The organism is Burkholderia ubonensis, assembly GCF_001718695.1.
Taxonomy (GTDB): domain Bacteria; phylum Pseudomonadota; class Gammaproteobacteria; order Burkholderiales; family Burkholderiaceae; genus Burkholderia; species Burkholderia ubonensis_B.
Genome location: NZ_CP013420.1, coordinates 1,647,130 through 1,703,596, shown reverse-complemented (window position 1 = coordinate 1,703,596; position 56,467 = coordinate 1,647,130). Strand labels below are relative to the sequence as shown.

At 65.0% G+C, this 56,467-nt stretch carries 56 protein-coding genes (2 of these 56 running past the window's edge); 31 read left to right on the top strand and 25 right to left on the bottom strand.

Annotation, left to right across the window (positions count from 1 at the left end):
• Positions 1-931, top strand: the 3' portion of a protein-coding gene (gene groL / locus WJ35_RS07765) for a chaperonin GroEL (protein ID WP_069238998.1). It extends 710 nt beyond the left edge of the window; 931 of the gene's 1,641 nt are visible here — the last part of the coding sequence; its start codon lies off the left edge, out of view; its stop codon occupies positions 929-931.
• 146 nt (positions 932-1,077) lie between these two features.
• On the opposite strand, the gene WJ35_RS07760 is transcribed toward groL, so the two are convergent.
• Positions 1,078-1,944: a hydroxymethylpyrimidine/phosphomethylpyrimidine kinase gene (locus WJ35_RS07760; RefSeq protein WP_069238997.1), complete on the bottom strand. Its 867-nt coding sequence runs from the start codon at positions 1,942-1,944 to the stop codon at positions 1,078-1,080.
• Positions 1,945-2,163: 219 nt separating this feature from the next.
• Here WJ35_RS07760 and WJ35_RS07755 point away from each other — a divergent pair, with 219 nt between their 5' ends.
• The 8 genes from WJ35_RS07755 (at position 2,164) to WJ35_RS07720 (ending at position 8,754) form a co-directional block, all read left to right on the top strand.
• Positions 2,164-2,334: a rubredoxin gene (locus WJ35_RS07755; protein ID WP_004186709.1), complete on the top strand. Its 171-nt coding sequence runs from the start codon at positions 2,164-2,166 to the stop codon at positions 2,332-2,334.
• 105 nt (positions 2,335-2,439) lie between these two features.
• Positions 2,440-3,738 (top strand): hypothetical protein, encoded by a 1,299-nt coding sequence (locus WJ35_RS07750; RefSeq protein WP_069238996.1) that lies wholly within the window; start codon positions 2,440-2,442, stop codon positions 3,736-3,738.
• Positions 3,739-3,921: 183 nt separating this feature from the next.
• A complete protein-coding gene (locus WJ35_RS07745; protein WP_010091563.1) occupies positions 3,922-4,500 on the top strand; it encodes a YqgE/AlgH family protein in 579 nt (192 codons plus the stop codon).
• The gene (gene ruvX, locus WJ35_RS07740; protein WP_010091564.1) at positions 4,497-4,946 is read left to right on the top strand and encodes a Holliday junction resolvase RuvX; all 450 of its coding nucleotides are present in this window, start codon (positions 4,497-4,499) and stop codon (positions 4,944-4,946) included. Before WJ35_RS07745 ends, ruvX begins: the two co-directional genes overlap by 4 nt.
• Positions 4,933-5,448 carry a bifunctional pyr operon transcriptional regulator/uracil phosphoribosyltransferase PyrR gene (gene pyrR, locus WJ35_RS07735; protein ID WP_045566569.1) on the top strand — a complete coding sequence of 172 codons (516 nt, stop codon included), beginning with the start codon at positions 4,933-4,935 and terminating at the stop codon, positions 5,446-5,448. Before ruvX ends, pyrR begins: the two co-directional genes overlap by 14 nt.
• A 73-nt stretch (positions 5,449-5,521) precedes the next feature.
• A complete protein-coding gene (locus WJ35_RS07730; protein WP_010091567.1) occupies positions 5,522-6,553 on the top strand; it encodes an aspartate carbamoyltransferase catalytic subunit in 1,032 nt (343 codons plus the stop codon).
• A 51-nt stretch (positions 6,554-6,604) separates the two neighbouring features.
• Positions 6,605-7,879 (top strand): dihydroorotase, encoded by a 1,275-nt coding sequence (locus tag WJ35_RS07725; protein ID WP_059878788.1) that lies wholly within the window; start codon positions 6,605-6,607, stop codon positions 7,877-7,879.
• A 17-nt stretch (positions 7,880-7,896) separates the two neighbouring features.
• Positions 7,897-8,754: a lysophospholipid acyltransferase family protein gene (locus tag WJ35_RS07720; RefSeq protein ID WP_069238995.1), complete on the top strand. Its 858-nt coding sequence runs from the start codon at positions 7,897-7,899 to the stop codon at positions 8,752-8,754.
• Positions 8,755-8,787: 33 nt separating this feature from the next.
• Here WJ35_RS07720 and WJ35_RS07715 read toward each other — a convergent pair whose 3' ends face one another.
• Positions 8,788-9,627, bottom strand: a complete 840-nt coding sequence (locus WJ35_RS07715) for a symmetrical bis(5'-nucleosyl)-tetraphosphatase (protein WP_069238994.1) — start codon at positions 9,625-9,627, stop codon at positions 8,788-8,790.
• A 343-nt stretch (positions 9,628-9,970) separates the two neighbouring features.
• On the opposite strand from WJ35_RS07715, the gene rfbB reads away from it, so the two are divergent.
• The 11 genes from rfbB to glf all read left to right on the top strand — a co-directional run bounded on the left by rfbB (position 9,971) and on the right by glf (position 20,725).
• Positions 9,971-11,032 carry a dTDP-glucose 4,6-dehydratase gene (gene rfbB / locus WJ35_RS07710; RefSeq protein ID WP_060234296.1) on the top strand — a complete coding sequence of 354 codons (1,062 nt, stop codon included), beginning with the start codon at positions 9,971-9,973 and terminating at the stop codon, positions 11,030-11,032.
• A gap of 11 nt (positions 11,033-11,043) precedes the next feature.
• Entirely contained in the window at positions 11,044-11,937 is an 894-nt protein-coding gene (gene rfbA, locus WJ35_RS07705; RefSeq protein ID WP_069238993.1) for a glucose-1-phosphate thymidylyltransferase RfbA, read from the top strand.
• On the top strand, positions 11,922-12,473 hold the full coding sequence (rfbC, locus tag WJ35_RS07700) for a dTDP-4-dehydrorhamnose 3,5-epimerase (protein ID WP_059558988.1): 552 nt from the start codon (positions 11,922-11,924) through the stop codon (positions 12,471-12,473). Before rfbA ends, rfbC begins: the two co-directional genes overlap by 16 nt.
• Before the next feature lie 5 nt (positions 12,474-12,478).
• A complete protein-coding gene (gene rfbD, locus WJ35_RS29710) occupies positions 12,479-13,363 on the top strand; it encodes a dTDP-4-dehydrorhamnose reductase (protein WP_080484326.1) in 885 nt (294 codons plus the stop codon).
• 4 nt (positions 13,364-13,367) lie between these two features.
• The gene (locus WJ35_RS07695; RefSeq protein ID WP_051974451.1) at positions 13,368-14,276 is read left to right on the top strand and encodes a glycosyltransferase family 2 protein; all 909 of its coding nucleotides are present in this window, start codon (positions 13,368-13,370) and stop codon (positions 14,274-14,276) included.
• Between the two features lie 39 nt (positions 14,277-14,315).
• Complete coding sequence (locus WJ35_RS07690) at positions 14,316-15,098, top strand: ABC transporter permease (protein WP_034194515.1); 783 nt, start codon at positions 14,316-14,318, stop codon at positions 15,096-15,098.
• Positions 15,099-15,108: 10 nt separating this feature from the next.
• Positions 15,109-15,855: an ABC transporter ATP-binding protein gene (locus tag WJ35_RS07685; RefSeq protein ID WP_059459216.1), complete on the top strand. Its 747-nt coding sequence runs from the start codon at positions 15,109-15,111 to the stop codon at positions 15,853-15,855.
• Positions 15,856-15,958: 103 nt separating this feature from the next.
• Positions 15,959-16,663, top strand: a complete 705-nt coding sequence (locus WJ35_RS07680) for a sulfotransferase family 2 domain-containing protein (protein ID WP_166677050.1) — start codon at positions 15,959-15,961, stop codon at positions 16,661-16,663.
• A gap of 71 nt (positions 16,664-16,734) precedes the next feature.
• Positions 16,735-17,655 carry an NAD-dependent epimerase/dehydratase family protein gene (locus tag WJ35_RS07675; RefSeq protein ID WP_059558984.1) on the top strand — a complete coding sequence of 307 codons (921 nt, stop codon included), beginning with the start codon at positions 16,735-16,737 and terminating at the stop codon, positions 17,653-17,655.
• Between the two features lie 6 nt (positions 17,656-17,661).
• The gene (locus WJ35_RS07670; RefSeq protein ID WP_080484264.1) at positions 17,662-19,575 is read left to right on the top strand and encodes a DUF4422 domain-containing protein; all 1,914 of its coding nucleotides are present in this window, start codon (positions 17,662-17,664) and stop codon (positions 19,573-19,575) included.
• 1 nt (position 19,576) lies between these two features.
• Entirely contained in the window at positions 19,577-20,725 is a 1,149-nt protein-coding gene (gene glf / locus WJ35_RS07665; RefSeq protein ID WP_034194501.1) for a UDP-galactopyranose mutase, read from the top strand.
• A 51-nt stretch (positions 20,726-20,776) separates the two neighbouring features.
• On the opposite strand, the gene WJ35_RS29705 is transcribed toward glf, so the two are convergent.
• Both WJ35_RS29705 and WJ35_RS29700 read right to left on the bottom strand, forming a co-directional pair.
• The gene (locus WJ35_RS29705; protein ID WP_072465536.1) at positions 20,777-21,736 is read right to left on the bottom strand and encodes a CgeB family protein; all 960 of its coding nucleotides are present in this window, start codon (positions 21,734-21,736) and stop codon (positions 20,777-20,779) included.
• Positions 21,737-21,739: 3 nt separating this feature from the next.
• On the bottom strand, positions 21,740-24,175 hold the full coding sequence (locus tag WJ35_RS29700) for a glycosyltransferase family protein (protein WP_080484262.1): 2,436 nt from the start codon (positions 24,173-24,175) through the stop codon (positions 21,740-21,742).
• Between the two features lie 381 nt (positions 24,176-24,556).
• On the opposite strand from WJ35_RS29700, the gene WJ35_RS07655 reads away from it, so the two are divergent.
• The 4 genes from WJ35_RS07655 to WJ35_RS07640 are packed head-to-tail and all read left to right on the top strand — an operon-like array spanning position 24,557 to position 29,288.
• Positions 24,557-25,408, top strand: coding sequence for a glycosyltransferase (locus WJ35_RS07655; RefSeq protein ID WP_069238992.1), 852 nt, complete (start codon positions 24,557-24,559; stop codon positions 25,406-25,408).
• Entirely contained in the window at positions 25,405-26,370 is a 966-nt protein-coding gene (locus tag WJ35_RS07650) for a UDP-glucose 4-epimerase family protein (RefSeq protein ID WP_069238991.1), read from the top strand. Before WJ35_RS07655 ends, WJ35_RS07650 begins: the two co-directional genes overlap by 4 nt.
• 5 nt (positions 26,371-26,375) lie before the next feature.
• Positions 26,376-27,392 (top strand): MraY family glycosyltransferase, encoded by a 1,017-nt coding sequence (locus WJ35_RS07645; protein ID WP_069238990.1) that lies wholly within the window; start codon positions 26,376-26,378, stop codon positions 27,390-27,392.
• Between the two features lie 12 nt (positions 27,393-27,404).
• Positions 27,405-29,288 (top strand): polysaccharide biosynthesis protein, encoded by a 1,884-nt coding sequence (locus tag WJ35_RS07640; protein WP_069238989.1) that lies wholly within the window; start codon positions 27,405-27,407, stop codon positions 29,286-29,288.
• Positions 29,289-29,380: 92 nt separating this feature from the next.
• Here the strand turns inward: WJ35_RS07640 and WJ35_RS07635 are convergent, their stop codons facing one another.
• From WJ35_RS07635 to WJ35_RS07615, 5 genes are read right to left on the bottom strand one after another with little or no spacing between them, the layout of a single operon-like run.
• Positions 29,381-30,487, bottom strand: coding sequence for an MraY family glycosyltransferase (locus WJ35_RS07635; protein ID WP_069238988.1), 1,107 nt, complete (start codon positions 30,485-30,487; stop codon positions 29,381-29,383).
• A gap of 27 nt (positions 30,488-30,514) precedes the next feature.
• Positions 30,515-31,537, bottom strand: coding sequence for a UDP-glucose 4-epimerase GalE (galE, locus tag WJ35_RS07630; protein ID WP_060231505.1), 1,023 nt, complete (start codon positions 31,535-31,537; stop codon positions 30,515-30,517).
• A gap of 13 nt (positions 31,538-31,550) precedes the next feature.
• A complete protein-coding gene (locus WJ35_RS07625; protein ID WP_060231504.1) occupies positions 31,551-32,687 on the bottom strand; it encodes a glycosyltransferase family 4 protein in 1,137 nt (378 codons plus the stop codon).
• Between the two features lie 43 nt (positions 32,688-32,730).
• Positions 32,731-33,567 carry a glycosyltransferase gene (locus tag WJ35_RS07620; protein WP_060231503.1) on the bottom strand — a complete coding sequence of 279 codons (837 nt, stop codon included), beginning with the start codon at positions 33,565-33,567 and terminating at the stop codon, positions 32,731-32,733.
• Complete coding sequence (locus WJ35_RS07615) at positions 33,564-34,820, bottom strand: lipopolysaccharide biosynthesis protein (RefSeq protein ID WP_060231502.1); 1,257 nt, start codon at positions 34,818-34,820, stop codon at positions 33,564-33,566. The genes WJ35_RS07620 and WJ35_RS07615 overlap by 4 nt, the downstream gene beginning before the upstream one ends.
• Positions 34,821-35,061: 241 nt before the next feature.
• Here WJ35_RS07615 and WJ35_RS07610 point away from each other — a divergent pair, with 241 nt between their 5' ends.
• The 4 genes from WJ35_RS07610 (at position 35,062) to waaA (ending at position 39,906) form a co-directional block, all read left to right on the top strand.
• Positions 35,062-36,456 carry a phosphomannomutase/phosphoglucomutase gene (locus tag WJ35_RS07610; protein WP_069238987.1) on the top strand — a complete coding sequence of 465 codons (1,395 nt, stop codon included), beginning with the start codon at positions 35,062-35,064 and terminating at the stop codon, positions 36,454-36,456.
• A gap of 175 nt (positions 36,457-36,631) precedes the next feature.
• Positions 36,632-37,627 (top strand): lipopolysaccharide heptosyltransferase I, encoded by a 996-nt coding sequence (gene waaC, locus WJ35_RS07605; protein WP_060231500.1) that lies wholly within the window; start codon positions 36,632-36,634, stop codon positions 37,625-37,627.
• A gap of 19 nt (positions 37,628-37,646) precedes the next feature.
• Complete coding sequence (locus tag WJ35_RS07600) at positions 37,647-38,531, top strand: Kdo hydroxylase family protein (protein ID WP_010097011.1); 885 nt, start codon at positions 37,647-37,649, stop codon at positions 38,529-38,531.
• Between the two features lie 37 nt (positions 38,532-38,568).
• Positions 38,569-39,906 (top strand): lipid IV(A) 3-deoxy-D-manno-octulosonic acid transferase, encoded by a 1,338-nt coding sequence (gene waaA / locus WJ35_RS07595; protein WP_060231499.1) that lies wholly within the window; start codon positions 38,569-38,571, stop codon positions 39,904-39,906.
• Between the two features lie 87 nt (positions 39,907-39,993).
• Here the strand turns inward: waaA and ureG are convergent, their stop codons facing one another.
• From ureG to hemN, 16 genes are all read right to left on the bottom strand, one after another.
• Entirely contained in the window at positions 39,994-40,641 is a 648-nt protein-coding gene (gene ureG / locus WJ35_RS07590) for an urease accessory protein UreG (RefSeq protein WP_010091600.1), read from the bottom strand.
• Positions 40,642-40,657: 16 nt separating this feature from the next.
• Entirely contained in the window at positions 40,658-41,338 is a 681-nt protein-coding gene (locus WJ35_RS07585; protein WP_060231498.1) for an urease accessory protein UreF, read from the bottom strand.
• Positions 41,325-41,918 carry an urease accessory protein UreE gene (ureE, locus tag WJ35_RS07580; RefSeq protein WP_060231497.1) on the bottom strand — a complete coding sequence of 198 codons (594 nt, stop codon included), beginning with the start codon at positions 41,916-41,918 and terminating at the stop codon, positions 41,325-41,327. Before ureE ends, WJ35_RS07585 begins: the two co-directional genes overlap by 14 nt.
• 13 nt (positions 41,919-41,931) lie before the next feature.
• Positions 41,932-43,638, bottom strand: a complete 1,707-nt coding sequence (ureC, locus tag WJ35_RS07575) for an urease subunit alpha (RefSeq protein ID WP_060231496.1) — start codon at positions 43,636-43,638, stop codon at positions 41,932-41,934.
• A gap of 27 nt (positions 43,639-43,665) precedes the next feature.
• On the bottom strand, positions 43,666-43,971 hold the full coding sequence (locus WJ35_RS07570) for an urease subunit beta (RefSeq protein WP_010091604.1): 306 nt from the start codon (positions 43,969-43,971) through the stop codon (positions 43,666-43,668).
• 10 nt (positions 43,972-43,981) lie between these two features.
• On the bottom strand, positions 43,982-44,284 hold the full coding sequence (locus tag WJ35_RS07565; protein WP_006491064.1) for an urease subunit gamma: 303 nt from the start codon (positions 44,282-44,284) through the stop codon (positions 43,982-43,984).
• A 232-nt stretch (positions 44,285-44,516) separates the two neighbouring features.
• Complete coding sequence (locus WJ35_RS07560; RefSeq protein WP_069238986.1) at positions 44,517-45,392, bottom strand: urease accessory protein UreD; 876 nt, start codon at positions 45,390-45,392, stop codon at positions 44,517-44,519.
• Positions 45,393-45,501: 109 nt separating this feature from the next.
• A complete protein-coding gene (urtE, locus tag WJ35_RS07555; protein WP_059632170.1) occupies positions 45,502-46,194 on the bottom strand; it encodes an urea ABC transporter ATP-binding subunit UrtE in 693 nt (230 codons plus the stop codon).
• Positions 46,195-46,198: 4 nt separating this feature from the next.
• Positions 46,199-47,056, bottom strand: a complete 858-nt coding sequence (gene urtD, locus WJ35_RS07550; protein ID WP_059631031.1) for an urea ABC transporter ATP-binding protein UrtD — start codon at positions 47,054-47,056, stop codon at positions 46,199-46,201.
• Positions 47,053-48,237: an urea ABC transporter permease subunit UrtC gene (gene urtC / locus WJ35_RS07545; RefSeq protein WP_060231493.1), complete on the bottom strand. Its 1,185-nt coding sequence runs from the start codon at positions 48,235-48,237 to the stop codon at positions 47,053-47,055. Before urtC ends, urtD begins: the two co-directional genes overlap by 4 nt.
• Before the next feature lies 1 nt (position 48,238).
• Entirely contained in the window at positions 48,239-49,858 is a 1,620-nt protein-coding gene (gene urtB, locus WJ35_RS07540; RefSeq protein WP_060231492.1) for an urea ABC transporter permease subunit UrtB, read from the bottom strand.
• 166 nt (positions 49,859-50,024) lie between these two features.
• Positions 50,025-51,332 carry an urea ABC transporter substrate-binding protein gene (gene urtA / locus WJ35_RS07535; RefSeq protein WP_060231491.1) on the bottom strand — a complete coding sequence of 436 codons (1,308 nt, stop codon included), beginning with the start codon at positions 51,330-51,332 and terminating at the stop codon, positions 50,025-50,027.
• A gap of 391 nt (positions 51,333-51,723) precedes the next feature.
• Entirely contained in the window at positions 51,724-52,047 is a 324-nt protein-coding gene (locus WJ35_RS07530; protein ID WP_010091617.1) for a rhodanese-like domain-containing protein, read from the bottom strand.
• An 8-nt stretch (positions 52,048-52,055) separates the two neighbouring features.
• Complete coding sequence (locus tag WJ35_RS07525) at positions 52,056-52,709, bottom strand: protein-L-isoaspartate O-methyltransferase family protein (protein ID WP_060231489.1); 654 nt, start codon at positions 52,707-52,709, stop codon at positions 52,056-52,058.
• A gap of 101 nt (positions 52,710-52,810) precedes the next feature.
• Complete coding sequence (locus WJ35_RS07520; RefSeq protein ID WP_060231488.1) at positions 52,811-53,068, bottom strand: hypothetical protein; 258 nt, start codon at positions 53,066-53,068, stop codon at positions 52,811-52,813.
• Between the two features lie 75 nt (positions 53,069-53,143).
• Complete coding sequence (gene hemN / locus WJ35_RS07515) at positions 53,144-54,529, bottom strand: oxygen-independent coproporphyrinogen III oxidase (RefSeq protein WP_060231509.1); 1,386 nt, start codon at positions 54,527-54,529, stop codon at positions 53,144-53,146.
• Positions 54,530-54,701: 172 nt separating this feature from the next.
• Between hemN and WJ35_RS07510 the strand changes: the two genes are divergently transcribed.
• The 3 genes from WJ35_RS07510 to WJ35_RS07500 form a co-directional block, all read left to right on the top strand.
• Positions 54,702-55,007, top strand: a complete 306-nt coding sequence (locus WJ35_RS07510) for a zinc/iron-chelating domain-containing protein (RefSeq protein ID WP_060231510.1) — start codon at positions 54,702-54,704, stop codon at positions 55,005-55,007.
• Between the two features lie 102 nt (positions 55,008-55,109).
• The gene (locus WJ35_RS07505) at positions 55,110-55,691 is read left to right on the top strand and encodes a DUF1439 domain-containing protein (RefSeq protein ID WP_010091622.1); all 582 of its coding nucleotides are present in this window, start codon (positions 55,110-55,112) and stop codon (positions 55,689-55,691) included.
• Between the two features lie 80 nt (positions 55,692-55,771).
• Positions 55,772-56,467, top strand: partial view of an undecaprenyl-diphosphate phosphatase gene (locus WJ35_RS07500; RefSeq protein WP_060231487.1) — the 5' portion only. It continues 135 nt past the right edge of the window; the window shows 696 of its 831 coding nt (coding positions 1-696); its start codon is at positions 55,772-55,774; its stop codon lies beyond the right edge, outside the window.

The window sequence follows — 56,467 nt, the reverse complement described above, 5'->3', positions numbered from 1 at the left end:
CGAGCAAGTCGCGAAGGCAGGCCGTCCGCTGCTGATCATCGCCGAAGACGTCGAAGGCGAAGCGCTCGCAACGCTGGTCGTCAACAACATCCGCGGCATCCTGAAGACCGTTGCGGTCAAGGCGCCGGGCTTCGGCGACCGCCGCAAGGCGATGCTGGAAGACATCGCGATCCTGACCGGCGGTCAGGTCATCGCGGAAGAAACCGGCCTCACGCTCGAGAAGGCAACGCTGGCAGAACTGGGCCAGGCGAAGCGCATCGAAGTGGGCAAGGAAAACACGACGATCATCGACGGCGCAGGCGAAGCCGCGAACATCGAAGCGCGCGTGAAGCAGATCCGCACGCAGATCGAAGAAGCGACGTCGGACTACGACCGTGAGAAGCTGCAAGAGCGCGTGGCGAAGCTGGCCGGCGGTGTTGCGGTGATCAAGGTCGGCGCTGCGACCGAAGTCGAAATGAAGGAAAAGAAGGCACGCGTCGAAGACGCGCTGCACGCAACCCGCGCTGCCGTTGAAGAAGGCATCGTCCCGGGCGGCGGCGTCGCGCTGATCCGCGCACGCACCGCGATCGCAGGCCTGACCGGCGTGAACGCCGACCAGAACGCCGGCATCAAGATCGTGCTGCGCGCGATGGAAGAGCCGCTGCGCCAGATCGTCACGAACGGCGGCGAAGAAGCGAGCGTCGTGGTCGCAGCGGTTGCCGCAGGCAAGGGCAACTACGGCTACAACGCAGCGACGGGCGAGTACGTCGACATGGTCGAAGCCGGCGTCGTCGACCCGACCAAGGTCACGCGCACCGCACTGCAGAACGCAGCGTCGGTTGCTGGCCTGCTGCTGACGACGGACGCAGCCGTCGCAGAACTGCCGAAGGAAGAAGCGCCGATGCCGGGCGGCATGCCGGGCGGCATGGGCGGCATGGGCATGGACATGTAATCGACTTCGGTCGATGGTGTCCGGAACGCGCGGCGACGCGCGTTCCAGCCAAAAAAAGACCCGCAGCGATGCGGGTCTTTTTTTGTTTGCGTCAGGCCTTCGCGCCTTCGCATCTTCGCGGCAGCGGGCTGCCGCGAAAGCGTCCGTCAATGCCGATGCGACGTCCTCGGCACCGGCTCGACCTTCGTCGCGCGCGGCGTGTCGGTTTCCTCGTTGCTGCGCGCCCAGAAGAACCGGTCCGGCAGATACGCGCCCATGCCCGGCCGGAACGCGTCGCGCACGGCCTGGTACAGGTATTCCTGCGCCTCGCGCACCGCTTCGGGCGGTTCCTGCCCGTTCGCGAGCAGCGCCGCGATCGCCGCGCCGAGCGTATCGGTGAGGCCCATCAGCCGGTGCGGCGTGCGGTCCCACATGTCTTCGCGGATCTGGCCTTCCTCGCCGTACAGCGTATTGACGAGCCGGTGCGAGCCGGCTTCGGACGCGAGGATGTACTCGCAGCCCTGCGACAGCAGATGCGCCAGCGCGGCATCGAGATTCGGCGCTTCCGCGTCGCCGTCCGGCTGCGCGAGCGCGATCAGCGTCGCATGGTCGGCGACCAGCAGCGTCGTCTGCGGCGCAAGCAGGTCGGCAATCGATTCGCGCAGGTCGTCGGCGGCAAGCACGTGCTCGTCGTCGAGCGTGAAATCGGGCGCAAGCACGAGCGGCACGCCGTCATAGTCGGCGACGACCTCGGCGATCGCGCTCACGACTTCCGCGCGCGTGGTCGCGCCGATCTTGAACGCGGCGACCGGCATGTCCTCGAGCAGCATGCGCGCCTGCGCGGCGACGACGTCGGGATCGAGGCCCGTCACCTCGTCGCAGGCAGCCGAGTCGCGCACGGTGTAGCCCGTCAGGACGGACACGCCGTGACAGCCCATGCTCGCCAGGGTCATCAGATCGGCTTGGAGGCCGGAGCCGCCGGTGGGATCGGACAAGCCGAAGGTAAGGACGATCGGAGGGGCGTTGCTGGACATGGACAAATGGGGCAAAAAGAAACGGTCAAGCGGGGGCGGGCTGCACCAGCGTGGTGAGCCCTTCGCAGCCATTATGCGGCGGAAAACCGGCACGCAGAACGGATTTTTTAGCGCGACGCAACGAAGGCGTGCGCCTGGAGCGCGATCGCTAGGCAGTCCGGCCCCGACACGGTACCATCATGGCTCTCGAATTTACCGACCTTCCCTACGCGGCTTAAGATGGAATACAAGAGCTGGATGTGCCTGATTTGTGGCTGGATTTACGACGAAGAAGCCGGGCTGCCCGAAGAGGGCATCGCCCCGGGCACGCGCTGGGAAGACGTCCCGATCAACTGGACGTGTCCGGAATGCGGCGCGCGCAAGGAAGACTTCGAGATGGTCCAGATCTGACCGGACCGTCGCCCTCAGGACATTCCGCTCCGGCCTCGGTGCCGCCGGCGCTTTGGCGCCGCGGCAACGCGAGCAGCTTGCCCATGACCAGCGCGAGTGCCCTCGATGTCCGATCCGGCGGTAATCCCCGTTATTGATGCACTGCCCAACCCGCGCGGCGGGGCGGTGCGGGCGGCCGACGCGTGGCTTGCGGCCGCCGCCGACGCGGCCGTCGGCCACGACGATGCCGCCGGGCCGCTGTCGGCCGCTGCCGCCGTGCTCGCCGAAGCCGGCTGGCTGCCCGCCGCCCGCTTTGCCGGGCAACTGGCCGCCGCCGCGCCGCTGGTGGCGACGGAACCGACTTCCGCGGCGTGGCGCGCGGCGCTCGCCGATTTCCGGGCCGCGGTCGCGCGGCACAACCTGCGCGAGCTCGCCTGCTCGCCGATCCTGTTCGACCACTTCCGCACGCTGCGCGCGCAGAGCGCGGCGGACCTGCACGCGAGCGTGCCGCACGACGTGCTGGCGCTCGTCGGACGCGCGCTGCCGCGGGCGACGCTGCGCGCGCTGCCCGATGCGTTCGCAAGCCGCGCGCGGGCTCGTTACGAGCAGGCTTTGCTCGGCGTGCTGCGCGCGACGGCCGGCACGCCGGACACGGCGCTCGACGAACTCGACACGACGCTCACTGCGCTCGCCGACGGGTCGCCCTATGACTTCTGGCGGCTCGCGGCCGCGTGCATGCGCGCGCTGCGCGCAAGCGGCGCGGGCGAGCTGAAACGCTTCCTCGCGCGCACCAACCTGCTGCTCGGCGAGCACGCGCAGGGCCGCCGGGCCGCGCCGCCCGACCTCGTGCGCGAGACGGTGGCGCTGCTGTGGCGCGATTTCGCGCTGTTCGGCGCGGCGGCCGAGGACGTCGCGCTCGTCGACGTGCTGCACGACTACGGATTGACGGTCGACTGGCACGTGGCGGGCACGCCGGCTTCCGAAGCGCTGTGGGAGGCCGACGCCGCGCGCGCCGAGCAGGACGCGATCGCGGCGGCGCCGACCCGCGAGCTCGGCGTCGTGACCGTCAACGCGCATGCTTACGAGGATTTCCTGCAGACCGCCGACGCGTCGATGGCCGACCTCGCGGCTGATCCGGCGGCGGCCGACGCGGGCGCCGCATGGCGCGCTGCCGAAGCCGCGTACCGCGTGGGCGCGGCGGCCTGTGCGCTCGGCCTTGGTCACGCGGCGCTGCTGGCCGACGCGCTCGGCCTCGCATGGCGCCGCGCCGCGCATGGCGTGCCGGCGGCCGAAGGCGGCCTCGCGGCGCACCGGCACGCGTCGGACATGCTGCGCGCGGCGCTGCTCAAGATCGCGGCCGGCGTGGCGCCGCCGGACCTGACGGCGGCGTCCGAGGCGCTCGGCGCGGCGCTCGCGCGGGCATGAAGCGAGACCGGCCGGAGGACGGGCGGCAGCCGTCGTTTGGCGGGGCGGCAACACGCTGCCGACAGCACGCGCGCGCATGTTAGAGTGCCGTGTGATCCGTGCGCGCCGTTGCCAGCGCGGCGCGGCGTTGCTTGTTGATCGCGGCCGCCAACAGGCCGCGGTGTCTTTGCTAAAATCCAAACCATGTCAAAGCCTTCCGATCGCATCAACCTTACCAACCAGTTCCTGATCGCCATGCCGAACATGGCCGATCCGACGTTCTCGGGAACGGTGGTCTACCTTTGCGATCACAGCGAGCGCGGCGCGCTCGGCCTCGTCATCAATCGTCCGACCGACATCGACCTCGAATCCCTGTTCAACCGCATCGACCTGAAGCTCGAGATCGAGCCGCTCCTGCACATCCCCGTGTACTTCGGCGGCCCGGTGCAGACGGAGCGCGGCTTCGTGCTGCACGAGCCGGTGGAGGGCGCGAACTACAACTCGTCGATGTCCGTCGAGGGCGGGCTGGAGATGACGACGTCGAAGGACGTGCTCGAGGCGGTCGCGACGGGCACGGGCCCGAAGCGCTTCCTGCTGACGCTCGGCCATGCGGGCTGGGGCGCGGGGCAGCTCGAGGAGGAAATCTCCCGCAACGGCTGGCTGACCGTCGCCGCCGATCCGCGGATCGTGTTCGATACGCCGGCCGAGGAGCGCTTCGAGGCCGCGCTCGGCCTGCTCGGCGTCAGCTCGTCGATGCTGTCCGGCGAAGCAGGGCACGCATGAACGGCACGAGCGCGCGTGACGCGACGCTCATGGCGTTCGACTACGGCGAGAAACGCATCGGCGTCGCGATCGGCAATGCGCTGACGCGCTCGGCCCGCGCGCTCGTCGTGATTCCCAACCTGAACCGCGAACACCGCTTCAAGGCGGTCGGCGACCTGCTGGCCGAATGGCGGCCGGACGCGCTCGTCGTCGGCCTGCCGATGCATCCGGACGGCACGCCGCACGACATGACGCAGCAGGCGAAGCGTTTCGGCAACCAGCTGAACGGCCGCTTCGGCCTGCCGGTCACCTGGGTCGACGAGCGCTATTCGTCGGTCGAGGCCGAGGCCGCGCTGCGCGAGCGGGACGTCCGCGGCCGCGCACGCGCCGGGATGCTCGATGCCGAGGCCGCGCGCGTCATCCTTCAACAGTATCTCGACCAATTGTCCGACCATGAGCACCATTGACGCCGAGGCGCTATACCGCGTCCTGCTGGACCAGATTCGCGACGCGTACGGCGCGGCCTTCGCCGACGCGGGCGGCCCCCGGCTCGCCGGCATCCACAGCGGCGGCGCGTGGCTGGCCGAGCGGCTCGCGCGCGATCTCGGCGCGCCCGGCTTCGGCGTGGTGAACGTCGCGCTGCACCGCGACGACTACGCGAAGAAGGGGCTGCACAGCCAGGCGAGCCCGACCTCGCTGCCGTTCGACGTCGACGGCGCGCGCATCGTGCTCGTCGACGACGTGCTGTACACGGGGCGCACCGTCCGCGCGGCGCTCAACGAGCTGTTCGACTACGGCCGTCCGGCCGCGGTCGAGCTGGCGGTGCTGGCGGACCGCGGCGGCCGCGAGCTGCCGGTCGCCGCGCGGTTCGCCGGCGGCGCGATCGGCGTGCCGGCCGACGCGACCCTCGTGCTCGCGCGCGACGACGCGGCGCGGTTCACGCTGCGCGTCGAGGCGCACGGCGGCTGAGCGCCCCGAACCAGGATCCCGGGCCGCCGGTTTGCGCCGCGGCCCGTTTGCATACGTTGGACTCACGCACATCATGACCACCGACACGACTGGCCGCACCGGCAATCCCGCTGCGGCCGCGAGCCCCGAGCGATTCCGCTACGGCTTCCTGAAGGGCAACCCGCAGCTCACGAAAAACGGCGAGCTGAAGCACCTGCTGTCGATCGAAGGGCTGCCGCGCTCGATCGTCACGCACATTCTCGATACCGCCGAGCAGTTCGTCAGCGTGACGGATCGCGAAGTGAAGAAGGTGCCGCTGTTGCGCGGCAAGTCCGTGTTCAACCTGTTCTTCGAGAACTCGACGCGCACCCGCACGACCTTCGAGATCGCCGCGACGCGCCTGTCGGCCGACGTGCTGAACCTGAACATCAACGCGTCGTCGACGAGCAAGGGCGAGTCGCTGCTCGACACGATCAACAACCTGTCGGCGATGCATGCGGACCTGTTCGTCGTGCGTCATGCGTCGAGCGGCGCGCCGTACCTGATCGCCGAGCACTGCGCGCCGCACGTGCACGTGATCAACGCCGGCGACGGCCGTCACGCGCACCCGACGCAGGGCCTGCTCGACATGTACACGATCCGCCACTACAAGCGCGACTTCACGAAGCTGCGCGTGGCGATCGTCGGCGACATCCTGCACTCGCGCGTCGCGCGCTCGGACATCCACGCGCTGACCACGCTCGGCGTGCCGGAAGTGCGCGCGGTCGGCCCGCGCACGCTGCTGCCGGGCGGGCTCGAGCAGATGGGCGTGCGCGTGTTCCACAACCTCGACGAGGGGCTCAGGGACGTCGACGTGATCATCATGCTGCGCCTGCAGAACGAACGGATGAGCGGCGCGCTGCTGCCGTCCGCGCAGGAGTACTTCAAGACCTGGGGCCTGACGCCCGAGCGCCTCGCGCTCGCCGCGCCGGACGCGATCGTGATGCACCCCGGCCCGATGAACCGCGGCGTCGAGATCGACTCGCAGGTCGCGGACGGCCCGCAGTCGGTGATCCTCAACCAGGTCACGTTCGGCATCGCCGTGCGGATGGCGGTGATGGGCATCGTCGCCGGCAACAACGACTGAGCCCGCGCGCCGCGCACCCTTACACGCATTCAACGCATTCACAGACAGCGCATGAAGATTCATATCAAAGGCGGCACGCTGATCGACCCGGTCGCCGGCACCGAACGGCAGGCCGACGTGTTCGTCGCGGCCGGCAAGATCGCCGCGGTCGGCACGGCGCCGGCCGATTTCAACGCCGCGAAGACGATCGACGCAACCGGCATGATCGTCGCGCCCGGCCTCGTCGACCTGTGCGCGCGGCTGCGCGAGCCCGGCTACGAGCACAAGGCGACGCTCCAGTCCGAGATGGCCGCGGCCGTCGCGGGCGGCGTGACGAGCCTCGTGTGCCCGCCGGACACCGACCCCGTGCTCGACGAGCCGGGCCTCGTCGAGATGCTGAAGTTCCGCGCGAGCAACCTGCGCCAGGCGAACGTCTATCCGCTCGGCGCGCTGACGGTCGGCCTCAAGGGCGAAGTGATCACCGAGATGGTCGCGCTGACCGAATCGGGCTGCGTCGGCTTCACGCACGCGAACGTGCCGGTGCGCGACACGCAGGTGCTGCTGCGCGCGCTGCAGTACGCGAGCACGTACGGCTTCACCACGTGGCTGCGCCCGCTCGACGCGTTCATCGGCCGCGGCGGCGTCGCGGCGAGCGGCCCGCTCGCGTCGCGGCTCGGGCTGTCCGGCGTGCCGGTCGCGGCCGAGACGATCGCGCTGCACACGATCTTCGAGCTGATGCGCGTGACGGGCGCGCGCGTGCACCTCGCGCGGCTGTCGTCGGCAGCCGGCCTCGCGCTCGTGCGCGCGGCGAAGGCCGAAGGCTTGCCGGTGACGTGTGACGTCAGCGCGAACCACCTGCACCTGATCGACGTCGACATCGGCTATTTCGATTCGCAGTTCCGCCTCGATCCGCCGCTGCGCAGCGAACGCGACCGCGAGGCGATCCGCGCGGCGCTGGCCGACGGCACGATCGACGCGATCTGCTCCGACCATACGCCCGTCGACGACGACGAGAAGCTGCTGCCGTTCGGCGAGGCGACGCCCGGCGCGACCGGCCTCGAGCTGCTGCTGTCGCTGACGGTGAAGTGGGCCGACGAGACGGGCACGCCGCTCGCGCAGGCGCTCAGGCGCATCACGTCCGCGCCCGCCGACGTGCTGAAGCTGCCGGCCGGCCGCGTGACCGAAGGCGGCGCGGCCGACCTGTGCGTGTTCGATCCGCGCGCGCACTGGCGCGTCGAGCCGCGCGGGCTGAAGAGCCAGGGCCACAACTCGCCGTTCCTCGGCTACGAACTGCCGGCCCGCGTGCGCGCGACGCTCGTCGCCGGGCAGATTGCGTTCGAGAACTGAATCGCCGGACTCGCGCCATGACAGCCCTTCGCAAGTTGCGCCTCGTCTTTCACCTGCTGCGCGGCATGGCGATCGTCGCGCTGCGCTTTCCGCGCCTCGCGCCCGCGCAACGCGTCGAGATGACCCGGCGCTGGTCGGTCAAGCTGCTGCGGATCTGCGGGATGCGTCTCGTGGTCCACAACGACGGCGCGCGCCTCGATTCGAGCGCGCTCGTCGTCGGCAACCACATCTCGTGGCTCGACATCTACGCGATCAACGCGTGGCGGCCGACGCCGTTCGTGTCGAAGGCGGAGGTGCGCCAGTGGCCGGTCGTCGGCTGGCTCGCGGCGCAGCTCGACACCGTGTTCCTGCAGCGCGAGAAGCGCACCGAGGCGATGCGGATCATGCACGAGATGGCCGAGCGCCTGCGCAACGGCGGATTGATGTGCGTGTTTCCGGAAGGGACGACCTCCGACGGGCAGGGGCTGCTGCCGTTTCACGCGAACCTGTTCCAGGCCGCGGTGTCCGCCGGCTGCGCGGTGCAGCCGGTCTGCCTGATGTACGAGGATGCGCAGGGGCGCCAGTCGGTCGCGCCGGCGTACATCGGCGAGCTGTCGCTCGGCAAGTCGCTCGACATGGTGCTGAACGGCGGCCCGCTCGTCGCGCACCTGTACGTGTGCGATCCGATCGAGCCGGGCGGTGATCGGCGCGCGACGTCGGCGGCGGCGCGCGAGTCGATCGCGGCGGCGCTCGAAACGATGCAGGCGCAGGTCGGCAAGCCGTCGCCCGAAGCGCTGGCGGAGCTCGAGCGGCATGCATATCCGGTGAGCGAAGTCGGCGCCGCGGCGGCCGGTGATACGGCGGCCGAGGAGCCGGTGCCGGGGCGCGAAGGCTGATGCTTCATTCGGCCCGCGCGCTGTGCGTGCGGGTCATTCGCCGCCGGGCGTGCGGCACGCCTCGCATTGCGCCTGCGTGACCGTGCGTCCGGCCGGATCGGCCGTCAGGCGCACGGCCGACAGCTGATTTCCCCATACGCATCCCGAATCGAGCGCGATGACGTTGTCGCGCAGCATCAGGCCGAGTGCCGCCCAGTGCCCGAATACGACCGTCACGTCTTCGGTGCGGCGGCCGGGCACGTCGAACCACGGCAGGTAGCCGGGCGGCGCGCTGGCGGGGCCGCCGCTCGTGCGGAATTCCATCGCGCCGTCCGGCGTGCAGAAGCGGATGCGCGTGAACGCGTTGAACGCGACGCGCATCCGGTCGCGTTTTTTCAGGTTCGGATGCCATTGGTTCGGATCGTTGCCGTACAGGTGCGAGAGCGTGTCGCGCCAGTCGGGCGCGCGCAGCGCGCGTTGCAGTTCGTCGGCGAGCTCCAGCGCGAGCGTGACGTCCCATTGCGGCAGGACGCCCGCGTGGACGAGCAGCATCCCGTGCTCGAAATGCGCGAACGGGAGATGGCGGACCCATTCCAGCAAGGCGTCCGCGTCGGGCGCGTCGAGGATCTCGCCGATCGTGTCGCCAGGGCGCTCGGTGCGGATGCCGGCTGCGACGGCGAGCAGGTGGAGGTCGTGGTTGCCTAGGACGACGGTGGCGCGGGGGCCGAGGTCGACGAGTTCACGGAGTGCCGCCAGGGAGGCCGGGCCGCGGTTGACGACGTCGCCGGCGATCCAGAACGGGGTGTCGGGCGGGGCGGCAAGCTTTTCCGTCAACTGGCGGAAAGCGGAATGACAGCCTTGGATGTCGCCGATGGCGATGGGGGGAGGGGGCATGGGGGTGGGTGAGTGCAAGTCTGGGTGTTTTGGTAGAGAAAATTCGACAAAATGGTCCGTTCGCGCAATGGCCATCCCACTCGAAGGGATTGATCAGGCAAGCGTTTTCTATGCGATGCGGGTTCGCACCGCTGTTTCAAGTTGTTAGCGGCATGGCTTTTGCGTTAGGGCGCTTCTTATAATTGTCGCCTTCCCCGTGAAAATTAACATCAGATGACTTTGGCGGACATGGCGACCGGTTAAAATGCCGGGCTTGAGGCGGCTCGGACGACGTCGCCGCTTGCAATATCTGACGCGGCAAGGTCCGGAGCGGTGCTTGTCGTGAACTTCTAGAGGGAGCCTCATGATCCTGGTTACGGGCGGCGCGGGTTTTATCGGTGCCAATTTTGTACTCGACTGGCTGCATCAATCTGATGAAGCCGTGCTCAACGTCGACAAGCTGACCTACGCCGGCAACCTTCGCACGCTTCAGTCGCTGGAAGGGAATCCGAAACATGTGTTTGCGCGCGTCGACATTTGCGATCGCGCCGCGCTCGATGAGTTGTTCGCCGAGCACAAGCCGCGCGCTGTCCTGCACTTCGCCGCCGAAAGCCATGTCGACCGCTCGATCCACGGCCCCGCCGATTTCGTGCAGACCAATGTCGTCGGCACGTTTACGCTGCTCGAAGCGGCGCGCGCGCATTGGAACGGTCTGAGCGACACCGACAAGGCCGGGTTCCGCTTCCTGCAGGTGTCGACCGACGAGGTATTCGGGTCGCTGTCCGCGACCGATCCGCAATTCTCCGAAACGACGCCGTACGCGCCGAACAGCCCGTACTCCGCGACGAAGGCCGGCTCCGATCATCTCGTGCGCGCCTATCACCATACGTACGGCCTGCCGACGCTGACCACGAACTGCTCGAACAACTACGGCCCATATCAGTTTCCCGAGAAGCTGATTCCGCTGATGATTGCGAACGCACTCGCGGGCAAGCCGCTGCCGATCTATGGCGACGGCCAGAACGTGCGCGACTGGCTGTACGTGGGAGATCACTGCAGCGCGATCCGCGAGGTGCTCGCGCGCGGCGTGCCGGGCGAGACGTATAACGTCGGCGGCTGGAACGAGAAGAAGAACCTCGACGTCGTGCATACGCTGTGCGACCTGCTCGACGGCGCGCGGCCGAAGGCGACGGGCTCCTATCGCGACCAGATCACCTACGTGAAGGATCGTCCCGGTCACGACCGCCGCTACGCGATCGACGCGCGCAAGCTCGAGCGCGAACTGGGCTGGAAGCCGGCGGAGACGTTCGAGACGGGGCTGGCGAAGACCGTGCGCTGGTATCTCGACAATCAGGCGTGGGTGGACGACGTCGTGTCGGGCGAATATCGCAAGTGGGTCGAGACGAATTACGCGCAACGTACTTGAGGGCATGGTCGATGGCACGTAAAGGCATCATTCTCGCCGGGGGCTCCGGCACGCGACTCTATCCGATCACCTACGCGGTGTCGAAACAACTGCTACCGGTGTACGACAAGCCGATGATCTACTATCCGCTGTCGACGCTGATGGTCGCCGGCATTCGCGACGTACTGATCATCTCGACGCCGCAGGACACACCGCGCTTCGAGGCGATGCTCGGCGACGGCAGCCAGTGGGGGATGAACATCCAGTACGCGGTGCAGCCATCGCCGGACGGGCTCGCACAGGCGTTCATCATCGGCAAGGAATTTGTCGGAAACGATCCGTCGGCGCTCATTCTCGGCGACAACATTTTCCACGGACACGATCTCGCGGGACAGCTCGAGCGGGCGGATGCACGTGAGTCCGGGGCGACTGTATTCGCCTACCATGTCCACGACCCGGAGCGATATGGTGTCGTTGAGTTCGACAAGTCGTTCCGTGCGATTTCTATCGAAGAGAAGCCGCCGCAGCCCCGCTCAAACTACGCAGTGACGGGATTGTACTTCTACGACAATCGGGTCTGCGACATCGCGGCGGAGATCAAACCATCCGCGCGCGGCGAACTTGAGATCACCGATGTCAATTCACGCTATCTGCTGGATGGGGTGCTCAACGTCGAGATCATGGGGCGCGGTTATGCGTGGCTCGATACCGGCACCCACGATTCGTTGATGGAGGCCGCGAGCTTTATTGCGACGCTGCAGAAGCGACAAGGTTTGGTCGTGGCATGTCCGGAGGAAATTGCATTCCGGAAGCACTGGATCGACGGGGAGCAACTGTCCAGACTCGCGCAGCCGCTCGCCAAGAATGGCTACGGTCAGTACCTCAAGAACATTCTTACGGATCAGGTTGCATGGGCATCGAAGTAAAAGCGACAGCGATTCCAGACGTCAAATTGATCGTTCCCCGTGTGTTCGGGGACGCGCGCGGCTTTTTTCTCGAGAGCTTTAATGCGCGCGAATTTTCCGAGAAGCTCGGCGTCGATGCGCCGTTCGTTCAGGACAATCATTCGCGCTCGACGAAAGGTGTGCTTCGCGGTCTGCACTATCAAATTGAGCATTCGCAGGGCAAGCTCGTCCGCGTGGTGGATGGCGAGGTATTTGATGTCGCTGTAGACATTAGGAAAAGTTCGCCTACCTTCGGGAAATGGGTCGGCGCTGTCCTCAGCGCGTCGAATTTTCACCAGCTTTGGATTCCGCCGGGCTTCGCGCATGGATTCGTTGTGTTATCGGAAACGGCGGATTTCCAGTACAAGACCACCGATTACTGGTACCCGGAGCATGAGCGCAGCATAGCGTGGAATGACCCGGAAATTGGTATCGAGTGGCCAATCGACTTTCAGCCCAAGCTGGCAGCGAAAGATCTGGCGGGCCGGCCTTTGAGCGAAGCGGACGTTTTCGCGTGAGAGGTATTGTGAATAAGCCGACAATTGTTGTCACGGGCGTGAGCGGACAGGTTGGCTTCGAACTCCAGCGCACTCTTCAGTGCCTAGGGCATGTTGTGCCTTGCGATCGCGCTACTCTCGACCTGTCCGACCTCGCGCGCGTGCGTGAATTCATCCGGAGAACCGCGCCCTCAATCATCGTCAATCCAGCTGCCTATACCGCAGTGGATCGGGCCGAGACTGATGAAGTGATGGCAATGCGCATCAATGCGGAGCTACCTGCGACCCTTGCTCAAGAGGCGGCGTCGCTGGGTGCGGTGCTTGTCCATTATTCGACCGACTATGTTTTCGACGGGCAGAAAGCCGGACCCTATGTCGAAGACGATCAGCCGAACCCACAAAATGTCTACGGGAAGAGCAAACTCGCCGGCGAGCTCGGTATTGCCGCGGCAGCTTGTGCTCACCTGATCTTGCGTACGAGCTGGGTTTACGGGCGGCGGGGTAAGAACTTCCTGCTGACGATGCAGCGACTTGCCGCTGAACGTCCAGAGTTGAAGGTGGTGGATGATCAGATCGGTGCGCCGACCTGGTCTCGGACAATTGCAGAGGCAACTGGGCAGATTATTTCGCAAGGCATCGCTGCAAACAGCTCCCAATGGTGGCGGGAGCGCTCGGGTGTTTACCACCTTACTGCAGCAGGTGAGACGTCGTGGTGTGGCTTTGCGAAGGCAATTCTTCAGCGTGATGGCAATCATGCCGATACGGTGGTGGTGCCGATCTCCTCGCGCGAATACCCGACACCCGCTGCGCGACCATCTAATTCCAGAATGAGCGCGGCGAAGATATCCACGGTATTTGGTCTGCACATGCCTGCATGGGACGAGGCGCTGGGCCTTTGTCTCGGTGATTGATCGAATGACCGAGTGTTCCGTTTCCTCCCAAAAGACCGGCATTGTCGTCGTCTTTTATCGTCCCAATGCTGATTGCATACGTAATGCGAATCGCCTCGTTGGTTTTGGCGATTGCATCGTTGTGGACAATACGGAGGGCAACCACAATGCGGGCCTTCTCGGACTTGATCCGGAGATCGAGTACATCGCGAACGGACGAAATCTGGGGATTGCAACAGCATTGAATCAGGGTGTCGAGCGTTTGCTGGAGCGCGGTTGTCGCTGGGCTTTGCTATTTGATCAAGACAGCCAGCCGACATCTGAGCTCCTGACCGGTTTGCCAAAGCGGATCGATGTCGCAGTCAGACGCAATCCCCGTGTTGCGCTTGCCGGTCCAGCGTATGCAGATGCGAGGTTGGGGGGCGTTGCGCCGTTCATTCAATTCCGCCATTTTTCACTCAAACGCATTCGACCAACATCGACTGAGCCGGTGTCGGTAGATTTTCTGATCACATCGGGATCGTGCCTCAATTTGTCGTTATGGCATGAAATTGGTCCGATGGACGATTCGTTATTTATCGATTTCGTCGACCTCGAGTGGTGCGTTCGCGCTCGTGCGCGTGGTTGTCTTATTCTCGGTATACCGGACATCACGCTAGTACACGAATTGGGAGGTGAGCCGGTCAGAGTGTTTGGTCGGCTCTATCCGAGCCACAGCGCGCTACGGCATTACTACTTGTTTCGAAATGCTGTACTTCTAATCAAGCGGGACTATGTTCCGCTGAGTTGGAAGAGTACCGAGCTGATCAAGTTCCCGTTCAGGCTTGCCATCTATGGCGCGTTCATGACTCCGAGGATGCAGCACATTCGCCTGTCTCTGCTGGGGTTGTGGCACGGGCTGAGCGGGCGTAGTGGAAGGCTGGATCTGCAATGAAGTTTGACACAGAGATTCTGATATCGATTGATGGTTCTTATGTTCAATAGTGCACTAATTGACCTGCGGCAGAGTTTGGCATCTTGGCGGCTCTGGACGTTGCTGGGGTGGCTCGAAATCCGCCAACGATATGCTCGCTCGCGGGTAGGGCCGTTCTGGCTCACCATCAGCATGGGCGTGATGGTTGGCTCATTGGGCGTCGTTTATGGCACGCTCTTCGGTCAGAAAATGAGCGATTATCTGCCCTTCCTTGCGACGAGCATCGTCATGTGGGGCTTCTTTTCCCAGGTGGTCCAAGAGGGCAGCCTGTCATACATCAATAGTGGCTCCTACATCCGCCAGACACCAACCGCAAAAATTCTCTTCGTTTTGCAGGTCGTGTGGCGGAATCTGGTGGTGTTGAGCCACAATTTTGCCATCATCCTCATACTGCTCGTCGTCTTCGGCGTAAAGGACTGGATATCGTTGGTCTTCTTCGTGCCGGCATTCTGTCTCTACGTCCTGAACGCCGTGTGGATCGCGATGTTGGCCGGCCTCTTGTCGGCCCGGTTTCGGGACCTCCCTCAGATCATCGGGGCGTTTCTCCAAGTTGCGTTCTACGTGACGCCGATCATCTTCAAGCCGAATTCATTAAATCGATTCTCATTCATCGTTGAGTGGAATCCCCTGGCCTACATGATCGATATCGTTCGTGCTCCGTTGATCGGCGAGATCCCGGGCGCTACTACGTGGATCGTTGTTGGGGGAATGGCTCTGGTCGGCTGGCCCGTCGCATTGATGTTGACCGGGCGCTATCTCAAGCGTATCCCGTACTGGATTTGAGGGACCGAAAGTGGCTTACATAGAACTCAAAAACGCGACACTAGATTTGCCCATCTACGACCTTCAGGGGCGATCCCTGAAGAAAAAGGTGATGCGAATGGGGCGGCGAAATACCATCGCTGAGGACAACGATGGAGTAATTGTTGTTCGCGCCCTTGATAGTGTCTCGATGCGATTCCAGAGCGGCGATCGAGTGGGGCTGATCGGGCACAACGGTGCAGGGAAATCGACTTTGCTCCGAACGATGGCTGGGATCTATACGCCAACGTCCGGAGAAGTGCAGCGAAGCGGAAAGGTCGTGCCACTGCTGGATATCAGCCTCGGAATGGACGAGAATTCTACAGGCCTGCAGAACATTCGCCTGCGGGGCCTGTTGCTCGGTATGTCCGATACAGAAATCAGGGCAAAGCAAGAAGAAATTGCCGAATTTTGTGAGCTTGGCGACTACCTAGACTTACCGATTCGGACGTACTCAAGTGGCATGAGGGTCCGTCTTGCATTCGCAGTGTCGACAGCTGTGGACGCGGAGATCCTGTTGCTGGACGAAGTCATGGGGGTGGGCGATGCGTCCTTCATGCAAAAGGCTAAGACGCGACTGCAGGACTTGCACGGTCGCGCCGAGATTGTCGTCCTCGCCATGCACTCCAACGCCGAAATTCGTCGGGTGTGCAATAAGGTGTTATGGATGGAAAGAGGCCGCGTCCATCGATTTGGCGACGTCGAAGAAGTGCTCCAGGAATACGAGGCCCAGGTGTGAGTCACTTCGTATCGGTGTCGTCCATCGTGGAAGGGAGCCGTCGAACGCGACACGTCTCTCTCAAAGAACCAGCAGGAGTTCAGTCGGTACCGCAACTATGACGATGATGTACTTCAATGACCACAAGCTTCGGTTCATTCGTATCCCGAAGAATGCGTGCTCGACGGTTATCAATACCCTGGGTTTCTCAAGAACCCAAGGACGAAATCCGCATCACGTTGGGGAACCGTTCGCTGATGCTCCGGCGGACGCCGTCGACTGGCCGTGCCTCGTGGTACTGCGAGATCCCTTCGAGCGGGTTGTATCTGCATACCTGAACAAGTTCACGGAAATTCTGCCCGACGAACTATTCGTGCACGAGCTTGTCGAGTACATGTGGCGAGCTCAAAGAGGGAAACCCCGTCCGTCATCTACGTCGTCAATTACGTTCCGGGAGTTCGTAACACATCTGTGCGCCTTTCCTGATGAGCAGCTCGATCCTCATTGGCGCAGCCAGTCGGCGTTCCTGACCGAGAAACCGACAATCTTCCTCCGCATGGAAGCACTGCGGGATCAGTGGATCAGTCACCCGTTGTTGAGGGAAATTGAACTCAAGACATATGCGCCGCACGCGACTAAGTCAAACCTCAACGTTGGCATCAACGTACTTGACGTAAGCGGTGAAGCGTTCCTTGGATTCAAGGAAATCTGCGGACAGTTCCCGGCATCGTCACAGTTCCGAGATTTGGATCTCGTTGAGCGTGTCCGTGCAAGGTTTGCGCAAGATTACGCGCTGATCGACTCCGTGTTTGGTTCGTCCGAAAAGTAAGTAGTACACGGCTTCGCTCATGGCCATGCGGCGATGCAACGCAATATCAAAGATCTGGCGGATTTAGAGAGATGAGAGCATTAATCACTGGGGGATTCGGTTTCATCGGTTCCCATTTGACTCGCCACCTTCTTGACAAGGGTTGGGGCGTTACCGTTGTCGATCTGGAGGGGGCTGCGCCGTGCGTAGCGTTGCCGATGGAAAAATTGACCGTCATCAACGGGCCCTACTACGCGCCGGAGGTCATTGCGCAATGCAGCGGAGAGATCGACGTGTGCTTTCACCTTGCATCGAGCGTGGGCCCCGCACTGTCGAACGAGAAGATCGTATTCGATATCGAAACCAACTTGATCGGAACGGTATCGTTGCTTGATGCGCTCTCTCCAAAGCAAATTCGGCGATTTGTCTATATTTCGTCGGGCGGCACTGTTTATGGAACAGTGCCAAGTGTACCGATTTCGGAAGACCAACATGGTTTCCCTACGTGTTCGTACGGTATCGTAAAAAAGGCGGTCGAGTATTATTTGCACCTGTACAGCAAAATTTATGGGATGCGCTACAACGTGATTCGCCTCGCCAACCCGTACGGGGTCGGCCAGCGACTGAATTACAATCAAGGTGCGATTGCCAATTTTATCGGAAAAATTATTAACAACGTCCCACTCGAGATCTGGGGGGATGGGTCTGTAATTCGAGATTATATTTATATAGACGATGTGGTGCGGGCGATCGTCGCGGCAGCGGAGAGCGATGCTGAAAACGAAATCTTCAATGTTGGCTCCGGCGTGGGGCTTTCGTTGAATCAAATAGTAAAAATTCTCCGAGACGATTTCCAGTTGCCATTCGAGGTGAAATATCAGGCATCAAGAAATGTGGATGTCCCTGTCAACATTCTAGACATCACGAAGGCACTTGCCAAACTAAACTGGCGACCCGAGGTTGACGTCAAGAGTGGTATCGAGGCCACCTTGACATGGGCCCGCGGCCAATGAGGCCTAATGTCGCGCGCGGAAATCTCGAAAGCTACCGGCCACGCTGAGTCGAAAGTTATTCCAATGAAAATCTCTCTCTATATTAACTATTTTAACCCCGCGTACATGGTGAAAAGTGGGGTGATGAAGCCGATTCAGACGGGGTGTGCATTATCGAAGCACGATTTGCCGACTCTCAAAGACAACGTCGGGGACAATATTTCCGGAAAAAATGCCTCGTACTGTGAGCTGACGGGGCAATATTGGGTTTGGAAAAACGACAAAGATTCGGATTATGTCGGTTTTGTTCACTATCGCCGCTTCTTTGACTTTTTTCCCGAGAGAGGCGATCGCGTTGTTGATTCGAGTGGCCTCGTCATTGAAGATCGGCTGTCTGCAGAAGTGCTGGCTAAGTATGGCCTGACGGATCACGATATCGAACGCTGTGTCGTCGATGCGGACATGATTTTGCCTGAGCCGTGGAACGTCGCCGGCTGCGGGGCCACAACGATTTACAGTCAATACCGTGACGCTACATTTCATCACATAAAAGATTTGGATCTGGCCGGTGAAATAATCTATGAAACATGTCCGGAGTACTATGGACATTTCAAAAAAGTGATGGACTCGGAAGCGGGTTTGTTCACGAACATGTTTGTCTTTAAGCGTGAGATATTCGAAGAATACTCGGCTTGGCTTTTCCCGTTGCTCGCCGAACTGGAGAAGCGCATTGATGTTTCGGATTATGGCCCTGCGGAGCGCCGTGTCATCGGATATATCGCAGAGCGCATGGTTGGAGTATTTGTCTCAAAAAAATTGGCGGACGACAAAAACTTACGTGTCAAATACCTGCGCCGCGTATTCGTAAAGGATACTTCCCCCACTGCGCAATGCCCGCCGTTGCCAGTAACCGATCTCAGGCCCGTATCAGTTGTCGCCGCCACGGACTCGCATTACGTTGCTCACATGGCCGCGCTTATCGCGTCGGTTTTTTCGAACGCCGCTCAGGATCGATTCATTGATTTTCTGGTTCTTGATGGCGGAATGACCGAACTCGAACGGCGCGGTCTCCAGGCGCTGGAACGGTTGCATCCACATGCAAAGATTTCATTCATCGATATGTCGATGCAGTTTCTCGACATCGATGCGCACATGTACTTCACGCGCGCCACGTTCTATCGCCTCGCGTTACCGGAAATTGTTTACAACCGCAGTAAGATCTTATTTCTCGATACCGACGCGGTTGTGATCGACGACGTCGCCAAGATATTCGATACGGAGCTGGATGGAAAGTCGGCCGCGGCCGTGAAGGATGTGATCATGGCGTCCTTCGTTGCCATGGGAGTTCGCTCAATGGCCGAGACAGGTGGTTATCCGACCGCGAAATACTTATCCGATGTGGTCGGGATGAAGGATCAATATCGCGACTATTTTCAAGCGGGGCTGATTTTATTCAATCTTGAGCGGCTTCGGGAAAATCGCTTGTGTCAGAAAATGATTTCTGATTTGAAGCGCAATCGATATTGGTTCCTCGATCAAGATATTTTGAACAAGTATCTTGTCGGTGACGTCAAGTTTCTTGATTTGACTTGGAATAGTGTCAGTTTGCCGCCCGGGCACGGCAGCGCATTGCCGGTTGATATATACAATGCCTACCTCGAATCACGAAAGAATCCCTCGATGTTGCATTACGCAGGCGCGGTCAAGCCATGGAACGATCCGAGTTCTGAGTTTGCGCAATATTATTGGTTTTATCTGAGAATGACGCTTTGGTACGAAGATCGCCTTCTGAGACTGAATCCATCGTCCACTCCGTTGTCGTTGCGGCGCAATACCACGAAACGACGGATTGCATCGGCAGTGTGGCGACGACTGCCGGGATTCCTTAGGCGCGCGATTTTTCCTCTAGCCACGGCATTGGATCAACGGTGGAAGGATTGATATGGAAAAGATACTCGTTGTTGGCGCGGGCTTGTCTGGTGCGGTCATCGCGCGTGAACTGGCCGAGCAAGGAGTCAAGGTCACAGTGGTGGAGTCGCGAGATCACGTAGCCGGTAACTGCCACACGGAGCGGGACACAAGAACTGGCGTGATGGTTCACGTGCATGGTCCGCATATTTTCCATACGGACAACGAGCGTGTCTGGAAGTATGTAAACAGTTTCGCGCAGTTTGCTCCGTATATTTGTCGGGTGAAGGCGACAACCGGCGGTAACGTGTACGGGCTTCCGATAAATTTGCATACGATCAATCAGTTTTTTGGAAAAACTTTTAATCCAAAGCAAGCGAAAGAATTTATCGAGCAACTAGCAGAAAAATCGATTTCCGAGGTTCGAAGCTTTGAGGATCAGGCATTGCGTTTTCTCGGGAAAGATCTGTACCATGCTTTTTTTCGCGGTTATCCGATCAAGCAATGGGGCCTGCCACCAAGTGAGCTGCCGGCTTCCGTCTTGAAGAGGTTGCCAATTCGATTTAACTACGATGACAACTACTTCAGTCATCGTTTTCAAGGGATGCCAGTCGAAGGTTACACCGTCATGGTGCAGCGTATGCTCGATCACGAAAATATTGACGTTCACTTGAGAACAGAATTCGACTCGACATCGGTGTCGAAATACGATCACGTGTTTTTTAGTGGGCCGTTGGATAGCTGGTTTGAGCACAAATTGGGACGCCTCGCATATCGAACGCTAACGTTTGAGCCTTTCTACGACAAAGGAGATTTTCAAGGTTGTGCTGTGATGAGCTACCCGGATGAAGACGTTCCGTATACGCGAATTACCGAACATAAACACTTTACTCCTTGGGAAGAGCACGAGGAAACCATCGTGTTCAAGGAGTTTAGTAGCCAATGCCGGCCAGGTGATACGCCTTACTATCCGATTCGCTTGGTCGAAGATAAGGCAATGCTTCGGGACTACGTCGATTTGGCCGAAGCTCAGCGAAACGTCACGTTCGTGGGGAGACTGGGCACATATCGCTACCTCGACATGGACGTTACTATTGCCGAAGCGCTCGACGTTGCCGACTCTTTCTTGAAAGCGCGTGGGACGCAGGCACGGATGCCTGCATTCGTTGTGTCGCCTCTTTGATCTGAGGAGATTCTGCCCTTTTTGCCAAATAGGTATTTGGCAAAAAGGGGCTTATATAGAGCGAAGTCGCTGTACCGAATGAAGGATTTTTTCTGCGCGATTTTGGTATGTGTGATCTCGCAGAGTGCGGGCCTGAGCGGCGAGTGCGATTCTTTTTGCCATTGCGGGATCGTCTTTCAGCATTTCACAATGCTGTCGTAACTCCGCGGGTGAATCGAATAACAAGATTTCTCCGCTCGATTCATCGTAATAGTCACTGATCTCGAGGCCTTCGACGAACATGCACTGCACGGTGCCGGCTGCGGCCGCTTCAAATGTTCGTGGCCCCGGTGTCGATGCATCGAGATTGAATCGCTCGTTCGCCAGGTTGTGCCGTCTCCCAACGTTCAACGTAATTAGCGATGAAGCGTACATATCCGGAAGCGCGTCGTTACGGATCCGTCGATTCGCCGCAAAACCCAGATCTTCCGGCCAACCGTCACCAAGTACCTCAACATTGATGTCGCGCAGATGAGCGGCACAATCCCGTAGAAGTTGAACGCGATTATTGAATCCGACTCCACAGAAGAACAGGTCGCGTGCTTTTTCTGTTTTGAAATTCCGGAAATGTGCGTTTGGATCCGCTGCGAGCGGAAGATGAACGACATGTGGATGTGGGTAATGCGTGGAGGTCCACTTGTCATTTGAAAAAATTATGTCCGCAAGCGGTACGATCTTCGCTGCGTGATCAAATTCATATGGGTCGTCATGAAGCCAAAAGGCCATCGTGGCGCCAAGGTCCATGGCAACTTGCTTTAAAGGAAGATAGTGTGCCTCCAAGGGCATGCAGGATCCAAACACCAGAATCAGATCCGGCACTGCGGCTTTTGCGATCATCGTGGCGCTCTCGAGTGAACAAACGGTCACGTCCGCTACTTTATCGAGGCCACGAAAACCATTTGCCACATATCCCCGAAGTACTGCATTGTTGTTGATTGCGTCGGGCGACGCACCCGCGATTAAAACTTTCATGCTTTACCTCGAGACGCGAATTCGGTTTGCAATGATGCGCAGCGTCGGACGAAAACCGTGGATCTTGTAGAATGCTGCCAGCTTGTGCGCCTTCCGTACTGCGCCCGAAAACACTTGTCCGCCGAGTGGCAAGTGCTGCGTTCCATGGTGCCAACTCGATGGAAGGGGCGCGATTCCTGTGTCTGCGAGATTCAATTCACCCACAGATGGTGCACTGCTTCGAGACAGATGGGGCAGCAACCGCGAATACGCAGATCTCAGAGCGGTCACGTGATCGGAAGTGCGCGAGTAGAGCGCCGGAGAGATATTTGATCGATACTTCGCCAGTGCTGATGGCGAGTCGATAAGTGCATGGACGGCGTCAATCAGATCTCCCTCACTGCCGGGGGCGATTTTCAGCCCGTTGACACCATGCTGGATGCGTTCTCCAAGGGCACCGATATCTGTAACGATGGGCACGAGGCCCATCTGAAGCGCTTCAGACAGGGTTAAGCAGTAAGTCTCGGGCCAAATCGATAAATGGAGGGAGACGTCACAATCCTTCAACGCGGCCGGCATGTCATCGTACCGGTAACTTCCGTGGGTGACGACGTTAGGATAGCGGGCGCGATTCGAAAAATCGGCGTACTGCGGGTCGATTCGGCCAAATAGATGGAATTCGACCGGTGCGTGTGCGAGTAGGGGAAGGGCGCGCGCAAGAATATCACCCCCTTTCTGATGAGTGACATTGCCGAGCCACGCCACTTTGAGTGGTGTGGGTTTGGTGTGGCATGTCGTCGCGGCCGTACGGTCAGGGATAGGTACCGGAATCACCTGTACGTTGGCGTGACTCCTCACTGAGGGATAGATCCGCTCGTAGATGCGTTTGCTCTGTTTCGTATTGAAGACGAGCATATCGACGCGGCTCAGCACGTCGTTCCAAAAACTCCGTCTTATTGCCTGCGATCCCGGCGCAATATGGTGCTTCTGCCATAAACATACATCGCATTGGGACAGTGGAATATCTGGTGCGCCGCAGTATGTGTCCTTGAACGACAGCAAATTAAACTCGTGACAGACACCGTAAAAATCATGTGCGGTGAATGCGCTCGAAATTCCAAGCAGTGGTGGCGCGAAGATGAGCGACGGCGGGTGGCCGATGGTGTGATGGAAATGGACGAGATCGACCTTATACTTGCTCAGGATATTTCGGAATGTGTTTTCCCTTTCTTCGCATCGAAGCATATCTGTTTCGTATCGACGTGCGAACTGAAAGGTTTCGAGCGTTTCGTAAGTCTCTGACAAAAGGCGAGCGGACCGCCCGGTTCCATTGTCGGGAACATAGAACAGTACGTTGAAATCATTTCGCAATTCGGGACGTAGAAGGTCGAGATATACCTCAACTCCGCCGAAATTAGCGCCGCCTATGACATTGTGTGTCACGAATATGATTGTTCGCCGATCCGAGGTCACCGGTTGCGCTGCGGGGGATGGAATATTCGACGCGGCGGCCAGGATGGTATCGACGCGTCGATCGTACGTATGTAACTGAGTTGCCTTCGTACGAGCTGCCTCTGCAATCTCGTTACGATAGGCGCGATCGTCGATTATCCGTGTCGCTTTCTGGATGAAATCACGTTCGTCCGAGAAGAGGACAAGCTCCCTATCCGGTACAAAGAAGTCCTTAACCTCTGTCAGCGACTCGTGAACGATCTGAACGGACCCCGAGAGCGCGGCCTCGAACAATCGAGGGGGAGGCGTCTCCGCGAATTCGCGGCCTCCAGACGCGGTGAAAACGCGGGGCAGCATCAGGGTCATGGCACTTCGATTTGCAAAACGTGCGAAGTCAGACGGCGATGTGCGCCAGGAGAGGGCGCTAGTCGGCAGATCGATTCCGTGCGGAGGGAGGAACGGATTGGTCGGAAGCGCTAGCTTGTATTTCCAATTCTCGGGTAATTGCTTGAGAACCGAGCGCAAGAACTCGCTGCGGTTCGGCCAGGCGGTGCCGGCGAAAAACATGTGATAACGCAGTTCTTGCTCCGGTGGCAGGACCGGAAGTGAATGAAACTCCACTGCGCCTGCGAGCGGCAAATGTCTACCCCGATTTCCGTATGCTGAAACACTGGACGAATCGTTCGTGAACACGACGTCGAACAGTTCGGCATTTTTCTGATTAATTGGAAGCTCGTAGGGATCTTCGGTCACCCAAAGCACGGAGCGGCCACAAATCGCTGCAAGTGTCGCGCACAGATCCTTGCGGAGTTCCTCGCCATCGAAGGCGATGAACAGATTGCAATTCTGATGCATCGCCGTGGGAGCGGCATCGATGGGATCTACTTTCGCGACGAATGCGACGTCCGGGTGTCGCTGCAAGGCATGAAAAATCGCGAGGCAAATGTAGTGGTTCGGGTTGCGATATTTCGTGTCAAGCAGCAATACGCGGAATTTTGGGTGAGTCATAGATCTTCTTTGCCGACGGGGAAATGCTCAAGGTCATGAGGACGCCACGGGGAGCAGTCTTTGTCGCGGCCGCCCCGAGTACTCGCTTACGCTTCCGGTAGCAACTGTGGCCGCTCCATGGTGGCGCGGTGGCGTCCGGGACTGGCGCATGCTGAGATTGAAGAGACGTGCTCCATGGGTGTTCTTGTGCGAGCAGGCAATGTTAACGCACAACACCGGTTCCGACGCCTGCTCCAGTCATTGCGGAAGTCTAGCAAGTGGAGCGAATGCTCATGTAAGTATCGGTAACCGTGGTCACGGGCGTCGCTTGCCAAGGGGGCGTCTTATGCCCAAACTTACGGCTTTTAGGGAACGGTACGGGATGGTCAGGAACCAAATTCGATGGTGTGCGCGGTGACCGCAAGCACGCGGAGCGAGGGCACGCAACTTTCAGTTTCGGTGGTTGTGTTCCGGCCGGATGTCCCGGCCTTGGTGAGGACTCTCGACACGCTACGGGGCGCGATATCAATTCTTGGCGAGGGAAGGGTACCGAGCAGGACGTCGATCTACCTGATCGACAACGGCGGGCTACCGGACCTGGCGAGTCCTATCCAGTCGCTACATGCAGTCTGCGCAGACGTCGTGATTGCCGCAGGGCATGGCAATATCGGATACGGTCGCGGCCATAACAGTGTTTTGCAGAGCCTGGGTAGCCGATACCACCTCGTCCTGAATCCAGATGTCGACATCGACCCATCTGCACTAGTTGAGGCGATAGCCTTTCTCGACGAGAACGATCAGGTGGGACTGCTTGCGCCGCGTATCAGTAATGAGGATGGAACATTGCAGCACCTTTGCCGGCGCTTTCCCACCGTGATGGATCTTGCCGTGCGTGGATTCCTGCCGGCAGGGTGGCGCAAGCGGTTCCATCGCCGCCTCGCCCACTACGAAATGCGCGACGTCATCAACGACCACGACATCGTCTGGGATCCGCCAATCGTCAGCGGCTGCTTCATGCTGTTCCGCACCGACGTGCTCAAGTGCCTGCAAGGCTTCGATCCGCGCTATTTCCTCTATTTCGAAGACTACGACCTCAGCCTGCGGACTCGCGAGTGCGCGCGCATCGCCTATGTGCCTTCGGTCCGCGTGATCCACCACGGCGGCGGGGCTTCCCGCAAGGGCTCTGCGCACATCCGCATGTTCGCGTCATCGGCGTTCAAGTTCTACAACCGCTTCGGCTGGAGGTTCTGGTGACCCGCGTCATCGTGACGGGCGCGAACGGGTTCGTCGGGCGCGCAGTCTGCCGGCGCGCGCTGGAGGCCGGGCACACCGTCACCGCCTTGGTCAGGCGCCAGGGCGGGTCTGTCGCCGGCGTGCGCGAATGGGTGCACGACGCCGCCGATTTCGACGGTGTCGACCAAGCATGGCCCGCCGATCTGGCCGCCGACTGCGTGATACATCTGGCCGCGCGCGTGCACGTGATGCGCGACGAGTCACCCGATCCGGACGCCGCGTTCGAAGCGACCAACGTCGCCGGCACCATGCGGCTCGCCCAAGCCGCGCGCCGGCACGGCGTTCGCCGCTTCGTGTTCGCAAGCAGCATCAAGGCGGTCGGCGAGAGCGATGGCGGCGCGCCATTGTCGGAAGCGGTGCCCCCCGCTCCTCAGGACGCCTACGGTCGCTCGAAGCTGCGCGCGGAGCGCGAACTCGCGCAGTTCGGTGCGTCGAACGGGCTCGACGTCGTGATCGTTCGTCCGCCGCTCGTCTACGGTCCTGCCGTCCGAGCGAACTTCCTGAAGATGATGGACGCCGTCGCGCGCGGGATGCCGCTACCGCTCGGCTCAATCCCGGCACGCCGCAGCCTCATCTACGTCGACAACCTCGCAGATGTGCTGCTGCGGTGCGCAATCGACCCGCGCGCTGCTGGCGAGTGCTTTCACGTCGCCGACGACGACGCACCGTCGGTCACCGGCCTGCTGCGGCTGGTCGGTGAAGCGCTGGGCAAGCCGGCCCGCCTGATTCCGGTCCCGTCTGCCGTGCTGCGTGTCGTTGGCGCGCTGACCGGCCGCCGGGCGGCAATCGACCGCCTGACGGGCAGTCTCCAGCTCGACACGGGCCGAATCACCCGTGTGCTCGGTTGGCATCCGCCCTACACGACCCGACAAGGCCTCGAAGCGACCGCCACATGGTATCGTTTGCGCGATACACAACAATAGCCGACATGCATTTCACCCTCTCCACGTGGCCGCAGGCGGCCGCGGTGGCGCTGGCCGCTGCCATCGCGTCGACGACGATCCTGCGCACGCTGCTCACCACCGGGCTGGCCTGGCGGCTCGCCACCGACATCCCGAACGACCGTTCGCTGCATACGCGCCCGACGCCGCGCGTCGGCGGCTGGGGCATCGTGCCGGTCTGCGTCGTTGCGTTGCTCGCGCTGGCGCCGCACCTGTGGCTGATCGCGGCCGCCGCCGCTGGCCTGGCCGCGATGTCGCAGATCGACGACCGGCGCGGGCTGCCGGCACGCGTGCGGTTCTCGGCGCACCTCGCAGCGGTCGTCGCGCTGCTCGCGGTGTATCCGGCCGACGCACCGTGGTGGTTGCTGGCCGGCGTCGGTTTCGTGATGGTCTGGCTGACCAATCTCTACAACTTCATGGATGGCGCGGATGGCCTCGCGGGTGGCATGGCGCTGTTCGGCTTCGGCGCTTATGCGATCGCGGCCCTCGGCGGCCCAGGACCGTCGCCGGATCTGGTCGTCGCCGGCGCCGCCATCTCGGGCGCCGCGCTCGGCTTTCTGCTGCTGAATTTCCATCCGGCGAGACTGTTTCTTGGCGATGCAGGTTCCATTCCGCTCGGATTCCTCGCCGGTGCCGTCGGCTATTGGGGCTGGCGAGGGAACGTGTGGCCGATCTGGTTTCCCGCGCTCGTCTTCGCTCCCTTTATTGCCGACGCATCTGTAACACTCCTGAGACGCTTGTTACGTGGAGAAAAGTTCTGGAAAGCGCACCGGGAGCATTATTATCAAAGGATGGTGCGCTCCGGCATCGGTCATGGACGCACTGCTATTTATTGGTACCTCATCATGCTCGCAGGCATAATCGTTGCCTTGTGGGCGTTGGGCCGTCAGGAACTGCAGCAGTGGTTGCTGTTTGTTGCTTGGTATGGCGTCCTGGCATGCATCGGACTTGCGATCGACATGCGCTGGCGCCGGATTCAGAAGGCCGCCGAAAACAATTCATGAGGTCTCCCGCCGATGTTGCGATCCAAAGCATCATGGCTGTCATTCAGTGCTTTCCTGTTCGACCTGCTGGCGGTCGTCGCCGCGTGGTTGTTTGCCTATCTCGTCCGCTTCAACGGGAGCGTTCCGCCTGATTTCCTGAATGGCGCGCTAACAGCGCTCGCCTGGGTGTTGCCCGTTTACGCGCTGATGTTTCACCTGTTCGGCCTATATCGCGGCCTGTGGGTGTTCGCGAGCCTCCCGGACCTGATGCGCATTTCGAAGGCGCTCGCCGGCGGCGGCGTGATCGTGATGATTGGCGCCGTGATGTTCCAGCCGACCCCGATCATCCCGCGTTCGGTGCTGCTGGTGTCCCCGCTGATGCTGTTCCTGCTCATGGGCGGCGCACGCGCGCTGTACCGCGCGACGAAAGAGTTCTACCTTTACGGCGGGCTCGTTGGACAAGGCAAGCCGGTACTGGTGCTCGGCGCCGGCACGGCCGGGGCGAACCTCGCGCGCGAACTGTCACGCTCGGGCGAATGGCGGCTCGTCGGCCTGCTTGACGACGATATCACGAAGCATGGCCGAGAAATCTACGGCTACAAGGTGCTGGGGGCGATCAACGATCTCATGCACTGGACCGATGCGCTGAAGGTCGAATACGCGATCATCGCGATCCCGTCTGCGTCGGTCGAAGTGCAGCGCCGGGCTGCGACGATGTGCGTGCGCGCCGGCGTCAAGGCAATGGTGCTCCCGTCGCTGAATTCACTGATGCCGGGGCAGGGGTTCCTGTCACAGGTCCGCCAGATCGACCTCGAAGACCTCCTCGGCCGCGACGCCGTGACGATCGACACTCCGCACGTCGCGGCGCTGCTGCGCGGCCGCGTTGTGATGGTGACGGGCGCCGGCGGCTCGATCGGCTCGGAGCTGTGCCGGCAGATCCTGCGTTTCGCACCTGCACAACTGGTCGCGTTCGACCTGTCCGAATATGCGATGTACCGACTGACCGAGGAACTGCGCGAGCGCTTCCCGGAGCAGCCGGTCGTGCCGATCATCGGCGATGCGAAGGATTCGCTGCTGCTCGACCAAGTGATGTCGCGCCACGCGCCGCACATCGTGTTCCATGCAGCCGCGTACAAGCACGTGCCGCTGATGGAAGAGTTCAATGCATGGCAGGCGCTGCGCAACAACGTGCTTGGCACGTACCGCGTCGCGCGGGCGGCGATTCGTCATGACGTTCGCCATTTCGTGCTGATCTCGACGGACAAGGCGGTCAACCCGACCAATGTGATGGGTGCGAGCAAGCGCCTTGCGGAGATGGCTTGCCAGGCGCTGCAGCAGACGAGCGACCACACGCAGTTCGAGACCGTTCGTTTCGGCAACGTGCTCGGCAGCGCGGGCAGCGTGATCCCGAAGTTCCAGCAGCAGATCGCGAAGGGCGGGCCGGTGACGGTCACGCACCCGGAGATTACGCGCTTCTTCATGACGATTCCGGAAGCGTCGCAGCTCGTGCTGCAGGCGTCGAGCATGGGGCAGGGCGGCGAGATCTTCATTCTCGACATGGGTGAACCCGTCAAGATCGTCGACCTCGCGCGCGACCTGATACGCCTGTACGGCTTTTCCGAAGATCAGATCCGAATCGAGTTTTCTGGCCTGCGCCCCGGCGAAAAGCTCTACGAAGAACTGCTTGCCGACGACGAGACGACGACCCGCACGCCGCATCCGAAACTCCGGATCGCGCGGGCCCGCGAGGTGCCGGACCACCTGCTCGACGAGCTACTGCCGTGGCTGATGCAGCATCGCGTGCTGAGCGACGACGAGGTGCGGCGCGACCTGCGACGCTGGGTGCCCGAGTATCAGTCGGCCGTCGCGCCGGTGCTGCAGAGTGTGCCTTTGGTGCGAGCGGTATCGAACGAATGAGCGCGCACGCGCTTCGGCTGCCGCTTCGGCTGCGTTAGTGCCGACCAGGAAAAAGCGTCCCGCGGGACGCTTTTTCGTTTTGGCAGCGTGACTTAATGCCCCCGCCTCTCCTTCCTCACCACCATCCACTTCGGCGCCCTGAACCTGACGATGCTCACATAAAGCCAAACATAAGTCACCGCGAACAGCACGACGAACGTGAACAGATGCACCGTATGCCGCCAGAACAGCGTCGCCGGAATCACCGCGACCAGGCACAGCAGCCACAGATACGGCGACGTCAGCGAATTGCGCCGCGTCAGGTCATGCGCGGTCTTCGCCCCGACCGCCCAGCGCATCAGGCGCTTGTAGACGAGCATGTGCAGATGCACGCCGTCCGGAATCCCCGGCGACATCCCGCGCACGAACTTCTTCCGGTAGATCGAGAAGCAGGTCTCGAAGATCGGATACATGAACAGCAGCACCGGATACCACGCGGACACCTCGCGGTTGCGCATCACCAGCAGGATCGCGAGTTCGGCGAGCATGAAGCCGATGAAGTACGCGCCGCCGTCGCCGAGAAAGATCAGCCCGGCCGGGAAATTCCACACGAAGAAGCCGAGCACGGCGCCCATCATGATGAACGACGCCGACATCACGACCGCGTCGTCGACCTGGAACGCGACATACGCGAGCGACGCGAACATCATGAAGCTGACCATCGACGCGAGCCCGTTGAAGCCGTCGATGATGTTGACCGCATTCGCGAGCGCCGCGACGGCCAGCACGGTCACGAACGCGGAAATCGCGACGTAGCCGAGCAGGAAATCGAGCGGCGGCACGCTGATGCGCTTGACCGCGATGCCCAGCAGCCAGAACGCAAGCGCGGCCGCGCCCATCGTGCACAGCAGCCGCGCGCGCGGCGACACGCGCTTGGTCAGGTCCTCGACGAGCCCCGACAGGAAAGCAGGCATCCCGCACCCGGCGATGCCGAGAATGCTGCCGGCGATCGTCGGATAGCGCCGGGACAGGATCAGCGCGGCAATGACGACGCCCGCGAGGATCCCGATGCCGCCCACGCGCGGCACGGGCCGCACGTGGAATTTCTGCACGCCTGCCAGATCGCTGTCGACCGAGAACTTCTCGTGCAGATGGGCGTAGCGCACGATGAAGAGCGTGACGAGCAGGGAAACGATGAAACCGGACGCGAAGCTGAGCATGGGATTGCTCGGAAATGGGACAGCGGATTATACAAAACCGTTCGGGTTGTTCTCCTGCCAGCGCCAATGGTCGACGCACATTTCATCGAGGCCGAACTTCGCACGCCAGCCGATGACGTCGGCGGCGGCCTGCGGGTTCGCGTAGCACTCGGCGACGTCGCCCGGACGGCGCGCGACGAGCTCGTACGGCACCGGCCGGCCGGACGCCTTCTCGAACGCGCGCACGACTTCCAGCACGCTGTAGCCCTGGCCCGTGCCGAGGTTCACGACGAAGCTCGCGTCGCGCTTCACCAGCGCGTCGAGCGCGGCGATGTGCCCTTGCGCGAGATCGACGACGTGGATGTAGTCGCGCACGCCGGTGCCGTCCGGCGTCGGATAGTCGGAGCCGAACACGCGCAGCTTCGCCAGTTTGCCGACCGCGACCTGCGCGACATACGGCATCAGGTTGTTGGGGATGCCTGCCGGATCCTCGCCGATCAGGCCGCTCGCGTGCGCGCCGACGGGGTTGAAGTAGCGCAGCGTCGCGATCCGCCACGACGGGTCGGACAGCTCGAGATCGCGCAGCACCTGCTCGGCGATCAGCTTCGACTGGCCGTAAGGGTTGGTCGCCGACAGCGGGAACGATTCGTCGATCGGCGAGCGCTCCGGCACGCCGTAGACGGTTGCGGACGAGCTGAACACGAACTGCTTCACGTTGCGCTCGCGCATCACCTTGAGCACCGTCAGCAGGCCGCCGATGTTGTTCTGGTAGTACTCGAGCGGCTTCGCGACCGATTCGCCGACGGACTTCAGCGCCGCGAAATGAATCGCGCCGGTGATCGGGTGCGCGTCGAACACCTTGCCGAGCGCCGCCTCGTCGCAGACGTCGGCCTGATGGAACGCGGGCGTCTTGCCGGTGATCTGCGCGACGCGCCGCACGGACTCGGCCTTGCTGTTGACGAGGTTGTCGACGATTACGACGTCGTAGCCGTGATCGAGCAATTCGACCGCGGTGTGCGAGCCGATATAGCCCGCACCGCCCGTCACGAGAATCGTTCCCTTCGTAGTCATGGTTTCTGTTCCTTCAGAGAGAGACGCCCGTCAAGGCGCGTATGGTGATTGTGTAGCGTTCGACGACTTTCTGCTCGTCGAACTCGGCGACGACCTTCTGCCGGCCGCGCCGACCCATCGCCGCGCGGCCGTCGGGGCCGAGCGCGATCATCTGCATGACGCGCTCGGCGAGGCTCGCGCTGTCTCGCGCGCGGCACAGCAGGCCGGTGTCGCCGTCGGCGACGACGTCGCGGCAGCCCGGCACGTCGGTCGCGACGATCGGGCGGCCCATCGCGGACGCCTCCATCAGCGTGCGCGGCACGCCTTCGCGGTACGACGGCAGCACGACGCAGTCGGCGGCGGCGATGTGCGGGCGCACGTCGTGCGCCTCGCCGAGGTATTCGACGACGCCTTCGCGCACCCACGCGTCGACGTCGTCGCGGCCGATCGCGCTCGGGTTGTCGACGCCGAGCGGGCCGAGCAGTTGGAAGCGCGCGCGCGGATGCTGCGCGCGCACGACGCGCGCGGCCTCGACGTATTCGCGCACGCCCTTGTCCCACAGCAGCCGGCCGATCAGGATGAACACCGGTGCGTCACCGGCCGGCAGCGGCGCGGGCGCGAACTGCTCGAGATCGACGCCTTCGCCGTGCAGGAGGCGCGCACGCTCGGGATGCGCGAGCAGCCGCTCGCCGGAGAACGTCGCGAGGTCGTCGCGATTGAGGAACCACACTTCGCGCGGGAAGCGGAATGCGAACCGGTAGAGCCGCTTCGCGATGCTCGCCGCGCGGCTCTTCTGGATGAACACGTAGCCGAGCCCGGTCGTCACGGCGACCGACGGCACACGCGCGAGCCATGCGGCGACGGAGCCATAGATGTTCGGCTTGATCGTGTAGTGGAACACGAGGTGCGGCTGCAGCGCACGGTAATGGCGATACAGCGCGGCGAGCGTGCCGAGATCCTCGCGCGGGCTCGTGCCTTTCGACGCAACCGAAAGCGGCACGTAGCGGCAGCCCATCTGCTCGAGCAGCGGCACCGTGCGGTCGTCGGGCGCGGCCACGATCACCTCGGCGCCGCGCGCGACGAGCGTGCGGATCAGCCCGTGGCGATACGTATAGATCGCCCAGGCCGTGTTGCAGACCAGCACGATGCGCAGCGGGGAAGAGGCAGCCATGAAAAAAACCAAAAAATAATGCGTCGAAAAAGCCGAATATGCGTCAAGCGGACGGCCGCGCGGCGAACAGCGTCTGCTTGATCCGCTGCAGCGTGCGGTACGGCGTCACGAAATGCAGCAGGTTCTTCGCGAGGCCGGCCCAGTCGTACGGGTTCAGCGCGTTGAAATGGCGCAGCAGCAGCGCGAGCGTCGACATCAGCTGGCGGCGGCGCCTGGTCGCGCTGATCCCGCCTTCGTTGAGCTCGTAATAGAGCCCGAGCTCCGGCAGGTTCGCGCAATCGTAGCGTTGCATTAAGCGTAAAAAAAGGTCGAGATCCTCGGCGGCGCGGTACTTCGCGCGATAGTTGCCGACCTCGCGCACGGCGTCGACTCGCAGCATCACCGACGGATGCACGAGCGGCGAGCGCAGGAAGCGCGTGCGGCGCAGCGCGCGCGGATCGGCGGGCGGCGTCAGCATGAAGCGCGGCTCGCCGGCGCGCGACACGACCTGCGTCCACATGCCGACGCAGGCGACGCGCGGATGCGCATCGAGATACGCGCGCTGCTTCGCGAGCCGCCCGGGCGCGGCGAGATCGCCCGCGTCGATGCGGGCGGCATAGCGGAAGCCGCGCGCGGCGAGCGCGTCGATGCCGGCCTCGAGCGCGCGTTCGATGCCGCCGTTGCGCGGCATGCGCAGCACCTCGACCGCGAGGCCGGGCAGGTCCGGCACGGCCAGCGGCGGCGTGCTGCCGTCGTCGACGACCAGCACGTGCACCGGCGCGTCCTCGCGAAACGACGCGAGGGTCCGGACGACATCGTCATGCGCGTTGTAGGCCGGCATCAGCACGGCCACGTCGCCGAGCGGGCCGGCATCGCGCGGCGCGGAAATAGGGTGCGTCATGGGCGCAGCTTGAAACGAATGTAATAAAAATTTACCGCGGCGGCGGCAAGATAGCCGCCAGCCAGCCCGACGAGCGCGCCGTACAGGCCGAGCCGCGGAATCGCGAGCAGGTTGACCAGCGCGGCGATCGCGAGCGCGAGCGCCCATTTCGCCAGCAGGACGAATTTTGCTTGATATTTGAGAACGATAAGATTGCCTATCGCCTCGATGCCGGCCGGCACGGACAGCCAGACGGCCCAGCGGAAGATGTCGACCGACGCTTCGTAGCCGGGCCCGAACACCTTGCCGATGATGAGCGGCGCGGCGGCATCGAGCACGAGCGCGCCGGCGGTCATCAGCGCGGCGGTCATCGCGATCAGCCGGACGATGTTGCGGCGCAGCCGCGCGACGTCCTGCACGCGGTAGACGAAGGCGGGCGCGATCGTCTGCGCGAGCATCAGCGCGAGCGTGATCCAGTTCTCGTTGAGCTGCTGCGCGGCCGCATAGCGGCCGAGATCGGCGAACGACACGTGGCGCTCGAGCATCAGGCGGTCGAGCTTGAGGAACAGGTACATGCAGATGAGACCGAGCCAGAACACCGTGCCGGCGGTCGCGAAGTGCCTGAACGTCGGCCGGTCGACGTGCCAGCCGAGCGCGCCGCCGTTGCGTTGGCGGTAATACAGCAGCAGCACGATGCCGATCGCGGCGGCTTCGAGCGCCCACAGCCATGCGAAGCGGGCGGGGCCGGCGGCGGCGCGCACCAGCAGCCAGACGAGGAGCGCCTTGACGAGCGCCGCGGCCATGCTGGTGACGAGCTGCGGCTTGCTGTAGGTCATGCTCTGCAGCCACGCGTTGACGACGCCGACGAACGGCTCGCGAAAGATCATCGTCACCGCGAGGCCGGCGAGCATCGCGCCGACGAGCGGGTCGAACGCGCCGGCGGCGATCGCGGCCCAGGTCGCGGCGAGCGCGGCGGCCGACACGGCAATGCGCAGCGCGAACGCGCTGCCGAGCACCGCGCCGAGCTGTCCGGCGCTGCGCTGCACGATGGTCGGAACGAGGATTTCCGCGCCGCACACCCAGGTGAGCGGCGCCAGCACGAGGAGCAGCGTATTCGCATACTGCCATTTGCCGAACACGTCCGGCCCGAAATAGCGGGCCAGAAGGCCGCTGATCGCGATCGCGACGCCGATCTGCGTGAGCCGTTCGAGCCCCAGCCAGACGAGGTTCGCGACGGCTTTCGCGACGTCCGGGTTGGCGAGGCGCTTCAGCATGGCGCGCCGCGCCGGCGCGCGCGTCGGAAGGGCGCAACGGCGCCGGCGGGCGGGCGCGTTGCGGCGGCGGGACGGCTAGGCATTAAAATGGGCGGTATTCGCGTAATCAAAACGAGCGATTATAAGTTGGTTCGGGATCGCTCCCGCCATCCCGGCCCATCCGGACAAGCCCCGGGCGCGAGGCCCGGCGCCGGCGACGAGGCGGCCAACGTTTTCCATGCAGGCAACCGAGAGTGAATCGATGATTTCCCAATCCATCTTCAAGGCATATGACATTCGCGGCGTGATCGGCAAGACGCTCGACGCCGACACGGCGCGCGCGATCGGCCGTGCGTTCGGCAGCGAAGTGCGCGCGCAGGGCGGCGACGCGGTCGTCGTCGCGCGCGACGGCCGGCTGTCGGGGCCCGAGCTCGTCGGGGCGCTTGCCGACGGCCTGCGTGCGGCGGGCGTCGACGTCGTCGACGTCGGCATGGTGCCGACCCCGGTCGGCTATTTCGCGGCGAGCGTGCCGCTCGCGCTGAAGGGCGGCGAGCGCCGCGTCGATTCGTGCATCGTCGTCACCGGCAGCCACAATCCGCCGGACTACAACGGCTTCAAGATGGTGCTGCGCGGCGGGGCGATCTACGGCGAGCAGATCCAGGCGCTGTACCGCCGCATCGTCGACGCGCGCTTCGAGACGGGCAGCGGCACCTACGAGCAGTTCGACGTCGCGGAGCAGTACATCGCCCGCATCGCCGGCGACGTCAAGCTCGCGCGGCCGATGAAGCTCGTCGTCGATGCCGGCAACGGCGTCGCCGGGCCGCTCGCGACGCGCCTGTTCAAGGCGCTCGGCTGCGAGCTGGTCGAGCTGTACACCGACATCGACGGCACGTTCCCGAATCACCATCCGGACCCCGCTCACCCGGAAAACCTGCAGGACGTGATCCGCGCGCTGAAGGAAACCGACGCCGAGCTCGGCTTCGCGTTCGACGGCGACGGCGACCGCCTCGGCGTCGTCACGAAGGACGGCCAGATCATCTTCCCGGACCGCCAGCTGATGCTGTTCGCGGAGGAAGTGCTGTCGCGCAATCCGGGCGCGCAGATCATCTACGACGTGAAGTGCACGCGCCATCTCGCGCAGTGGGTGAAGGAGAAGGGCGGCGAGCCGCTGATGTGGAAGACGGGCCACTCGCTGGTGAAGGCGAAGCTGCGCGAGACGGGCGCACCGCTCGCGGGCGAGATGAGCGGCCACGTGTTCTTCAAGGATCGCTGGTACGGCTTCGACGACGGGCTGTACACGGGCGCGCGGCTGCTTGAGATCCTCGCGAAGACGGCTGATCCAAGCGCGGTGCTCAATGCGCTGCCGGACGCGATGTGCACGCCGGAGCTGCAGCTGTGGCTCGACGAGGGCGAGAACTTCCGCCTGATCGAGAAGCTGCAGAAGGAAGCGAAGTTCGACGGCGCGGACGAGGTCGTGACGATCGACGGCCTGCGCGTCGAGTATCCGGACGGCTTCGGTCTCGCTCGCTCGTCGAACACGACGCCCGTCGTCGTGCTGCGCTTCGAAGCCGAGACGCAGGACGGCCTCGCCCGCATCCAGGAAGACTTCCGCCGCGTGCTGACGGCCGCGAAGCCGGACGTGAAGCTGCCGTTCTGAGCGCGCGGCCTGACGGCCGCCAACCGGCGCGACGGTCGCACGAGCCGTCGCGCGTTCCCCCCAAAAGCGGCGCATGCCAGCGGCATGCGGCCGCTTTTTGTCTGTGCGAGCGCCGCGGCGCGATAAAATCGCGTCTTTATGCCTGTCGCCGGCCTTCCGCCGGCGTTTTTTCAGCGTGCAAAAGATCCTGATCGTGCGCGTGTCGTCGCTGGGCGACGTCGTGCACAACATGCCGGTGATCGCCGATATCCGGCGGCGCCATCCCGATGCGCAGATGGACTGGCTCGTCGAGGAAAGCTTCGTCGACCTCGTGCGGCTCGTCGACGGCGTGCGCGACGTGCTGCCGTTCTCGCTGCGCCGCTGGCGCAAGAAGCCGTTCTCGGGCGCGACGTGGCGCGAAATCGGCGCGTTCCGCAAGCGGCTCGCCGCCGAGCGCTACGACCTCGTGATCGACTGCCAGGGGCTCATCAAGACCGCGTGGGTCGCGAGCTGGGCGCGCGGCCCGCTCGTCGGGCTCGGCAACCGCACCGACGGCGCCGGCTACGAGTGGCCGGTGCGTTTCTTCTACGACAAGCGCGTGCCGATCGAGCCGCGCACGCACGTCGTCGAGCGTTCGCGGCAGCTCGTCGCGGCCGCGCTCGGCGACCCGGCGCCGGCGCCCGCCGAGCCGATCGACTTCGGCCTCGACACGCGCGCGGCGTCGCGCGCGGCGGCCGCGCTCGGGCTGAACCTGCCGGTGCCGTACGTGGTGTTCGTGCATGCGACGTCGCGCGCCGACAAGCAATGGCCGGACGCCGCGTGGATCGAGCTCGGCCAGTCGCTCGTGCGGCGCGGCGCGTCGCTCGTGCTGCCGTGGGGCAACGACGCGGAGCGCGCGACCAGCGAGCGGCTCGCGAAGGAGTTCGGCGCGGCGGCGATCGTGCCGCCGAAGCTGTCGCTGCCGGCGGTCGTCGGGTTGATCGACGGCGCGGCGGCCACCGTCGGGGTTGACACAGGTCTGGTTCACATCGCGGCGGCGCTGAAGCGCCCGACGGTCGAACTGTACAATTTCGCGACGGCCTGGCGGACCGGCGGCTACTGGTCGCCGAACGTCGCCAACCTGGGCACGGCGGGGCAGCCCCCGTCGATCGCGCAGGTGAAGTCGGCGCTCGCGGGCTTCGGTCTCCTGTAACCGCACGCATCCCAAGACCATGAGCGAATCCCAGATCATCGAAGTCTCGTCCGCCGACTGGCGCGGGCACAATCTGTCGGTGCCGCGCGAGCAGCTGCTGGCCGCGGTCGAAGAAGGCAAGGTGCTGTATTTCCCGCACCTGCGCTTTGCGATCGAAGGCGGCGAGGAAGCGCTGCTCGATCCGGCGCTCGCCGATCCGAAACGCAAGAACATCAGCCTCGCGCCGAACGGCGGCGCGCTCGCCGGCGTGCTCGGCGACAGCGTCACGCAGTCGGCGGTGCGCGCGCTCGTCGCGCGCTTCCAGCAGCAGGCCGGCTCGCTCGTCGACGGCCTCTTTCCCGAATACCGCGGCAAGCTGCGCGTCGCGCCGACGAGCCTGCGCCTGATGCAGGTCGAGACGCGCCAGACGTCGTGGCGCAAGGACGACAGCCGGCTGCACGTCGACGCGTTCCCGTCGCGCCCGAACTACGGCGAGCGGATCCTGCGCGTGTTCACGAACGTCAATCCGGCCGGCGCGCCGCGCGTGTGGCGCGTCGGCGAGCCGTTCGAAGCCGTCGCGAAACGCTTCCTGCCGCGCATCCGGCCGCAGCTGCCGGGTTCCGCTTGGCTGCTGAACCTGCTGCACGTGACGAAGACGCCGCGCAGCGCGTACGACCACCTGATGCTGAACCTGCACGACAGCATGAAGGCCGACCTCGACTACCAGAAGAACAGCCCGCAGGAGACGATGCCGTTTCCGCCGGGCAGCGTGTGGATCTGCTTCTCCGACCAGGCGTCGCACGCGGTGATGTCGGGCCAGTTCATGCTCGAGCAGACGTTCTTCCTGCCGGTCGACGCGATGGTGCGGCGCGATTGCGCGCCGCTCGGCATTCTCGAGCGCCTGACGGGCAGGGCGCTGGTTTGAACGCGCGCCGCAGTCGAAGTCACGAGGTGGCCGCTTCATGCTGAGGGTGATCTATCGCGCGCTGTGGTGGCTCGTCGCGCCGCTGGCCGTCGTGCGCCTGGTCGTGCGCTCGCGCAAGGAGCGCGGCTACCGCGAGCATATCGGCGAGCGCTTCGGCTATGGGCCGGGCCGCGCGCCGGACGACCGCGCGCCGCTGATCTGGGTGCATGCGGTGTCGGTCGGCGAGACGCGCGCCGCGCAGCCGCTGATCGATGCGCTGATGAAGGCGCGCCCGGACGCGCGCATCCTGCTCACGCACATGACGCCGAGCGGCCGTGCGACCGGCACGCAGATCTTCGGCGATCGCGTGCTGCGCTGCTACCTGCCGTACGACATGCCGGGCGCGGTGCGGCGCTTCCTGCGCGCATGGCGGCCGACGCTCGGCCTCGTGATGGAAACCGAGGTGTGGCCGACGCTGATCGACGAATGCCGCCGCGCGGACGTGCCGCTCGTGCTGACCAATGCGCGGATGTCCGCGCGGTCGTACAGGCGCGCGGCGAAGTTCGGCGCGGCGGCGCGCGACGTGTTCGGCGGCTTCTCGCGGGTGCTCGCGCAGAGCCCGGCCGATGCGGAGCGCCTGGGCGCGCTCGGCGCACGGCACGTGACGGTGCTCGGCAACCTGAAATTCGACATGACGACGCCGCCCGAACTCGCGGCGCGCGGGCATGCATGGCGCGACGCGATCGGCGCGCGCCCGGTGTGGGTGGCGGCGAGCACGCGCGAGAACGAGGAAGCGCTGGTGCTGCAGGCGTTCGCGGCGGTGACGACACCCGGCGCGCTGCTGATCCTCGTGCCGCGACATCCGCAGCGCTTCGGCGAAGTCGAGGCGCTCGTCGCGCGCAACGGGCTCAAGTGCGTGCGGCGTTCGGCCTGGGCGGCGGATGCCGCCGCGCTCGCGGCGGGCCAGCCGGCGGCGGCGCGGTTGCCGGCCGACGTGACGGTGCTGCTCGGCGATTCGATGGGCGAGCTGGGCGCGTACTACGCGGCGGCCGACGTCGCGTTCATCGGCGGCAGCCTGCTGCCGCTCGGCGGGCAGAACCTGATCGAAGCATGCGCGGTCGGCGTGCCGGTGCTGATCGGGCCGCACGTGTTCAACTTCACGCAGGCGACCGCCGATGCGGTCGCGGCGGGCGCCGCGCAGCAGGTGCAGGACCCCGCGGATCTCGCCCGCGCGCTCGACGCGCTGTTCGCCGACAACGCGCGGCGCATCGCGATGGGCGCGGCCGGCGCGGCCTTCGCGGCGCGCCATCGCGGCGCGACCGCGCGGACCGTCGACGTGCTGGCGGCGCTGCTGCCGGCCGCCGGGAACGGCGCGCCCGAGATGCAGGACGAATAGGCACGGCGCGGCGCGCTTGCGCTTCGGCGGGCGCGCGCCGCGGCTTGCGACACATGCGTGCCCGCGAGCGCGGGCCGCCGTCCTCGCTCAGACCTTCAGCAATCCCTTCTTCTCGATGAACGCGACGACGTCCGCGACGCCGTCGAGCGCCTTCAGGTTCGTCATCACGTACGGCCGTTCGCCGCGCATCTTCGTCGTGTCGGACGCCATCACGTCGAGGTTCGCGCCGACGAGCGGCGCGAGGTCGGTCTTGTTGATCACGAGCAGGTCCGACTTCGTGATGCCCGGCCCGCCCTTGCGCGGGATCTTCTCGCCGCCCGCGACGTCGATCACGTAGATCGTCAGGTCCGACAGCTCGGGGCTGAACGTCGCCGCGAGATTGTCGCCGCCGGACTCGATGAACACGATGTCCGCGTCCGGAAAGCGCGCGAGCATCCGGTCGACCGCTTCGAGGTTGATCGACGCGTCCTCGCGGATCGCGGTGTGCGGGCAGCCGCCCGTCTCGACGCCCATGATCCGTTCCTCGGGCAGCGCGCCTGCGACCGTCAGCAGGCGCTGGTCTTCCTTCGTATAGATGTCGTTGGTGATCGCGACGAGGTCGTAGGTGTCGCGCATCGCCTTGCACAGCATTTCGAGCAGCGTGGTCTTGCCGGAGCCGACCGGGCCGCCGATGCCGACGCGCAGCGGCGGCAGCTTCTTCGTGCGGCGGGCGGACGGGGAATAGGGTGCGTTCATGGCGGAGGCGTGTGGGTCAGGAGCGGAACAGCCGCGAATACTGGGTCTCGTGCCGCGCGGACAGGATGCCGAGCTGCGGCGCGAACGTGTTGATCCGGTCGGGCGGCGTCGCGAGCGCGCGCCGCACGGCCGCGTCGATCGCGCCGCGCAGCGCGACGATGATTTTCTGGCCGGCGAGCTGGCCGAGCGGCACCGCCTTCAGCGCGGCGGACGTCTGGTTCTCGACCCAGCCGAACGCATATGCGGCGAGCGTCGCGTCGGCGCGCGCGCCGTGTGCCGCCGCCGCATACGCGAACGCGGTCGGCAGCGCGATCGGCGTGATCGCCGCAAGCGTTTCGCGGCGCGCGGCGTCGCCCCATCCGAGCGACGTGCACAGCTGCGCGAGCGACCAGCCCATCTGTTCGGTCTCGCGGCGCAGTTCCGCCGATTCGCGGCTCGCGACGAACCATGCGTTTTCGCGGGCGAGCGCGTCGGCGTCGTGCACATGCCAGCGCGCGAGCTGGTGCGCGAGAAACGGCAGCTCGCCGTGCGCGAGCACGTCGGCCAGGCCGCTCGCGATCCAGTCGCGCGCGCCGTCGGCGTCGCGGATCAGGTTCGCGTCGAGCGCCGCCTCGAGTCCCTGCGAATAGCTGAACGCGCCGATCGGTAGCGCGGGCGACGCGAGGTGCAGCAGCGCGACGAGTTCAGTGGTGTTCATGGCCGTGGCCGTGCGTGCATCCGGGGCCGTGCTGGTGATCGTGATCGTGCGAATGCGAATGGCCGTGGTGCTCGCAGAACACCTGCTGCGCGAGCGCATAGTCTTCCGCGAAGGTCGCGTCGTGGCCGTGCCGGTGTCCGCCGCCGTATGCGCCGGCTTCCGGCTGGAACGGCGCGTCGACCTGCTCGACCTGCGTGCCGAGCCGGCGCAGCATGTCCGCGAGCACGGGATCGGCTTCGAGCAACAGGTAGCCGTCGCCGATCTCGACCGGCGTATGGCGGTTGCCGAGGTGGTAGGCGGCGCGCATCAGCGTCAGCGGATCGGCCGCGCGCACGCGCAGCACGGTTTCAGGCGCGGCGGCGACGCGCACGAGCGCGCCGTCGTCGGCGACGAGCACGTCGCCGTCGCGCAGCACGGTGCCGCGCGGCAGCACGAGCGCGACGTCTTCGCCGGTGTCGAGCGTGGCTGCGAGGCGGCTCTTGCAGCGGGCATCGTAGGCGAGCGTGAGCGTCGGCGCGCGCGCGACGAGCGACGCGGCAAGCTTCACGTTCGGGGCAATGCGTTTGTCGAGGGTGCGCATGGATCGGAAATCGTCAGAACAGGAAATAGCGCTGCGCCATCGGCAGCACCGCGGCCGGCTCGCAGGTGAGGAGCTGGCCGTCGGCGATCACGTCGTAGGTTTCCGGATCGACGCTGATCGCGGGCCGCCACGCGTTGTGGATCATGTCGGCCTTCGTCACGTTGCGGCAGTTGCGCACCGGCACGATGCGCTTCGCGAGCCCGTAGCGTTCGGCGATGCCCGCGTCGGCCGCCATCTGCGACACGAACGTCAGCGACGTGCGCGCGAGCGCGCCGCCGCGCGTCGCGAACATCTCGCGGTAGTGGACGGGCTGCGGCGTCGGGATCGATGCGTTCGGGTCGCCCATCTGCGCCACCGCGATCATTCCGCCCTTCAGGATCATCGCCGGCTTGATGCCGAAGAACGCCGGCTCCCACAGCACGAGGTCCGCCCACTTGCCGGGCTCGATCGAGCCGACCTCGTGCGCGATGCCGTGCGTGAGCGCCGGGTTGATCGTGTACTTCGCGACGTAGCGCTTCGCGCGGAAGTTGTCGTGTCGCGCGCTGTCCTCGGGCAGCGCACCGCGCTGCACCTTCATCTTGTGCGCGGTCTGCCAGGTGCGGATGATCACCTCGCCGACGCGGCCCATCGCCTGCGAGTCGGACGACAGCATCGACAGCGCGCCGAGGTCGTGCAGGATGTCCTCGGCCGCGATCGTCTCGCGGCGAATGCGCGATTCGGCGAACGCGAGATCCTCGGCGATCGACGGATCGAGGTGATGGCACACCATCAGCATGTCGAGGTGCTCGTCGAGCGTGTTGATCGTGTACGGGCGCGTCGGGTTGGTCGACGACGGCAGCACGTTCGCCTCGCCGCACACCTTCAGGATGTCGGGCGCATGGCCGCCGCCCGCGCCTTCGGTGTGATACGTATGGATCGTGCGGCCCTTGAACGCGGCGACCGTCGATTCGACGAAGCCGGCTTCGTTCAGCGTGTCGGTGTGGATCGCGACCTGCGTGTCGGTGTCGTCCGCGACCGACAGGCAGTTGTCGATCGCGGCGGGCGTCGTGCCCCAGTCCTCGTGCAGCTTCAGCCCGATCGCGCCGGCGGCGATCTGCTCGACGAGCGGCTGCGGCAGGCTCGCGTTGCCCTTGCCGAGAAAGCCGAGGTTGATCGGCCAGCCGTCGGCGGCCTGCAGCATCCGCTCCATGTGCCACGGGCCCGGCGTGCAGGTGGTCGCGTTGGTGCCGGTCGCGGGCCCCGTGCCGCCACCGAGCATCGTCGTCACGCCGGACGCGAGCGCCTCGTCGATCTGCTGCGGGCTGATGAAGTGGATGTGCGTGTCGATGCCGCCCGCGGTCACGATCAGCCCTTCGCCGGCGATCACTTCGGTCGCAGCTCCAATCGCGATCGTCACGCCCGGCTGGATGTCAGGATTGCCGGCCTTGCCGATCGCGGCGATGCGGCCGTGCTTGATCGCGATGTCGGCCTTCACGATGCCCCAGTGATCGAGGATCACCGCGTTCGTGATCACCGTATCGGGCACGTCGGCGGCGACGCGCTGCGACTGGCCCATCCCGTCGCGGATCACCTTCCCGCCGCCGAACTTCACTTCCTCGCCGTAGATCGTGAAGTCGCGTTCGATCTCGATCAGCAGCTCGGTATCGGCGAGACGGATGCGGTCGCCCGTCGTCGGCCCGAACATCTCCGCATACGCGCGGCGGCTCAAGCGTAGTGTCATGTCGTCCGTAGTCCTGAAGCGGGGCGCTCAGAGCGGCCCCATCACCTTGCCTTGAAAACCGTAGACGGCACGGTCGCCCGCGAGCTCGACGAGCTCGACCGTGCGCGTCTGGCCCGGCTCGAAGCGCACCGCGGTGCCGGCCGCGATGTTGAGCCGGAAGCCGCGCGCGGCCGCGCGGTCGAACGACAGCGCGTCGTTGACTTCGTGGAAGTGGTAGTGCGAGCCGACCTGCACCGGGCGGTCGCCGGTGTTCGCGACCGTCAGCGTGAGCGTCGCGCGGCCCGCGTTCAGTTCGTGCTCGCCGTCGTCGGTGAGGATTTCGCCGGGAATCATTCGGAGTGCCTCACGGAATCGGATGGTGGACGGTGACGAGCTTCGTGCCGTCGGGGAAGGTCGCTTCGACCTGGATGTCGGGGATCATCTCGGGCACGCCGTCCATCACGTCGTCGCGCGTGAGCAGCGTGGTGCCGTAGTGCATCACCTCGGCGACGGTCCTGCCGTCGCGGGCGGCTTCCATCAGCGCGGCGGTGATGAACGCGACCGCTTCCGGATAGTTGAGCTTGAGGCCGCGCGCACGGCGGCGCTCGGCCAGCAGCGCTGCCGTGAAGATCAGCAGCTTGTCTTTTTCGCGGGGAGTCAGTTTCATGAAGGCAAGCGTTCAGGAAAACGTAATTGTTGTCGATGCACGGGAGGCCGGCATGCTCGCGGCTCATCGTAGCACCGCGCCGTTTTCCGGGTGGCATGTATTGCTTATGTAATCAGCAAGGTGCGTGCCATGCCGCGAGCCCGCCGGCGATGCATCGATGCGCGCTCGTGGTGCGCGATGCATGAAACGGGGGCGCGTCAGATGGGGCGTTGCGTCGGATTGGTGCGTGCGCTCAGGTTTGCCAGAGGCGCAGCGGACGTGCGTCGACGCGATGCACAATCGGGCGCAGCGCGAGCCAGCAGTCAGTGAAATGGCGTTGCAGCGCCTCCATCGACGTCGCGAGCGCGCGCACGAGCACGACGCCCGGGCTCACGCAGGTCGCGCCTGCGCGCAAGGTATCGTCGAACGGCATCCGCTCGGCGAGCGATTCCGCGAGCGCGGCGTCGCACGCGGCGCCGATCGCCCACAGCGTGCCGTAGACCGGGAAGCCCGCGAGCGCCTGCGGCGCGCCGCGCAGCGCGTCGCCGGCGTCGAGCAGCGCGCGCTCGGTCCACAGCGGCCGGCCGGCGGCGTCGACGATGGCCGACGTCGACGCGACGCGGCCCGTCGTCCATGCTTCGCCGGCCGCCTGCCGGCCGAGCTGCGTCGCGTCCCAGCCGAGCGCGCTCGCGCCCGCGCCGAGCGTCAGCGTGAAGGCGAGCGACGCGTGCGCCGCGTCGAAGAGCAGGTTGTTCTGCGGCAGCCAGTCGAGCTTCGCGTTCTCGCCGAGCACGATGCCGATGCGCTGCGTCGCGTCGAGGCCGTTCGACTTGTACCACTTGGTCGCGCCGGGCGTCGTCAGCACCGCGTGCGCACCGTTGCCGAGTGCGATGTCGAGGTCGAGCCGGTCGCCGCCCGCGACGCCGCCCGGCGGATGGACGATCACCGCGTGGCAGATCGCGCCGCCTTCCGGATACAGCGGCCGCTGCACGCGCAGCGGGCCTTCGTGCAGGCGGTGGACGAGCGTCGTGCGCGCGCCGTGCCGCTCGAAGCCGAGTTCGAGACGGGCGCGCCATGACTTGGCGACGGCGGGGCGGGACAGCGACACGTGGGAATCGGGGGCGGACATCGGCGGGAAGCTGGGACAGGCGGACGAAACGACGATGCTAACGCAACAATATGCGCTTGGGCGGCGCGGGTTGTCGGTTGCTGCTCGCCGTCGCCTGCCGCCGCCGCCATTACACGGCGATCAACTCCCGCACGCCATTGCTTTCCATGTCCCGCGCTTCCCCGCCCGCGACGATCTCGCCGCGGCTCATCACCCAGTAATGGTCGGCGATCGAGCGCGCGAAGTCGTAGTACTGCTCGACGAGCAGCACCGTCATCTTCGTTTCGTCGACGAGCTGGCGCAGCGTGCGGCCGATGTCCTGGATGATCGACGGCTGGATCCCTTCGGTCGGCTCGTCGAGGATCAGCAACTGCGGTTCGCTCATCAGCGCGCGGCCGATCGCGAGCTGCTGCTGCTGGCCGCCCGACAGGTCGCCGCCGCGCCGCGCGCGCATGTCCTTCAGCACCGGAAACAGGTCGTAGATGCGCTCCGGCACCTTCGACGGCGCTTTCCGGCTCGCGGCGCCGACGAGCAGGTTTTCCTCGACGGTGAGCCGCGGAAAGATGTCGCGGCCCTGCGGCACGTAGGCCAGCCCGGCCGCGACGCGCGCGTACGGCGGCAGCGCGCCGAGCGGCGCGCCGCGCCACGCCACCGTGCCGCTCTTCGCGGCGACGACGCCCATCAGGCAGCGCAGCAGCGTCGTCTTGCCGACGCCGTTGCGGCCGAGCAGCACGGTCAGCTTGCCGTCGTCGGCGGAAAGCGTCACATTGCGCAGGATATGGCTGCCGCCGTAATACTGGTTCAGCGAGTCGATCTTCAGCATCGCGTCATCGTCCGAGATAAGACTCGATCACCGCGTCGTCGCGCTTGACCTGATCGAGCGTGCCGTGCGCGAGCACCGCGCCTTCGGCCATCACCGTCACGCGGCCCGCGTCACCCGCGAGCGCCGCGACGAATTCCATGTCGTGCTCGACGACCATCATCGAGCAGGTGCCGCGCAGCGTGTTCAGCAGGTCCGCGAGCTCCATCGTTTCGTGATCGGTCATGCCCGCCGCGGGCTCGTCGAGCAGCAGCAGCGCGGGGCGCTGCATCAGCAGCATGCCGATCTCGAGCCGCTGCTTCTGCCCGTGCGACAGCTCGCCGGCCGCGCGGAACGCGTGCGCTTCGAGGCCGATCAGCGCGAGCGTCTCCTCGATCTTCGCCTGCGCGGCCTTGTCGAGCCGCGCGCGCAGCGACGCGAGCCAGCCCTTGTCGGTCTGCATCGCGAGCTCGAGGTTTTCCCATACCGGGTGCTGCTCGAACACCGTCGGCTTCTGGAATTTGCGGCCGATCCCCGCGCGCGCGATTTCCGGCTCGCTCATCCGCGCGAGGTCGAGCGTCTGGCCGAGAAACACCTTGCCCGCGTCGGGACGCGTCTTGCCGGTGATCACGTCCATCATCGTCGTCTTGCCCGCGCCGTTCGGGCCGATCACGCAGCGCAGCTCGCCGGCGTCGATCGACAGCGACAGTTTCTTCAGCGCACGGAAGCCGTCGAAGCTCACTTCGATATCCTCGAGATAAAGGATCGTGCCGTGCGACGTGTCGATGCCGGGCGTCACGACGCGCCCCATCGACGCCGTGCCGCTGACCGCGAGCAGCTCGTCCTCGCTCGGCGGCGCGAACTGGTAGAGGGCGGTTCCGTTCATGCGCGCTTCCCCTTCGCGATGGCGGCTTCGACGAGACCCATGATCCCGCGCGGCAGCAGCAGCGGCACGAGCACGAAGATCAGGCCGAGGAAGAACAGCCAGTATTCGGCGAAATACGCGGTGAAAAAGCTCTTCGCGCCGTTCACCGCGAACGCGCCGACGATCGGCCCGATCAGCGTGCCGCGTCCGCCGACGGCGACCCAGATCGCCATCTCGATCGAATTGCCCGGCGACATCTCGCCGGGGTTGATGATGCCGACCTGCGGCACGTACAACGCGCCTGCGATGCCGCACAGCACGGCCGATACGGTCCACACGAACAGCTTGTACGCGAGCGGGCTGTAGCCGAGGAACATCAGCCGCGTCTCGCCGTCGCGCACCGCGGTGACGACGCGGCCGAGCTTGCTCGTGACGATCGCGCGCGCGGCGACGAACGCGAGCACGAGCGCAGCGAAGGTCAGCAGGAACAGCACCGTGCGCGTGCCGGGCGACGTTACGGGGAAGCCCGCGATGCGCTTGAAGTCGGTGAAGCCGTTGTTGCCGCCGAAGCCGGTCTCGTTGCGGTAGAACAGCAGCATCGCCGCAAACGTCAGCGCCTGCGTGATGATCGACAGGTACACGCCCTTCACGCGCGAGCGGAACGTGAAGAAGCCGAACACCCATGCGAGCGCCGCGGGCGCGAGCACGACCAGCAGCAGCGCGACCGCGAGATGCTGCGTGCCGCTCCAGTACCACGGCAGCTGGTGCCAGTCGAGGAACACCATGAAGTCGGGCAGGTCGCTGCCGTACTTGCCGTCGCGGCCGATCTCGCGCATCAGGTACATGCCGATCGCATAGCCGCCGAGCGCGAAGAACAGGCCGTGGCCGAGACTCAGGATGCCGCAGTAGCCCCACACGAGATCGAGCGCGAGCGCGGCGATCGCGTAGCACATCAGCTTGCCGGCGAGCGTCATCGCATACGCGGACAGGTGGAACGCGCTCGACTCGGGCGCGACGAGCGCGGCGAGCGGCACGCCGACGCCGATCGCGACGCACAGCACCATGAGCGCGAGCCATGCGCGGCGCGACAGCAGCGCGGGGCGGGGCGGCAGGCCGAGCGCGAAGCCGGCCTGCACGCGCGCGGCGGCGGGCGGCGCGGCCGCGGCGGACGCGTTCGGCAACGAATCGGTAAACGCAGTCATCTTATGCCTCCGCGCTGCGTCCCTTCAGGGCGAACATGCCCTGCGGACGTTTCTGGATGAACAGCACGATCATCACGAGCACCGCGATCTTCGCGAGCACCGCGCCCCAGAACGGCTCGATCGCCTTGCTGACGAGGCCGAGCCCGAAGCCGCCGAGCACGGTGCCGGCGATCTGCCCGACGCCGCCGAGCACGACGGCCATGAACGAATCGATGATGTAGTTCTGGCCGAGATCCGGGCCGACGTTGCCGATCTGCGACAGCGCGCAGCCGCCGAGGCCCGCGATGCCCGCGCCGAACGCGAACGCATACGCGTCGACGCGCGCGGTCTTCACGCCGACGCACGCGGCCATCCGGCGGTTCTGCGTGACCGCGCGCACGAACAGGCCGAGCCGCGTTTTCGTCAGCACGGCCCATGCGACGAACACCACCGCGAGCGCGAACGCGAGGATCACGAGCCGGTTGTACGGCAGGATCAGGTTCTGCATCACGGTCACGCCGCCGCTCATCCACGACGGGTTCACGACCTGCACGTTCTGCGCGCCGAACAGCATCCGCATCGCCTGGATCAGGATCAGGCTCACGCCGAAGGTCGCGAGCAGCGTCTCGAGCGGGCGGCCGTACAGGTGCCGCAGCACGAGCCGCTCCAGCACGATGCCGACCAGCGCGGCCGCGGCGAACGACGCGGGCACCGCGACGAGCGGATACCAGTCGAACGCGGCCGGCGCGAAGCGCTGCACCAGCGTCTGCACGACGTAGGTCGCATACGCGCCGATCATCAGGAATTCGCCGTGCGCCATGTTGATCACGCCGATCAGGCCGTAGGTGATCGCGAGGCCGAGCGCCGCGAGCAGCAGCACGCTGCCGAGCGACAGGCCCGCGAACACGGTGCCTGCGATCTCGCCGCGGCGCTGCAATGCGTGCAGCGCGTCGAGCCCCTGCTGCGCGGCGTCGCGCACGCGCGCGTCGGGTTCCGCGAAGCTGCCGTCGGCGTTCTTCGCGACGAGCGGGCGCAACTGCTCGATCATGTCGAGATCGCTGCGCGCGGCGACGAGCCGCACCGCGTCGAGACGCTTCGCCGGATCGGCATCGTGCAGCGCGGCGATCGCCCACAGCGCGTCGAGACGGCGCTTCAGCGACGGGTCGGTCTCGTTCGCGCGGGCGCGGTCGATCATCGGCTTCAGCGCGGGATCGGGCGACTTCAGCAGCGCGTCGATCGCGTCGCGGCGCGCCGCGACGTCCGGCGACGCGAGCGCGCGGCCCGACAGCGCGGCGGCGATCTTCGTGCGCAGCAGATTGTTGAGCATCACTGGCTGCGCGTCGCCGGGCTGCGCGGCGGCTTGCGTCAGCGCGTCGTGCGCGGCGTCGCCGGTCTGGATCAGGATGCGGCCGTCGCCGGTCGCGAGCGCGTCGCCGGACGACAGCGCATCGAGCAGCGTCACGGCGTGCGGATCGGGGTCGGAGGCGAGCCGTTCGATCGCGGCAGTCTTCGCGTCGAAGTCGTCGCCGGCGAGCGCGGCGGTGTCGGCGGCCGTCAGCGCGAAGGCCGTGCGCGGCGCGGCGCCGGCGAGGGCGGTGCACGCAACGAGCGCGACGGCGGCGCGGCGGAGGAGTGTGGGCATCGGGAAGTCCTGGCAGACGTGGGGAAGAGGTCTCGTACGGCGATGCCGGGGCGTCGACGGGCGCGGTGACGGTTCGCGACTGCGCTCGCGGCTGAAGCCGGCGTGCTGCGACGGCGAACCGCCGCGACCGGGAGCGCCACGCGTTCGCGCGGCGCCCCGTGCCGCATCAGGCCAGCGCCGCGCGCTGCCGGCGCAGGAACGCCGGAATCGAGCTGACGACGTCCGGCTTGCCCTGGTTGCCCGCGATGAACGGGCTCCACGGCTGCGCGCGAATCGCGGTCTTGGTCTTCCACACGACGTTGAACTGCCCGTCGCCGCGGATCTCGCCGATCATCACCGGCTTGTGCAGGTGATGGTTGCCGTCCATCGTCAGCGTGAAGCCGGACGGCGCGGTGACGCTCTGGCCGATCATCGCGATGCGCACCTTGTCGACGTCGGTGCTCTTCGCCTTCTCGACCGCCTGCTTCCACATGTGGATGCCGACGAGGGTCGCTTCCATCGGGTCGTTGGTCACGCGCTTCGCGCCGCCGGGCAGGTTGTTCGCCTTCACCCACGCGGCGAACTGCTCCTTGAATTTCGTGTTCGACGGGTTCTTCACCGACATGAAGTAGTTCCACGCGGCGAGATGCCCGACGAGCGGCTTCGTGTCGATCCCGCGCAGCTCTTCCTCGCCGACCGAGAACGCGACGACCGGCACGTCGGTTGCCTTGATCCCCTGGTTGCCGAGCTCCTTGTAGAACGGCACGTTCGAGTCGCCGTTGATCGTCGAGATCACGGTCGTCTTGCCGCCTTGCGAGAAGTTCTTGATGTTCGCGACGATGGTCTGGTAATCGCTGTGGCCGAACGGCGTGTAGACCTCCTGAATGTCGGCCTCCTTCACGCCCTTCGATTTGAGGAACGCACGCAGGATCTTGTTGGTCGTGCGCGGATACACGTAGTCGGTGCCGAGCAGGAAGAAGCGCTTCGCGCCGCCGCCTTCCGCGCTCATCAGGTACTCGACCGCGGGAATCGCCTGCTGGTTCGGCGCGGCGCCCGTATAGAACACGTTGCGCGACATTTCCTCGCCCTCGTACTGCACCGGATAGTAGAGCAGGCCGTTCAGCTCCTCGAACACGGGCAGCACCGACTTGCGCGACACCGAGGTCCAGCAGCCGAACACGCACGCGACCTTGTCCTGCGTGAGGAGCTGCCGCGCCTTCTCCGCGAACAGCGGCCAGTTCGACGCGGGATCGACGACGACCGGCTCGAGCTTGCGGCCCAGTACGCCGCCGCTCTTGTTGATGTCGGCGATCGTCATCAGCGCGGTGTCCTTCAGCGACGTCTCGGAGATCGCCATCGTGCCGGACAGCGAATGCAGGATGCCGACCTTGATCGGGCCGCTGCCCGCATCGGCCGCGCGGGCGAACGGGCTCTTGCCCGCGAGCGCGAGCGCGCCGGCCATCGATCCGAACTTCAACAGACTGCGACGTTTCATCGAGTTTCCCCTGACGTGTTGGATGTGTGTGCGCCGTGGACGGCGCCGGCATCCGTGTAACGCAAGGCATGTGCCAGTCGTGTCGATGCACGCCCGGCGTGCCGTTACGGCGCGATGCGGGGCGTCGGTGCGGTGCGCGTGGCGCGTCGTGCGGCATCGGCGATCCGTCGCGGTGCGCTCGGGCGGGCGGAAATGGTGCATCCGCGTGCGGGCGCACGCATCACGTGCGCTCGGACGGGGCGGGACGGGGCAGGAGAGGGCGCGACAGGCGACGATAGGGCGGCAACCGTCGGCGGAAATGAAACGGGCGCGCAATGCGCGCCCGTTCGGCGAATCGGTGCGACCGCGGCGAGCGGTCGGCGTGGCGGCGCATGACGCGCCGCGCGGAAGGTCAGTACCGCGGCACGGCCGGATCGACGTCGCGCGACCACGCGTCGATCCCGCCCTGCAGGTTGTAGAGCTTCGTGAAGCCGCGCGATTCGAGGAACATCGCGACCTGCGCGCTGCGCATCCCGTGATGGCACACGCAGACGATCTCCGCTTCGTCGTCCAGCTCCTCGCTGCGCGCGGGAATCTGCTGCATCGGGATCGACACGCTGCCCGCGATCTGCGCGGTCGCGATTTCCCACGGCTCGCGCACGTCGAGCACGACGGGCGCGGGGCGGGTCTTGTCGGCGAGCCAGTCCGCGAGCATCGCGGGCGTCAGGATCTGCATGATGGAGCTCAGAACTTGAAGCGCGACGGTTCGATCGCGTTGACGAGGTGGTCGACGTAGGTTTCGAACACGTCGGCGACGCGATACTGCGTGTCGTCGATGCGCGTGATGACCTGCGCCTTCATCACCGGACGGCCGCCGACGAACGCCGACAGGCGGCCGCCGACCTTGAGCTGCTCGAGCATCTCCTGCGGCACGACGGGCAGGCCGCCCGCGACGCAGATCACGTCGTACGGCGCCTTCGCCGGCCAGCCGCGCGAGCCGTCGCCGAGCGCGACTTCGACGTTCGTCACGCCGTTGTTGCGCAGGTTGTCTTCCGCGAGCTTCGCGACCACCGGATCGATGTCGATGGCCGTCACGTGCTGCGCGCGCGCCGCGAACAGCGCGGCCAGGTAACCCGAGCCCGCGCCGATCAGCAGCACGTTCTCGTGCTTCTTCACCGCGAGCTCCTGCAGCACGCGCGCCTCGACGCGCGGGAACAGCATCTTGTGACCGCCCGGCAGCGGCAGCTCGAGATCGGCGAATGCCAGGTCGCGGTATGCGGCCGGGACGAAATTCTCACGCTTGACGATCGACAGCAGGCCCAGAACTTCCAGATCCAGGACGTCCCACGGACGGATCTGCTGTTCGATCATGTTGAAACGCGCTTGTTCGATATTCATGGTGGTCATGCAGCCTGGTCGGCTATCAGCGGGGATAGAGAAACTTTTCGATTGTACCAAACCGGGTGGCCGGCCAGCCTTCGGAAGCCCTGCAATGCAGCTTATCGCTTGCTGTTCTTGATCTGCGCCTCGAACGCGAGGTCGAGCTTGCTGGCCTTGCGCGGTTTTTTGGGGCCAAGGTCGTCGACGAACTTGACGAATTCGTCGAGCGGCAGCGGCTCGCAGCGCTTTTCGGCGGCGCCACTCGAGCGGTCGACGAGGTAGAACAGGCCGCCGGGCATCGCGACCGCCGCGAGGTGCGGGTTGCCGGAGCGGGTTTTCAGGCGTTCGACCGCGTGGGTCGCCTTGGTGGTGCGCATGGTGCGGGTTCTGCTGCGGACATGAGGCCCACACTTTATCAACAACCGGCCGCGCGTGCGCGGCCGGCGCCCCGCTCAGACCGTGCGCGAGTAGCGCTGCCGCGGCGTGTGGGCGAGATACGCGTCGAACGCCATCGCGATGTTGCGCACGACCATCCGGCCGGCCGGATGGATCGTCAGGCGGTCGCCGGCGATGCTCAGCAGAGCGTCGCGCTCGAATTCGCGCAGCGCGTCCAGCTCGCGCGCGAAATGGTCGGCGAAGCGGATGCCGTGCGCGGCCTCGACGTGCGAGAACGGCAGTTCGAGGTTGCACATCAGCTGCGTGATCACGTCGCGGCGCAGCCGGTCGTCGGCAGTGAGCCGCACGCCGCGCGCGACCGGCAGCCGGCCCGCGTCGAGCGCCGGGCCGTACGCGGGCAGGTCCTTCGCGTTCTGCGCGTAGACGTCGCCGACCTTGCCGATCGACGACACGCCGATGCCGATCAGGTCGGTGTCCGCGCGCGTGCTGTAGCCCTGGAAATTGCGCTGCAGCGTGCCGTTTTGCTGGGCCGCCACCAGTTCGTCGCCCGGCCGCGCGAAGTGGTCCATGCCGATGTACACGTAGCCCGCCGCCGTCAGCATCTCGATCGCGAGCCCGAGCAGCGCGACGCGTGTCGCGGGCGGCGGCAGCGCGGCGTCGTCGATCTGCCGCTGCATCTTGAACAGGTGCGGCATGTGCGCGTAGCCGAACACCGACAGCCGGTCCGGCGCGAGCTCGATGATCGTCTCGAGCGTGCGGCCGAAGCTCGCCACGGTCTGGTGCGGCAGCCCGTAGATCAGGTCCACGCTGACCGACTGGTAGCCGGTCGTGCGCGCGGCGCTCAGCAGGTCGGCCGTCATCGCGAGCGGCTGGATGCGGTTGATCGCCTGCTGCACCGCCGGATCGAAATCCTGCACGCCGAGGCTCAGCCGGTTGAAGCCGATCGTGCGCAGGTGGACGAGCGTCGCCGGCGTGACCGTGCGCGGATCGATCTCGATCGAGAACTCGGCGTCGGCGTCCTGCGCCAGCGTGAAATGCTCGCGGGTCGCCGCCATCAGCTCGGCCGTTTCGTCGTCGGACAGGAAGGTCGGCGTGCCGCCGCCCCAGTGCAGCTGCGTGACCGGGCGCGCCGGGTCGAACAGCGCGGCCTGCAGCGCCATCTCGCGCTTGAGCTGGTCGAGATACGGGCGCGCGCGGCGGCGGTTGCCGGTCGCGATCTTGTTGCAGCCGCAGTAGAAGCAGGCCGTGTTGCAGAACGGGATGTGAAAGTAGAGCGACAGCTCGCTCGACGACGCACCCGGGTCGCCGGCCGCGCGCACGTAGTCGGCCGTGTCGAAGTCGTCGCGGAACTGCAGCGCCGTCGGGTACGACGTGTAGCGCGGCCCGTTCGCGCCGTACTTCGCGAGCAGATCGGGACGGAACAAGGTGTCGGCTGAGCTCATCGCGGTCTCGCGCATTTAGATGCTTACGAGTATATAAACGCGCGATTCGTCCGCATTGTGTAATAACGTCGCAGCCGGGGATGGCACAATGCGGGGTGCGGCGGCCAGCCTCGAGGTGCGGCGCCGCGTTGTTGCCGTCGTTCCGTTCGAGAGAGCCGAGTTGCCCGTCGAAATGCCCGTCCGCCCGGCGCCCGCCGAAGTTCCGCCGCCCCACGCGTGCCGCGAGGCTTGCGGCGCGTGCTGCATCGCGCCGTCGATTTCCAGCCCGATTCCGGGGATGCCCGGCGGCAAGCCGGCCGGCGTGCGCTGCGCGCAGCTCGGCGACGACCTGCGCTGTGCGATCTTCGGCCGGCCCGAGCGGCCCGCGTGCTGCTCGGGGCTGCAGCCGTCGGCCGAGATGTGCGGCGCGTCGCGTGCCGACGCACTCGCGTGGCTCGCCCGGCTCGAAACCGCGACGCAGCCGTCACAGCCGCGCTGACATCGGCATGGGGCCGGAGCGCGAGCATGGGCCTGGCATCATTGGCCGGGCGCCGCCCCCGATCGACCAGGCGCCCATTTCGGCAAGCATAGGAGATTCAGCATGACCGCCAGCCGCGCGTCCAGTCGGCGCCGCTTCCTCATCGCATGCACCGCCGCCGTCGGCGTGTCGGCGTCGCTCGCCGCGTGCGCGTCGACGTTCCCGTTCATTCCCGACCACTACACGTTCTCGCGCGGCGACGCGCAGAAGGCGGTCGCGCGCAAGTTCCCGTACCAGAAGACCGTCGCGCCGGTGCTCGACGTATCGCTCGCGAATCCGGTCGTCGGGCTGCTGCCGGACCAGAACCGCATCGCCGTGCAGGTCGACGCGCACTTCGTGAGCCCGTTCCTGCGCGCGCCGGTCAACGGCAAGTTCACCGTTTCCGGCCAGCTTGCGTACGACGCGCCGAGCCGCTCGGTCGTGATCAAGGCGCCGGCCGTCGACAACCTGACGCTCGACGGCGACGCGCAGATGTACGCGCAGCAGATCGGCGCGGCCGCCGGCATGATCGCCACCCAGTTGCTGACCGACTATCCGATCTACACGTTCAAGCCGGAACAGCTGCAATTCGCCGGCGTGAATTACGAACCCGGTACAATCACAATTCTTACAAACGGCATACGCGTGGCGATCGTCGAGAAGTGACGATGCGCCGCGCGCGGCCGGGGGCGGGCCGCGGCGAGTGCGTGGCCCATTTCTTCGATCACTTCGAAACTGGGCCACGGATGGACTGGATACTGATCTGCAAGACACTGATCCTCGGCGTCGTCGAGGGGCTGACGGAATTCCTGCCGGTGTCGAGCACCGGCCACCTGATCGTCGCGGGCAGCTTCCTGAGTTTCGACGATGCGCATGCGAAGACCTTCGACGTCGTGATCCAGTTCGGCGCGATCCTCGCGGTGTGCTGGGAGTATCGGCGCCGGATCGTGTCGGTCGTCGCCGGGCTGCCGAGCCGGCCCGACGCGCGGCGCTTCGCGCTCAACGTCGTGATCGCGACGATTCCCGCGATCGCGCTCGGCCTGCTGTTCGAGAAGAAGATCAAGGCGGTGCTGTTTTCGCCGGTGCCGGTCGCGTTCGCGCTCGTCGTCGGCGGCGCGATCATCCTGTGGGCCGAGGCCCGGCAGCGCGAGCGCGGCGAGGCGCCGCGCGTGCAGTCGGTCGATGCGCTGACGCCGCTCGATGCGTTCAAGGTCGGCCTCGCGCAATGCTTCGCGCTGGTTCCCGGCATGTCGCGCTCGGGCTCGACGATCATCGGCGGGATGCTGTTCGGCCTCGACCGGCGCGTCGCGACCGAATTCTCGTTCTTCCTCGCGATTCCGATCATCTTCGGCGCGACGCTCTACGAAACCGTCAAGGACTGGCACGCGTTCACGGTCGATTCGATCGGGCTGTTCGCGCTGGGGCTCGCGGCTTCGTTCGTC

Bases quoted from the DNA above. Each gene is read 5' to 3' on its own strand.
- WJ35_RS07760 (WP_069238997.1), bottom strand. From the start codon at position 1,944: ATGTCCAGCAACGCCCCTCCGATCGTCCTTACCTTCGGCTTGTCCGAT.
- WJ35_RS07755 (WP_004186709.1), top strand. From the start codon at position 2,164: ATGGAATACAAGAGCTGGATGTGCCTGATTTGTGGCTGGATTTACGAC.
- WJ35_RS07750 (WP_069238996.1), top strand. From the start codon at position 2,440: ATGTCCGATCCGGCGGTAATCCCCGTTATTGATGCACTGCCCAACCCG.
- WJ35_RS07745 (WP_010091563.1), top strand. From the start codon at position 3,922: ATGTCAAAGCCTTCCGATCGCATCAACCTTACCAACCAGTTCCTGATC.
- ruvX (WP_010091564.1), top strand. From the start codon at position 4,497: ATGAACGGCACGAGCGCGCGTGACGCGACGCTCATGGCGTTCGACTAC.
- pyrR (WP_045566569.1), top strand. From the start codon at position 4,933: ATGAGCACCATTGACGCCGAGGCGCTATACCGCGTCCTGCTGGACCAG.
- WJ35_RS07730 (WP_010091567.1), top strand. From the start codon at position 5,522: ATGACCACCGACACGACTGGCCGCACCGGCAATCCCGCTGCGGCCGCG.
- WJ35_RS07725 (WP_059878788.1), top strand. From the start codon at position 6,605: ATGAAGATTCATATCAAAGGCGGCACGCTGATCGACCCGGTCGCCGGC.
- WJ35_RS07720 (WP_069238995.1), top strand. From the start codon at position 7,897: ATGACAGCCCTTCGCAAGTTGCGCCTCGTCTTTCACCTGCTGCGCGGC.
- WJ35_RS07715 (WP_069238994.1), bottom strand. From the start codon at position 9,627: ATGCCCCCTCCCCCCATCGCCATCGGCGACATCCAAGGCTGTCATTCC.
- rfbB (WP_060234296.1), top strand. From the start codon at position 9,971: ATGATCCTGGTTACGGGCGGCGCGGGTTTTATCGGTGCCAATTTTGTA.
- rfbA (WP_069238993.1), top strand. From the start codon at position 11,044: ATGGCACGTAAAGGCATCATTCTCGCCGGGGGCTCCGGCACGCGACTC.
- rfbC (WP_059558988.1), top strand. From the start codon at position 11,922: ATGGGCATCGAAGTAAAAGCGACAGCGATTCCAGACGTCAAATTGATC.
- WJ35_RS07695 (WP_051974451.1), top strand. From the start codon at position 13,368: ATGACCGAGTGTTCCGTTTCCTCCCAAAAGACCGGCATTGTCGTCGTC.
- WJ35_RS07690 (WP_034194515.1), top strand. From the start codon at position 14,316: ATGTTCAATAGTGCACTAATTGACCTGCGGCAGAGTTTGGCATCTTGG.
- WJ35_RS07680 (WP_166677050.1), top strand. From the start codon at position 15,959: ATGATGTACTTCAATGACCACAAGCTTCGGTTCATTCGTATCCCGAAG.
- WJ35_RS07675 (WP_059558984.1), top strand. From the start codon at position 16,735: ATGAGAGCATTAATCACTGGGGGATTCGGTTTCATCGGTTCCCATTTG.
- WJ35_RS07670 (WP_080484264.1), top strand. From the start codon at position 17,662: ATGTCGCGCGCGGAAATCTCGAAAGCTACCGGCCACGCTGAGTCGAAA.
- glf (WP_034194501.1), top strand. From the start codon at position 19,577: ATGGAAAAGATACTCGTTGTTGGCGCGGGCTTGTCTGGTGCGGTCATC.
- WJ35_RS29705 (WP_072465536.1), bottom strand. From the start codon at position 21,736: ATGAAAGTTTTAATCGCGGGTGCGTCGCCCGACGCAATCAACAACAAT.
- WJ35_RS29700 (WP_080484262.1), bottom strand. From the start codon at position 24,175: ATGACTCACCCAAAATTCCGCGTATTGCTGCTTGACACGAAATATCGC.
- WJ35_RS07655 (WP_069238992.1), top strand. From the start codon at position 24,557: ATGGTGTGCGCGGTGACCGCAAGCACGCGGAGCGAGGGCACGCAACTT.
- WJ35_RS07645 (WP_069238990.1), top strand. From the start codon at position 26,376: ATGCATTTCACCCTCTCCACGTGGCCGCAGGCGGCCGCGGTGGCGCTG.
- WJ35_RS07640 (WP_069238989.1), top strand. From the start codon at position 27,405: ATGTTGCGATCCAAAGCATCATGGCTGTCATTCAGTGCTTTCCTGTTC.
- WJ35_RS07635 (WP_069238988.1), bottom strand. From the start codon at position 30,487: ATGCTCAGCTTCGCGTCCGGTTTCATCGTTTCCCTGCTCGTCACGCTC.
- galE (WP_060231505.1), bottom strand. From the start codon at position 31,537: ATGACTACGAAGGGAACGATTCTCGTGACGGGCGGTGCGGGCTATATC.
- WJ35_RS07625 (WP_060231504.1), bottom strand. From the start codon at position 32,687: ATGGCTGCCTCTTCCCCGCTGCGCATCGTGCTGGTCTGCAACACGGCC.
- WJ35_RS07620 (WP_060231503.1), bottom strand. From the start codon at position 33,567: ATGACGCACCCTATTTCCGCGCCGCGCGATGCCGGCCCGCTCGGCGAC.
- WJ35_RS07615 (WP_060231502.1), bottom strand. From the start codon at position 34,820: ATGCTGAAGCGCCTCGCCAACCCGGACGTCGCGAAAGCCGTCGCGAAC.
- WJ35_RS07610 (WP_069238987.1), top strand. From the start codon at position 35,062: ATGATTTCCCAATCCATCTTCAAGGCATATGACATTCGCGGCGTGATC.
- WJ35_RS07600 (WP_010097011.1), top strand. From the start codon at position 37,647: ATGAGCGAATCCCAGATCATCGAAGTCTCGTCCGCCGACTGGCGCGGG.
- waaA (WP_060231499.1), top strand. From the start codon at position 38,569: ATGCTGAGGGTGATCTATCGCGCGCTGTGGTGGCTCGTCGCGCCGCTG.
- ureG (WP_010091600.1), bottom strand. From the start codon at position 40,641: ATGAACGCACCCTATTCCCCGTCCGCCCGCCGCACGAAGAAGCTGCCG.
- WJ35_RS07585 (WP_060231498.1), bottom strand. From the start codon at position 41,338: ATGAACACCACTGAACTCGTCGCGCTGCTGCACCTCGCGTCGCCCGCG.
- ureE (WP_060231497.1), bottom strand. From the start codon at position 41,918: ATGCGCACCCTCGACAAACGCATTGCCCCGAACGTGAAGCTTGCCGCG.
- ureC (WP_060231496.1), bottom strand. From the start codon at position 43,638: ATGACACTACGCTTGAGCCGCCGCGCGTATGCGGAGATGTTCGGGCCG.
- WJ35_RS07570 (WP_010091604.1), bottom strand. From the start codon at position 43,971: ATGATTCCCGGCGAAATCCTCACCGACGACGGCGAGCACGAACTGAAC.
- WJ35_RS07565 (WP_006491064.1), bottom strand. From the start codon at position 44,284: ATGAAACTGACTCCCCGCGAAAAAGACAAGCTGCTGATCTTCACGGCA.
- WJ35_RS07560 (WP_069238986.1), bottom strand. From the start codon at position 45,392: ATGTCCGCCCCCGATTCCCACGTGTCGCTGTCCCGCCCCGCCGTCGCC.
- urtE (WP_059632170.1), bottom strand. From the start codon at position 46,194: ATGCTGAAGATCGACTCGCTGAACCAGTATTACGGCGGCAGCCATATC.
- urtD (WP_059631031.1), bottom strand. From the start codon at position 47,056: ATGAACGGAACCGCCCTCTACCAGTTCGCGCCGCCGAGCGAGGACGAG.
- urtC (WP_060231493.1), bottom strand. From the start codon at position 48,237: ATGACTGCGTTTACCGATTCGTTGCCGAACGCGTCCGCCGCGGCCGCG.
- urtB (WP_060231492.1), bottom strand. From the start codon at position 49,858: ATGCCCACACTCCTCCGCCGCGCCGCCGTCGCGCTCGTTGCGTGCACC.
- urtA (WP_060231491.1), bottom strand. From the start codon at position 51,332: ATGAAACGTCGCAGTCTGTTGAAGTTCGGATCGATGGCCGGCGCGCTC.
- WJ35_RS07530 (WP_010091617.1), bottom strand. From the start codon at position 52,047: ATGCAGATCCTGACGCCCGCGATGCTCGCGGACTGGCTCGCCGACAAG.
- WJ35_RS07525 (WP_060231489.1), bottom strand. From the start codon at position 52,709: ATGAATATCGAACAAGCGCGTTTCAACATGATCGAACAGCAGATCCGT.
- WJ35_RS07520 (WP_060231488.1), bottom strand. From the start codon at position 53,068: ATGCGCACCACCAAGGCGACCCACGCGGTCGAACGCCTGAAAACCCGC.
- hemN (WP_060231509.1), bottom strand. From the start codon at position 54,529: ATGAGCTCAGCCGACACCTTGTTCCGTCCCGATCTGCTCGCGAAGTAC.
- WJ35_RS07510 (WP_060231510.1), top strand. From the start codon at position 54,702: ATGCCCGTCCGCCCGGCGCCCGCCGAAGTTCCGCCGCCCCACGCGTGC.
- WJ35_RS07505 (WP_010091622.1), top strand. From the start codon at position 55,110: ATGACCGCCAGCCGCGCGTCCAGTCGGCGCCGCTTCCTCATCGCATGC.